The 57,671-nt window shown below is 39.7% G+C and carries 53 protein-coding genes and 2 pseudogenes (2 of these 55 running past the window's edge); 48 read left to right on the top strand and 7 right to left on the bottom strand.

Going from position 1 to position 57,671, the window contains the following annotated elements; all coding sequences use genetic code 11:
• From kdpA to N9I19_RS03935, 5 genes and pseudogenes are all read left to right on the top strand, one after another.
• Positions 1-934, top strand: the 3' portion of a protein-coding gene (kdpA, locus tag N9I19_RS03955) for a potassium-transporting ATPase subunit KdpA (RefSeq protein ID WP_317777034.1). The gene continues 740 nt to the left of window position 1, outside the view; 934 of the gene's 1,674 nt are visible here — the last part of the coding sequence; the start codon falls outside the window, past its left edge; the stop codon is at positions 932-934.
• Between the two features lie 21 nt (positions 935-955).
• Complete coding sequence (gene kdpB, locus N9I19_RS03950) at positions 956-2,995, top strand: potassium-transporting ATPase subunit KdpB (protein ID WP_317777033.1); 2,040 nt, start codon at positions 956-958, stop codon at positions 2,993-2,995.
• Between the two features lie 24 nt (positions 2,996-3,019).
• On the top strand, positions 3,020-3,577 hold the full coding sequence (gene kdpC / locus N9I19_RS03945) for a potassium-transporting ATPase subunit KdpC (protein WP_317777032.1): 558 nt from the start codon (positions 3,020-3,022) through the stop codon (positions 3,575-3,577).
• A 64-nt stretch (positions 3,578-3,641) separates the two neighbouring features.
• Positions 3,642-5,966 carry a histidine kinase gene (locus N9I19_RS03940; protein WP_317777031.1) on the top strand — a complete coding sequence of 775 codons (2,325 nt, stop codon included), beginning with the start codon at positions 3,642-3,644 and terminating at the stop codon, positions 5,964-5,966.
• A gap of 119 nt (positions 5,967-6,085) precedes the next feature.
• Positions 6,086-6,574 (top strand): annotated as a pseudogene (locus tag N9I19_RS03935) (recombinase family protein).
• 301 nt (positions 6,575-6,875) lie between these two features.
• Here N9I19_RS03935 and N9I19_RS03930 read toward each other — a convergent pair.
• Entirely contained in the window at positions 6,876-8,393 is a 1,518-nt protein-coding gene (locus N9I19_RS03930; protein ID WP_317777030.1) for an L-lactate permease, read from the bottom strand.
• A gap of 725 nt (positions 8,394-9,118) precedes the next feature.
• Here N9I19_RS03930 and N9I19_RS03925 point away from each other — a divergent pair.
• The 5 genes from N9I19_RS03925 (at position 9,119) to N9I19_RS03905 (ending at position 14,744) form a co-directional block, all read left to right on the top strand.
• Entirely contained in the window at positions 9,119-9,679 is a 561-nt protein-coding gene (locus N9I19_RS03925) for a helix-turn-helix domain-containing protein (protein WP_061463666.1), read from the top strand.
• A 464-nt stretch (positions 9,680-10,143) separates the two neighbouring features.
• Positions 10,144-12,351, top strand: a complete 2,208-nt coding sequence (locus N9I19_RS03920; protein ID WP_317777029.1) for a DNA topoisomerase III — start codon at positions 10,144-10,146, stop codon at positions 12,349-12,351.
• A 74-nt stretch (positions 12,352-12,425) separates the two neighbouring features.
• A complete protein-coding gene (mntR, locus tag N9I19_RS03915) occupies positions 12,426-12,854 on the top strand; it encodes a transcriptional regulator MntR (protein ID WP_061463662.1) in 429 nt (142 codons plus the stop codon).
• 499 nt (positions 12,855-13,353) lie between these two features.
• Positions 13,354-14,049 carry a class I SAM-dependent methyltransferase gene (locus tag N9I19_RS03910; RefSeq protein WP_317777028.1) on the top strand — a complete coding sequence of 232 codons (696 nt, stop codon included), beginning with the start codon at positions 13,354-13,356 and terminating at the stop codon, positions 14,047-14,049.
• Positions 14,049-14,744: an AIM24 family protein gene (locus N9I19_RS03905; RefSeq protein WP_061463658.1), complete on the top strand. Its 696-nt coding sequence runs from the start codon at positions 14,049-14,051 to the stop codon at positions 14,742-14,744. The genes N9I19_RS03910 and N9I19_RS03905 overlap by 1 nt, the downstream gene beginning before the upstream one ends.
• A 109-nt stretch (positions 14,745-14,853) precedes the next feature.
• On the opposite strand, the gene metA is transcribed toward N9I19_RS03905, so the two are convergent.
• Positions 14,854-15,762 (bottom strand): homoserine O-acetyltransferase MetA, encoded by a 909-nt coding sequence (metA, locus tag N9I19_RS03900; protein WP_317777027.1) that lies wholly within the window; start codon positions 15,760-15,762, stop codon positions 14,854-14,856.
• 169 nt (positions 15,763-15,931) lie between these two features.
• On the opposite strand from metA, the gene N9I19_RS03895 reads away from it, so the two are divergent.
• From N9I19_RS03895 to N9I19_RS03855, 9 genes are all read left to right on the top strand, one after another.
• On the top strand, positions 15,932-16,465 hold the full coding sequence (locus tag N9I19_RS03895; RefSeq protein WP_317777026.1) for a hypothetical protein: 534 nt from the start codon (positions 15,932-15,934) through the stop codon (positions 16,463-16,465).
• Between the two features lie 86 nt (positions 16,466-16,551).
• Entirely contained in the window at positions 16,552-17,028 is a 477-nt protein-coding gene (locus N9I19_RS03890) for a glutathione peroxidase (RefSeq protein ID WP_061463651.1), read from the top strand.
• Between the two features lie 143 nt (positions 17,029-17,171).
• The gene (locus N9I19_RS03885; RefSeq protein ID WP_317777025.1) at positions 17,172-18,017 is read left to right on the top strand and encodes a DegV family protein; all 846 of its coding nucleotides are present in this window, start codon (positions 17,172-17,174) and stop codon (positions 18,015-18,017) included.
• A gap of 53 nt (positions 18,018-18,070) precedes the next feature.
• Positions 18,071-18,715, top strand: a complete 645-nt coding sequence (locus N9I19_RS03880; protein WP_317777024.1) for an HD domain-containing protein — start codon at positions 18,071-18,073, stop codon at positions 18,713-18,715.
• A complete protein-coding gene (locus N9I19_RS03875) occupies positions 18,712-20,589 on the top strand; it encodes an ABC-F family ATP-binding cassette domain-containing protein (protein WP_317777023.1) in 1,878 nt (625 codons plus the stop codon). The genes N9I19_RS03880 and N9I19_RS03875 overlap by 4 nt, the downstream gene beginning before the upstream one ends.
• A gap of 130 nt (positions 20,590-20,719) precedes the next feature.
• Complete coding sequence (locus N9I19_RS03870) at positions 20,720-21,856, top strand: conserved virulence factor C family protein (RefSeq protein ID WP_284470425.1); 1,137 nt, start codon at positions 20,720-20,722, stop codon at positions 21,854-21,856.
• A 323-nt stretch (positions 21,857-22,179) separates the two neighbouring features.
• Positions 22,180-23,865: a dihydroxy-acid dehydratase gene (ilvD, locus tag N9I19_RS03865; protein WP_317777022.1), complete on the top strand. Its 1,686-nt coding sequence runs from the start codon at positions 22,180-22,182 to the stop codon at positions 23,863-23,865.
• Between the two features lie 204 nt (positions 23,866-24,069).
• A complete protein-coding gene (locus N9I19_RS03860; RefSeq protein WP_089363415.1) occupies positions 24,070-24,507 on the top strand; it encodes a BrxA/BrxB family bacilliredoxin in 438 nt (145 codons plus the stop codon).
• A gap of 67 nt (positions 24,508-24,574) precedes the next feature.
• Complete coding sequence (locus N9I19_RS03855; RefSeq protein WP_317777021.1) at positions 24,575-25,354, top strand: class I SAM-dependent methyltransferase; 780 nt, start codon at positions 24,575-24,577, stop codon at positions 25,352-25,354.
• Here the strand turns inward: N9I19_RS03855 and ggt are convergent, their stop codons facing one another.
• Positions 25,355-27,043 carry a gamma-glutamyltransferase gene (ggt, locus tag N9I19_RS03850; protein ID WP_289320200.1) on the bottom strand — a complete coding sequence of 563 codons (1,689 nt, stop codon included), beginning with the start codon at positions 27,041-27,043 and terminating at the stop codon, positions 25,355-25,357.
• 436 nt (positions 27,044-27,479) lie between these two features.
• Between ggt and N9I19_RS03845 the strand changes: the two genes are divergently transcribed.
• On the top strand, positions 27,480-28,097 hold the full coding sequence (locus N9I19_RS03845; protein ID WP_317777020.1) for a YpjP family protein: 618 nt from the start codon (positions 27,480-27,482) through the stop codon (positions 28,095-28,097).
• 197 nt (positions 28,098-28,294) lie between these two features.
• Positions 28,295-29,065: a TerC family protein gene (locus tag N9I19_RS03840; protein WP_317777019.1), complete on the top strand. Its 771-nt coding sequence runs from the start codon at positions 28,295-28,297 to the stop codon at positions 29,063-29,065.
• Between the two features lie 22 nt (positions 29,066-29,087).
• Here the strand turns inward: N9I19_RS03840 and N9I19_RS03835 are convergent, their stop codons facing one another.
• Positions 29,088-29,342 carry a hypothetical protein gene (locus N9I19_RS03835; protein ID WP_317777018.1) on the bottom strand — a complete coding sequence of 85 codons (255 nt, stop codon included), beginning with the start codon at positions 29,340-29,342 and terminating at the stop codon, positions 29,088-29,090.
• A gap of 222 nt (positions 29,343-29,564) precedes the next feature.
• Here N9I19_RS03835 and N9I19_RS03830 point away from each other — a divergent pair, with 222 nt between their 5' ends.
• The 11 genes from N9I19_RS03830 to N9I19_RS03780 all read left to right on the top strand — a co-directional run bounded on the left by N9I19_RS03830 (position 29,565) and on the right by N9I19_RS03780 (position 39,404).
• The gene (locus tag N9I19_RS03830) at positions 29,565-30,275 is read left to right on the top strand and encodes an anthrax toxin lethal factor-related metalloendopeptidase (RefSeq protein WP_286141010.1); all 711 of its coding nucleotides are present in this window, start codon (positions 29,565-29,567) and stop codon (positions 30,273-30,275) included.
• Between the two features lie 57 nt (positions 30,276-30,332).
• The gene (locus N9I19_RS03825) at positions 30,333-31,127 is read left to right on the top strand and encodes a thymidylate synthase (protein ID WP_061463631.1); all 795 of its coding nucleotides are present in this window, start codon (positions 30,333-30,335) and stop codon (positions 31,125-31,127) included.
• Entirely contained in the window at positions 31,124-31,609 is a 486-nt protein-coding gene (locus tag N9I19_RS03820; RefSeq protein ID WP_125163545.1) for a dihydrofolate reductase, read from the top strand. Before N9I19_RS03825 ends, N9I19_RS03820 begins: the two co-directional genes overlap by 4 nt.
• Before the next feature lie 149 nt (positions 31,610-31,758).
• Positions 31,759-33,027 carry a threonine ammonia-lyase IlvA gene (gene ilvA / locus N9I19_RS03815; RefSeq protein ID WP_125163544.1) on the top strand — a complete coding sequence of 423 codons (1,269 nt, stop codon included), beginning with the start codon at positions 31,759-31,761 and terminating at the stop codon, positions 33,025-33,027.
• A gap of 192 nt (positions 33,028-33,219) precedes the next feature.
• Positions 33,220-33,411 carry a twin-arginine translocase TatA/TatE family subunit gene (locus N9I19_RS03810; protein ID WP_061463624.1) on the top strand — a complete coding sequence of 64 codons (192 nt, stop codon included), beginning with the start codon at positions 33,220-33,222 and terminating at the stop codon, positions 33,409-33,411.
• 85 nt (positions 33,412-33,496) lie between these two features.
• Positions 33,497-34,249 (top strand): twin-arginine translocase subunit TatC, encoded by a 753-nt coding sequence (tatC, locus tag N9I19_RS03805; RefSeq protein WP_317777017.1) that lies wholly within the window; start codon positions 33,497-33,499, stop codon positions 34,247-34,249.
• Between the two features lie 1,333 nt (positions 34,250-35,582).
• Entirely contained in the window at positions 35,583-35,933 is a 351-nt protein-coding gene (locus N9I19_RS03800; RefSeq protein ID WP_317777016.1) for a DUF2535 family protein, read from the top strand.
• A 188-nt stretch (positions 35,934-36,121) separates the two neighbouring features.
• Complete coding sequence (locus tag N9I19_RS03795; RefSeq protein WP_317777015.1) at positions 36,122-36,964, top strand: DegV family protein; 843 nt, start codon at positions 36,122-36,124, stop codon at positions 36,962-36,964.
• 152 nt (positions 36,965-37,116) lie between these two features.
• Positions 37,117-37,707 carry an SCO family protein gene (locus N9I19_RS03790; RefSeq protein ID WP_317777014.1) on the top strand — a complete coding sequence of 197 codons (591 nt, stop codon included), beginning with the start codon at positions 37,117-37,119 and terminating at the stop codon, positions 37,705-37,707.
• Between the two features lie 273 nt (positions 37,708-37,980).
• The gene (locus N9I19_RS03785) at positions 37,981-38,823 is read left to right on the top strand and encodes an SGNH/GDSL hydrolase family protein (RefSeq protein WP_317777013.1); all 843 of its coding nucleotides are present in this window, start codon (positions 37,981-37,983) and stop codon (positions 38,821-38,823) included.
• On the top strand, positions 38,820-39,404 hold the full coding sequence (locus N9I19_RS03780) for a YpmS family protein (RefSeq protein WP_125163537.1): 585 nt from the start codon (positions 38,820-38,822) through the stop codon (positions 39,402-39,404). The genes N9I19_RS03785 and N9I19_RS03780 overlap by 4 nt, the downstream gene beginning before the upstream one ends.
• 54 nt (positions 39,405-39,458) lie before the next feature.
• Here N9I19_RS03780 and N9I19_RS03775 read toward each other — a convergent pair whose 3' ends face one another.
• Entirely contained in the window at positions 39,459-40,199 is a 741-nt protein-coding gene (locus N9I19_RS03775; RefSeq protein ID WP_317777012.1) for a DUF4397 domain-containing protein, read from the bottom strand.
• Positions 40,200-40,420: 221 nt separating this feature from the next.
• Between N9I19_RS03775 and msrA the strand changes: the two genes are divergently transcribed.
• Entirely contained in the window at positions 40,421-40,912 is a 492-nt protein-coding gene (msrA, locus tag N9I19_RS03770; protein ID WP_410860975.1) for a peptide-methionine (S)-S-oxide reductase MsrA, read from the top strand.
• Positions 40,902-41,330, top strand: coding sequence for a peptide-methionine (R)-S-oxide reductase MsrB (gene msrB, locus N9I19_RS03765; RefSeq protein ID WP_289320205.1), 429 nt, complete (start codon positions 40,902-40,904; stop codon positions 41,328-41,330). The genes msrA and msrB overlap by 11 nt, the downstream gene beginning before the upstream one ends.
• Positions 41,331-41,383: 53 nt before the next feature.
• Here msrB and N9I19_RS03760 read toward each other — a convergent pair whose 3' ends face one another.
• Positions 41,384-42,472 (bottom strand): SGNH/GDSL hydrolase family protein, encoded by a 1,089-nt coding sequence (locus N9I19_RS03760; RefSeq protein ID WP_317777011.1) that lies wholly within the window; start codon positions 42,470-42,472, stop codon positions 41,384-41,386.
• Positions 42,473-42,777: 305 nt separating this feature from the next.
• Here N9I19_RS03760 and N9I19_RS03755 point away from each other — a divergent pair, with 305 nt between their 5' ends.
• From N9I19_RS03755 to N9I19_RS03705, 11 genes are all read left to right on the top strand, one after another.
• Positions 42,778-42,930 (top strand): YjcZ family sporulation protein, encoded by a 153-nt coding sequence (locus tag N9I19_RS03755; protein WP_081108834.1) that lies wholly within the window; start codon positions 42,778-42,780, stop codon positions 42,928-42,930.
• A 355-nt stretch (positions 42,931-43,285) separates the two neighbouring features.
• Positions 43,286-44,260: a S66 family peptidase gene (locus N9I19_RS03750; RefSeq protein ID WP_317777010.1), complete on the top strand. Its 975-nt coding sequence runs from the start codon at positions 43,286-43,288 to the stop codon at positions 44,258-44,260.
• A gap of 220 nt (positions 44,261-44,480) precedes the next feature.
• Positions 44,481-44,810, top strand: a complete 330-nt coding sequence (locus N9I19_RS03745; protein WP_061463606.1) for a hypothetical protein — start codon at positions 44,481-44,483, stop codon at positions 44,808-44,810.
• A gap of 177 nt (positions 44,811-44,987) precedes the next feature.
• Positions 44,988-46,352, top strand: coding sequence for an aspartate aminotransferase family protein (locus tag N9I19_RS03740; RefSeq protein WP_317777009.1), 1,365 nt, complete (start codon positions 44,988-44,990; stop codon positions 46,350-46,352).
• Between the two features lie 23 nt (positions 46,353-46,375).
• On the top strand, positions 46,376-47,065 hold the full coding sequence (locus tag N9I19_RS03735; protein ID WP_061466113.1) for a CoA transferase subunit A: 690 nt from the start codon (positions 46,376-46,378) through the stop codon (positions 47,063-47,065).
• Complete coding sequence (locus N9I19_RS03730) at positions 47,032-47,697, top strand: 3-oxoacid CoA-transferase subunit B (protein WP_089364044.1); 666 nt, start codon at positions 47,032-47,034, stop codon at positions 47,695-47,697. Before N9I19_RS03735 ends, N9I19_RS03730 begins: the two co-directional genes overlap by 34 nt.
• Positions 47,698-47,706: 9 nt before the next feature.
• A complete protein-coding gene (locus N9I19_RS03725; RefSeq protein WP_061463603.1) occupies positions 47,707-48,978 on the top strand; it encodes a peptidase in 1,272 nt (423 codons plus the stop codon).
• 80 nt (positions 48,979-49,058) lie between these two features.
• Entirely contained in the window at positions 49,059-49,907 is an 849-nt protein-coding gene (ablB, locus tag N9I19_RS03720; protein ID WP_317777008.1) for a putative beta-lysine N-acetyltransferase, read from the top strand.
• An 82-nt stretch (positions 49,908-49,989) separates the two neighbouring features.
• Positions 49,990-51,375, top strand: a complete 1,386-nt coding sequence (locus tag N9I19_RS03715; protein WP_061463601.1) for a sigma-54 interaction domain-containing protein — start codon at positions 49,990-49,992, stop codon at positions 51,373-51,375.
• A gap of 120 nt (positions 51,376-51,495) precedes the next feature.
• The gene (gene kamA / locus N9I19_RS03710) at positions 51,496-52,899 is read left to right on the top strand and encodes a lysine 2,3-aminomutase (RefSeq protein WP_289337432.1); all 1,404 of its coding nucleotides are present in this window, start codon (positions 51,496-51,498) and stop codon (positions 52,897-52,899) included.
• A gap of 1 nt (position 52,900) precedes the next feature.
• A complete protein-coding gene (locus N9I19_RS03705; RefSeq protein WP_061463599.1) occupies positions 52,901-53,182 on the top strand; it encodes a YokU family protein in 282 nt (93 codons plus the stop codon).
• A gap of 245 nt (positions 53,183-53,427) precedes the next feature.
• Here N9I19_RS03705 and N9I19_RS25155 read toward each other — a convergent pair.
• Positions 53,428-54,395, bottom strand: a pseudogene (locus tag N9I19_RS25155) (amino acid permease); the annotation flags it as partial.
• 277 nt (positions 54,396-54,672) lie between these two features.
• Here N9I19_RS25155 and qoxA point away from each other — a divergent pair.
• The 3 genes in view from qoxA to qoxC are tightly spaced (at most 50 nt apart) and all read left to right on the top strand, a layout consistent with a single transcriptional unit that may run on beyond the window.
• Positions 54,673-55,614 (top strand): cytochrome aa3 quinol oxidase subunit II, encoded by a 942-nt coding sequence (gene qoxA / locus N9I19_RS03700; protein ID WP_284470446.1) that lies wholly within the window; start codon positions 54,673-54,675, stop codon positions 55,612-55,614.
• Between the two features lie 50 nt (positions 55,615-55,664).
• A complete protein-coding gene (qoxB, locus tag N9I19_RS03695; protein WP_317777007.1) occupies positions 55,665-57,620 on the top strand; it encodes a cytochrome aa3 quinol oxidase subunit I in 1,956 nt (651 codons plus the stop codon).
• A protein-coding gene (gene qoxC / locus N9I19_RS03690) for a cytochrome aa3 quinol oxidase subunit III (protein WP_061463593.1) crosses the window boundary here: on the top strand, positions 57,611-57,671 show its 5' end (the start). The gene runs 536 nt beyond the window's last position; the window shows 61 of its 597 coding nt (coding positions 1-61); the start codon lies at positions 57,611-57,613; its stop codon lies beyond the right edge, outside the window. Before qoxB ends, qoxC begins: the two co-directional genes overlap by 10 nt.

The raw sequence follows: 57,671 nt of genomic DNA, 5'->3' as shown, positions 1-57,671 counted from the left end.
TTTCACCAATATATTAGAGATTTTATCAATGTTTCTGATACCTGTTGCCCTTCCATTAACGTTTGGATATATGGCAAAAAACAAGAAACTAGGTTGGATTCTTTTTTCAGCAATGGGATTAATGTTCCTTGTGTTCTTAGGTGTTACTTATTTCAGCGAACAAAATGGAAATCCAGAATTGGAGACAATGGGGATTTCTCAAGAGAATGGAAGTATGGAAGGCAAGGAGGTGCGATTTGGAGTCGCACAGAGTGCCCTTTTTACAGCCGTTACGACAGCAGCTACAACAGGTACAGTCAATAATATGCATGATACTCTTACTCCACTTGGAGGATTAGTGCCATTGGCAGAGATGATGTTGAACTGTGTGTTTGGTGGTGATGGAGTAGGGACGGTCAATATCCTTATGTACGCAATAATGGCTGTATTCATTGCCGGGTTGATGGTTGGACGAACGCCGGAGTTTTTAGGTAAGAAAATTGAAGGCAGGGAAATGAAACTAATAGCCATTGCCATCCTTTTACATCCATTAATCATCTTAGTTCCGTCAGCCATTGCTTTAGCTACACAAATGGGCACATCGGCTATTTCTAATCCGGGTTTTCATGGGATTTCGCAGGTTGTTTATGAGTTTACCTCTTCAGCAGCTAATAATGGCTCCGGATTTGAAGGTTTAGGGGATAACACTCCATTTTGGAATATATCCACCGGCTTAGTCATGCTGTTTGGCCGTTACTTTTCTATGATTGCACTAATCGCTGTCGCAGGCTCTTTACTTACAAAGAAACGAGTTCCTGAGACGATTGGAACGTTTAAGACAGATAATAGCACTTTCCTGGTCATTCTCTTAGCAACGGTATTAGTTATTGGGGCTTTGACGTTCTTCCCAGTAATTGCACTCGGACCAGTAGCAGAATGGCTCACAATTAGATAATGAAGAAAAGGAGTATTCTCAATGAGTACAATGCGTAAAGGGACTCTCAATAAGGAAATTGTCGGGCAAGCCATAAAAGATGCCTTTAAAAAGTTAGATCCAAGAATAATGGCTCGAAATCCTGTCATGTTTGTTGTTGAAATAGGATTTGTTATCACTCTATTACTATCAATATTCCCAAACATTTTTGGAGGAACATCGGATAGAGGTTATAACATTGCCGTGAGCGTAATATTGCTGGTTACAATACTCTTTGCTAACTTTGCCGAAGCATTAGCAGAGGGGCGGGGTAAAGCGCAAGCCGAAAGCCTGAAAAAGACGAAACAGGATACCAAGGCAAAGTTATGGCAAAAAGATGGTTCTATAAAGATTGTGGATGCCACAGAACTCCGTAAAGGCGATATTGTCTTGGTGGAAACCAATGATTTAATCCCAACCGATGGTAATGTAATTGAAGGAGTAGCCGCAGTAGATGAGTCCGCAATTACAGGCGAATCAGCTCCTGTAATCAAAGAATCAGGTGGGGACTTCTGTTCTGTAACTGGAGGAACGAAAGTCATCAGTGACTTTATCAAAATTATCGTCACTTCAGACCCAGGTGAATCCTTCCTTGATCGAATGATTAACCTCGTAGAAGGAGCTAAAAGACAAAAAACACCTAACGAAATTGCACTGAGTACCCTGCTTATTAGTTTGACCCTTATCTTTTTGCTTGTTTGCACTACACTAGTACCAATTTCTTCTTATATTAAAGTCACATTACCCATCGCAACCTTAGTTGCATTACTGGTCTGTTTGATCCCAACAACCATTGGAGGCCTATTGTCTGCCATTGGGATTGCGGGTATGGATAGGGTTACTCAATTTAACGTCATTGCCATGTCGGGAAAAGCTGTTGAAGCAGCTGGTGACATTAATACCATAATCCTTGATAAAACAGGAACCATCACACATGGGAACCGCATGGCTTCAGCTTTTTTACCGGTTAAGGGTATAAGCCAAGCTGAGTTAAATAAAGTGGCCGTTCATTCATCATTACACGATGAAACGCCTGAAGGCCGATCTGTCATCGAACTTGCTAGAAAAGCGGGATTATCTGATAAAGAATTAGATAAAACCGGTACAGAAGGAATTGATTTCACGGCTGATACCCGGATGAGTGGGACAGACTTTTCTGATGGTAGAAAAGTCAGAAAAGGTTCTGCTGATTCAATAAGACAATATATACAGCAACAAGGTGGAAAAGTTCCTGGGGATTTAGATAGCATTACTAATGAAGTCGCAACTGCAGGTGGTACTCCACTTGTTGTTGCAGAAGGAAACCGTTTGCTGGGTGTCATTTACTTGAAGGATACAGTAAAACCAGGCATGAGGGAACGCTTTGATGAATTGCGGAAAATGGGGATTAGAACCGTTATGTGTACCGGTGATAACCCATTGACAGCTGCAACCATTGCTAAGGAAGCCGGAGTAGATGATTTTATTGCCGAAGCCAAGCCTGAAGATAAAATTTCCGTCATTAAACAGGAACAAGCACAAGGCAAACTTGTCGCCATGACGGGAGATGGAACGAATGATGCCCCTGCATTGGCCCAGGCCGATGTTGGATTGGCGATGAATACAGGAACCATCGCAGCGAAGGAAGCAGCAAACATGGTGGATTTGGATTCTGACCCTACAAAAATTATCGAGGTAGTGGCGATTGGGAAACAGTTACTGATGACAAGGGGAGCTTTAACAACCTTCAGTATTGCGAATGATGTGGCAAAATACTTCGCGATCATTCCGGCTATGTTTATGTTGGCCATTCCGCAGATGAAGTCTCTAAACATTATGAATCTCGATACACCACAAAGTGCTATTTTATCGGCCTTGATTTTTAACGCTATCATTATACCCCTTCTCATACCATTGGCAATGAAGGGTGTGAAATATGTTCCAATGAGCGCATCAAAATTATTAACCAAAAATTTGTTCATATACGGATTAGGTGGAGTGATAGTTCCTTTCATAGGAATCAAACTTATAGATGTAATCCTAGTCATGTTTCATCTAGCTTAAAATCAAAAGTAAGGGTGAGAATCCATGTTGAAAAATATACGCTTAGTTCTGGTACTACTTGTTATGTGTGGAATTGCCTATCCATTGCTAATGACAGGTGTTGCTCAAGTCATTATGCCTGCAAAAGCAGATGGCAGTTTAATAAAAAACGAATCAGGAAAAATCATAGGTTCTGAACTAATTGGTCAATCTTTTAAAGACCCGGGTTACTTCCATGGTCGAGTTTCTTCTATAGACTATGATGCGGCAGGCTCAGGTACACCCAATTATGCCCCATCCAATGAAGACATGATCAAGCGCACAAAAAAAGATTGGGCAACATTTTTAAAAGAGAACCCTACTGTCAAACAAGAGGAGATACCTGCTGATTTACTGACAAACTCCGGTTCGGGCCTTGATCCAAATATTTCACCCCAAGGGGCGAAAATTCAGGTATCACGCATTGCTAAAGAGCGAGGAGTATCTGAAAAAAGTATATATAATCTTGTTGATAAATATACGGAGAGGCGGTCACTGGGGATATTTGGAGAACCCCGAGTGAATGTATTAAAATTAAACATAGCATTAGACCAACTAAAATAACTTTTGAAAAGGAGAGTTTGTCACTCTCCTTTTAACCTTGAACTGGATTTAGGAGGTCAATATTATGTTAGAACATTTCCGAAGAAAAACCCCAGATGAGATATTACATTCCATATCAAAAATAAAAAAGGGTAGGCTGAAAATTATACTAGGCGCAGTCAGTGGTTCTGGCAAAACCTATCACATGCTTCTTGAAGGAAACGATTTGAAAAAGCGAGGTATTGATGTCGTTGTCGGTATTATTAGCGCATCTAATCGTCTGAAAACCTTGGAACAAGTGGGTGGTCTTGAAATCATTCCAGCTATCGAATGGGAAGTTAAAGGAGAGACTAAGCATGATTTAGACTTGGATGAAATATTCGCAAGAAACCCTGAAGTTGTGTTGATAGACCTGCTTGCTCATAAAAACAGACCTTCCGCCAAAAACGCTACAAGACTAGAAGATGTACAGGAGATAATTGACAATAAAATCAGTGTCATTACAACCATAAATATTTATGAACTTGCAGGTGTTAAAGAAGTAGCAGAACAACTCACGGGACTCCCAATTCATGTAAGTAATACTGTGCCAGAGGATACGCTTTCTCACGCTGAAGAAGTGAAATTATTGGACGTAACCCCCGAATCAATCCTAAAACGTCTACAAGAAGGAGAGTTAGATGAAAAATATGAGCAAGGAAAAGGACATGATCACCTTTTTAAAAGACATAACTTAGCTGTACTTAGGGAATTGTCCCTTCGCTTCCTGGCAGGGGAGGTAGAGGATGATTTATACGAATTCCGGGAGCGTAAAGGGTTATCTGGTCCCTCTGGTGCTTCAGAGCGAATTTTAGTTTGTGCTCAATATCATTGGAATGGTTCCATTTTAATCCGGAGAGGAAATCAAATTGCCAAGCGTTTAGGCAGTGATTTATTAGTTACTTGTTTTATCCCCAATCAAAAAAAACTTTCCAAAGTAGAAGCCACATTTAAACGATCAATGGTGAAATTAATTAAAAAATTAGATGGGGTGTTTGAAGAAATATCTATCAGTAAGGAAAACATTGCTGAAGAAATTGTGGCCTATGCTTTATTGCATAATGTCACTCGAATTATACTTGGTCAGTCTAAAAGAACTCGTTGGGAAGAGATTATTCATGGATCCATCGTAAATCGGATTTTACGTATAACAAAGAATATTGATGTATTTGTTGTTGCAGACCGAGCTGAAGTGGGAGGAGAACGGATACTACCTGCTATTCAAACAAAGAGGAAAAAAGAAAATCCCTATCGGAGGCTTTCTTCAACCGAAATAAAAGAGAAGATACAAAAAGTTAAAAGAGGTACCTTAAAAGTATATATTGGTGCTGCTCCTGGAGTAGGAAAAACATATACCATGTTAAGGGAAGCCAATCAATTAAAGAAAAATGGAATCGACGTAGTCATTGGCTTACTAGAAACACACGGGCGTAAGGATACGGGCGATCAGGTAGGGTGTTTAGACATGATCCCTAGAAAAAAAGTGCAATATAAAAATGTAACCTTGGAAGAAATGGACCTTGATACTATCATTCTGCGTAATCCAGAAGTAGTCCTGGTGGATGAGTTAGCTCATACGAACATTCCGGGTAGTAAAAATGCTAAACGGTATGAGGATGTAGAAGAGATACTAAGTGCAGGAGTTTCTGTTATTTCCACTATGAATATCCAACATTTAGAGAGTTTAAATGACAGTGTCGAACAAATTTCTGGAGTCCGGGTAAGGGAAACTGTACCGGACCGGATCCTTCATTTAGCAGATGAGCTGGAATTAATAGATATTTCGCCTAAGACTTTAAGACAACGTATGCGAGAAGGTAACATTTATAAAATGGATAAAGTAGAGCAGTCGTTAAGCAATTTTTTTAAAACTGGAAACCTAATTGCGCTAAGGGAACTTGCATTACGTGAGTTAGCAGATGATGTAGATGATCGGTTGGAATCATTTGAACGGAAAAATGGCGTAAGAGGACCTTGGCGAAAAGAGGAAGTCATTTTTGTTTGTGTAAATTTACGTCAAGATTCAGAACGTTTAATACGAAGGGGATTTCGAATAGCGTATCGTTTGAAGGCCCAATGGTTTGTTGTTTATGTAAAAGACCACCAAAACTTGTCTAATGAAGAGGAAGTTATATTGAAAAAAGTCATGGTTCTAACGGAACGATTAGGAGGGATATTTGAAATATACCATGCCACACATCGGCGTTTAGTAGTAAAAGAAATAACGGGACAATTAAAAAATAAAAAAGCAACACAAGTAATTATAGGTCATTCAGCTAGGTCGAGGTGGCAAGAAATAAAAGAAGGCTCCATTGTTGAACGTCTTCTTCGCGAGACGAGGTATTTAGATGTACTAGTGGTAGCTGATTGATTGTTCAAGAAAGCTATCAAAAACCCGTTCGTAAAAGTACACTTTTACGAATGGTTATTTTTTAAATAAAATCCTCTTATTTTAACGTTCGTTAAAATGAAGGATGGCAACGTCAAGCTATGTTGGAAAATGGTCTCAATGAACGGGTTATCTTTTTAGAAAAACAAAGTGGAAAAATTTCAATCGAGTTCAATATCAATTATTAAAACGATTGATTCGTAAAGGCGATGTCCTTTACATTCATTCACTGGTGGTAGAAATAAAGAAGAGATCCTCCAGGAATGGAATGACATCACAAAAAATATTCAAGCAGATATCGTGGTGATGGATATGCCTTTGTTGGACACTACTCAATTTAAGGATAGTTTAGGGACCTTCATCGCAGATCTTGTTTTACAAATCCTCTCCTGGATGGCAGAAGAGGAATGGGCCGAAAACGGCAGCGTGAAGGAATTGATGTGGCTTTGCAAAACGGTGTACCCTTCGGCCGACCGAAAGCCCAAGTAACGGAAGGGTTTAAAGAAGTGTATGATCGTTGGAAAGCAAGTGAGATTTCAGCAGTTAACGCCATGGCGGAATTAGGCATTAAAAAGACGACTATTTATTAGTTAGTTAAAGAATACGAAAGAGACTTTTAATGTAGTTCTATATGTATAGAAGAAACTCGTCAAAAAGAAGCCTTTGCTCAACTGGAGCACAGGCTACTTTAGGTAGATTCTCTCATTTCCTATTATTAAAATGGCTGAAAGAACCTTTCATCAACAATATCTTTTTTAAAGTTTTCAAATGATTATGCTTACTATGCGAGATTTTATCTATAAAGTCGACCAATATTTAGATGATAGTAACCTTTTTTTATCAATATAAACTTAAAGTTCCACTTATAGTATGTTTAATGGTCTCTTGTATTTAAAACCAAAAATCAAAAACCAAAAAGCCAACAGTCAAAATGATTATTAATAATATTGCTCCAAGAACTATTATGGACATCTTTTTTAATAAACGATTTTCTTCGGATTCAATTCGACATAATGATGCACCTAACATAATTCTAGAGGGGCTGGCCATAGTTGAATGAGAAGAGCTTGTATTTTGAATACTAGCAATTAAATTTAATGGCAATCCGGTTTTCTTAGCAGTTTCAACTTGTAGTTGAGTAAACATAGCATTTGATCCTGTATTACTTCCCGTAAGAAATCCTCCAATTCCTCCAATAAAAGGAGAGACAAATATAAACATACTTCCGAAAATTAAACCTGCAGCATTAGCAATCGCAAATGTCATATTTGCTGTAGTCATTAGTTGAGAAATTGCTACAAATGCTGTGGTGGAAATTACAAAGGGAACCCATTGTTTTATAGAAATTTTAAGCGAACTCCAAATAATGCTTTTAGAGATTTTGAAAATGAATATGGTATATAAACATGTAATAAAAAGCCAAAATCCTGGTGAGTAAAGTAATGCTAATGAAAATGAAAAGGAAGGTAATTCAATGACAAAATGTGATTCTAGAAATTTTTTTATTGACGGTATAAGTCTTGAAATGAAAATTAATATGGTAAGTATTAAATAAGGACTCATAACCTTGATGATATTCAAATTTGTACCGTTATTTTCAGATACAGAGGTTTCGATAACGGTTTCATTTATTAATGATGAAGAATTTTTTATCTTTATAACCAGTAACCCGATACTACTAGTAACCAATGAACTGAGTACCCCGGCTAGTTCAACACTAACAAAAGCATTAAATAGAAATATTGAAATAGAAAAGATAACTGAAAGTAAAAGGATTTCCTTCCATCTATATTTTATTGCGTCTTTACCCCCAGCTAAATAAACAGCAATTAATAAAAAATATATAAAAACAGGGATGCTTATAATTGCAGTTCCTGAACCAAGTTCCTGAAGGGGAATTCCCCCAATTTGTGCCCCGATTACTGTTCCCGTGGATAATGCTCCCCAGGGGACTGCAAGTAAACTAACAAGTCCAATAGATGCTGCTTTCATAGGACTAAACCCTAAAGCAATTAAAATGGGTGCTACAATCATAAATGCTATTCCAAAGCCACTCGTTGATTCTAAAAGTGGAGAAAGCCCTATAACTAATAGAATGACTTGCAAAATCTGATCAGTTGTTACTTCTGAAAGAAATGAAGCAATTGCCCGAATTCCGCCAGTATTATTAATTAGATGAAAAAAGAGTATACCAAAGAATAAAACATACGCTGCTACAAAGGAAATTAAAAATCCTTTAAAGGAGGCATGTAAAGTACTTTCTACTGTTATATGGTAACTAGGATATACCAAAATAATAAGCATTGTAACAATGTAAGATAAGAGTCCAGACCGGAGTGATGTTTGTTTAAAAACAAATAAAAGAACAAATATACATATAAAAGGCAATAAGGCTATTATTAGATTCATAATGATCATCCTTTCGAAATGGAAAAAATACGTCTACGCTATATATAGCGTAAACGTTTAAATTTATGAAATGTCACTATATAAAGCTTGCAATACTGATTGAGCGCTTGCAAATAGTTGAAAATAATATTCTATCTGGTGGAGTTGAAACATAATTCAATCCATGAGGAGCCGCATGTTTAGATAACCATTTTACTCTCTCCGCCTAAACCCATTAGATATTCTCTTTCATTCGATAGTTTTAAAAGTTTTGTCCTTCTTAGGCCTTGTACAATTGACTTTCCTACAATTTGTTCATTAATAATTTGAAATGGGCTACTAGGCATTATATTTAATTTAACGTACTCTGGAATGTGTATGATCATGTGGGATCTGGTACGAAGGTATTATTAAAGCAGCACAGATATTTTAGACGTTAAAGGAATAATGATTTTTGCATCATCTTTATTGTAGAAAGCACCATCAACAAATATTTTTGTAGTCATTTAAATAACCTTCTTTTCTTTTATTAAATTAATTAAAAATTTAAATCCCTGTTATTTACTTTGAATATTCAGACTTTATTAAGTGAAGACATTTAGACATAGTTGTGCAATTGTGCCCCTTCTTTTTCCTTCTCTTGATTTTATTACCAAATCCACTATAGTGAATTTGATTCCATAATAAATCCGTTATAAACTAAAGTCAAGAATTAAATTCACTATAGTAGAATGTAGGGGGTTTTTATGGAATTTTCAACTAATGTAAAAAATGTAAGGAAGTCAAAAGGCTACACACTAGAAGAACTAGCTAAAAAGTCGGGAGTTAGTAAGTCTATGTTATCTCAGATTGAAAGAGGTGATAAAAATCCAACAATTCATGTTGCTTCACAAATTGCGGAAGCACTGGATGTAACAATATCGTCTTTGTTGGGGGAGGATCAAAAAAGAAGTGTGTCTATTATTCGTTCGAGTAACAGATTAATATATAAGGACGAAAACACAAAGTTCGAAAGACATCTTTTATCACCGCCGGCTAATGATATTGAATTCATTTTAAATAAAATTCCTCCTTTAGAGGAAACCGGAATTTTTCCACCTCATAAAAAGGGTGTAGAGGAATACATCTATGTTTTAAAAGGAAAAATACAAGTTGAATTAGGTGAGGAACCTGAAATTTATACGTTAGAAGAAGGGGATTCAATATATTTTGAAGCAGATATAGACCATAGGTTTCTGAATTTATCAGAAGAAGAGTGTAATTACTTTTTAATAATTAATTCAACTAAAAAAAATATGTATAGATAACTTCGTTAATAAACAGTGGTGTACTTAAAAAACTATAAAAAGAATACATGCTTATAAGCTGAACTGCCCCGTAAATGTTAGTTTGGTGTCTAACATTTACGGGGCAGTTCACTTTTGACTTCAGTCTTTTTTGTTTTAAAATAATTTCTTCATCTTCATCTAAACAGTGAAAAGCTAGGAAGGGCACATTTAACATCGCACTTGTTTCTTTTGTATATACTCCGATTCCCCCCTAATCTATGCTGACCATCCATTAGTGAAGCTTTTTTTTTGCATATTAATCTGCCTATATTTGGACGGATTTTATCATAAGCCTGAAAATCCCATTCTTCTCCGGAGTTAAGCAATTATTTCAAGCTTTCTTAGATCAATTGAGTTAAACCGAAGTCATATCTAGCCGATTTTGATAATTAAGGTATAATAATAGGGTAAGATATTTTGTAACGGATTAGGTGAAGATGATCATGAAGCTAATCATTGCGGAGAAACCAGATCAAGGTTCAACGTTAGCAGCTCAATTTAAAACGAAGAAACAGCAAGGATATATAGAAATCATGCCGAATGAACTTTTTCCCGACGGAGCTTATGTAACTTGGGCCGTCGGGCATTTATGTCAACTCGTTTCGCCGGAAACCTATCATTCAAAATGGAAAAAATGGTCGATGGAAACGTTGCCGATGATTCCAGAGAAATTTCAATATGAAGTGACCCGACAAAAGGCAAAGCAATTCAATGTAGTGAAGACTTTGCTTAGGAAACCGGATGTCGATGAAATCATTCATGCAGGCGATGCTGGGCGTGAAGGAGAATTGATTGTACGTAATATCGTTAATCTATGTAATGTCAATAAACCGATGAAACGTTTATGGATTTCCTCTTTGACCCCAAAAGCGATTTATGAGGGATTCCAAAACCTGATGGGCGAGGAAAAAACCAGGCCACTCTATCATGAAGCGTACACGAGAGCTTGCGCAGACTGGGTTGTGGGAATGAATGCATCGAGAGCGTATAGTATTCTATTGAAACAAAGGGGTGTTTCGGATGTGTTTTCAGCTGGTAGGGTTCAGACACCGACTCTCGCTTTGATAGTGAAACGGGAAATGGAAATTGAACAATTCAAGTCTGAACCGTTCTGGGAAGTGTTCGCTGACTTCAAGATGGATGGTAAGGAGTATCAGGGAAAATGGCAGCAGAACAATGATCCGAGAATCAAGACAAAAGAACTTGCTGATAAAATTGCCGCCTTTTGCAAGGGTAAAGAAGCTGAAATTGCGGAAATGGCTACAGAAAGAAAAGAATTTCAGCCACCTTTGTTATTTAATCTATCGTCATTGCAGGCAACCGTAAACAAGATTTATAAATATTCACCGAAACAGACGCTTGATATTGTACAAAGTTTATATCAAAAAGGGATCGTTTCTTATCCACGTTCAGACTCCAATTATGTGACAGAGGGGGAAGCCGAAACATTTCCTGATATATTGCAAAAACTAAGTGGATTTTCAGAATATGAATCCCTGTTTCCTTTGCCACAACCGAGCATCATGAATAATAAACGGTTTGTAAATGAAAAAAAAGTGACTGATCACTATGCAATTATCCCGACGGAGCAAGTGACCGACCCAAAGAGGCTTTCCGCTGAAGAACGGAATATTTATGACTTGGTGGTCCGCCGGTTGATTGCGGCACATTATGAGAAAGCCATTTTCGATTACACCACCATTAAAACGCTTGTCGATAAGCGTGCCGAATTCATTTCTAAAGGCAAGCAGCAGATCCAAGAGGGATGGCGCAAAGTGATTTTCCAAAATGAGAAGGATGATGATGATATCCTTTTGCCGGCCGTTTCAAAAGGGGATTTTGGAAAGGTCGCCAAAATAAAGGTGAAAGAAGGAAGAACTCAGCCTCCAAAGCGTTATACAGAAGGTCAGTTGATCACTTTGATGAAAACGGCCGGAAAACACTTGGATAATGAAGAGTTAGAAAAGGTGCTGATGAAAACCGAAGGCCTCGGCACAGAAGCAACTCGAGCTGGTATCATTACCATGCTCAAAGACCGTAAATACATTGATGTCAAAAAAAATCAGGTGTTTGCGACGGATAAAGGGAAAGTGCTGATCACTGCAATTGGGGAGAAAATCCTGGCTTCACCTGAAATGACAGCCAAATGGGAACAGCGTTTAAGGGAAATTGGTGAAGGGAAGGCTTCAGCCGGCGTCTTTATGGAAGCTGTTAAAAAGATGTCAGCAAAAATTATCAGTGATGCCGTGGAATCATCTGAAAGCTGGGATTTTCAAGGGCTGGACACCGAGTCGATTCAACGGAGCGGCCCTAAAAAGAGAAGCTCGGCATCTGTGGGCAGCTGTAAGCTATGCGGTTCTAAGATTGTCGATAAAGGGGAATTCTATGGATGTGTAAATTATCAAAAAACCAAGTGTAACTTTACGATCTCCAAAAAAATCCTTAATAAGAAAATCAGTCAAGCAAATATAAAAAAATTATTGTCGAGCGGTGAAACGGATTTGATAAGTGGTTTTAAAAAAGGTGAAAAAACCTTTGATGCCATTTTATCTTGGTCCGATTCTGAAAAGAAGATCAGCTTTACATTCCAAACAGAACAGAACAGAACATCAAACAAACATGAGAAGAAACTTCATTTAAAAGCGCCCTGAGACCTTATCTTCTTGTTTCAGGGGCGTTTATATAGTAAAATTTTTAGATATGCGTTTGAATGGGAGGATTCCGAATGCCTACACCTAGCATGGAGGATTACATAGAACAAATTTATTTACTTATTGAAGAAAAAGGATATGCAAGAGTTTCGGATATTGCCGAAAACCTTTCCGTCCACCCATCTTCTGTTACAAAAATGGTTCAAAAACTGGACCATGAAAAATATTTGATATATGAAAAGTACCGGGGTCTCGTTTTAACTGCAAACGGGAAAAAGGTTGGTAAAAGGCTCGTATACCGCCATGAACTTTTAGAACAGATGCTTAGATTGCTTGGGGTCAAGGAAGAAAATATTTATCATGATGTTGAAGGGATTGAACATCACCTTAGTTGGAATGCCATCGATAGGATTGGCGATCTGGTTGAATTCTTTGAGGAGTCTCCCGATCGTGTCGAGGATTTACGAAAGATACAAAAAAGAAATGAAGAAAATTCAAAATAAGCTGCCTCAGGCAGCTTTCAGACTGTAGACAAACTCGATGAAAATCGAGTTTGTCTACAGTCTTTTTTGAGGGTTTTAAAAATTCGAACGTTGATTTCCACTTCAGGCACTCACTTTCCGCGGGCGGTCCGGGAGCCTCCTCGGCGCCTTTGCGCCTGTGGGGTCTCCCTTGGACACGCTTTTCCCGCAGGAGTCTCGCACCTTCCGTTCCAATCAACTCTGTTTTAACAATTAGATATAACCGCTTTTGCCTACAATCTTTTTTATTTTTATGTTAATTGAAATTTTTCAGATGACATCACCTGTTTTCTGGAACCGGGCATTCATCATTATAAAAGTATTTTAAAAAAGGATTTTTTAATTAAGAGCAGAATAGCTATAATGAAGCCCTGTATTTTGATTCGGGAAAACTTTGTGTTAGTTAACGAATGTGATTGTAATTTCCGTAATGCTTCAAGTACTAATATAATTTGAGATTAAATGGGAGGGGGATTGTTTAATGAATTTACATACTTGGCATAAAGAGTCGGAAAAGGAATGGGATGTCTTTGCACCTATGTGGGTGAAGAATTCGCAAGAAATGTGGGAATCGGGGAGCCGAAAAAACATTATTCCGTTCTTTTCTGAATATGTACCTTCGGGAGTGAAGGTAGCTGACATAGGCTGTGGAGATGGAGTTGGTTCTTTAAAATTGGCCGAAGCGGGATTTGAAGTAACTGGAGTCGATTTATCCAATGTCATGATTGAATTTGCAAAGGGGAAAACAGCTCTCCAACCTGAACTTTCTTTCATTCAAGGAGATTTTTATGATCTTCCATTCAAGGATGAGGAAATGGATGCGGCATTGGTCATTAATTCTTTGGAATATACAGGTGAACCATTAACGGTGATGAAGGAAATTCAACGGGTAATTAAGCCTGGCGGTTATGCCTGTTTTGGAATTCTTGGTCCGACGGCTGAACCACGAAAAAAATTCAGTTTTCAACGGCTATTAGGAGATAAAGTCATTATGAATACAATGCAGGCTTGGGAATTTGAAAAAATGGCAACAGAAACGGGATGGAAGGTGGTCGCTGACACCGGCGTTGCGAAGAGAGGGGTGGACTTTGCAAAACTGGGGCATTTTTCAAAGGAACTAAAACAAGCTGTATCGTTCATGTGGCTGTTCCTCCTTCAAAAAAAGGTGGATCAGTGATGGAGAAGTATCAAATCGATCAATTCGTTGAAAAGACGAAACAGCAGGATAAAGGGCAAGGCTTATTTGAACTTGAAACGGAACGAATTCTGGAAATTAATCTGGAACAGCAGATCTGGGCAAAAATGGGGACGATGATTTCTTATCGCGGACAAATTAAATTCGAGAGGGAAGGTATCTTGGAGCATGGTCTTGGTAAACTCTTCAAGAAAGCCTTGACTGGTGAGGGTGCATCCTTGATGAAAGCGACCGGCAGCGGCAAGCTATACGTCGCGGATCAAGGGAAGAAGATATCAATTTTACAGTTAAATGGTGAATCGATCTGTGTTAATGGTAATGATTTGCTTGCCTTTGAGCCGGGTATTCAATGGGATATAAAAATGATGCGGCGCATTGCAGGGTTATTGGCGGGTGGATTGTTCAATGTAAGACTCGAGGGAAGAGGGATGGTTGCATTCACTTCCCATTATGAGCCACTCACTTTAATGGTGGAAGCTGGGAATCCAGTCTATACGGACCCGAATGCCACAGTAGCTTGGTCAGGGGAGCTTCAGCCTGAATTCGTAACGGATGTTTCATTAAAGTCGTTTTTTGGAAGGGGAAGCGGCGAATCCGTTCAAATGAAATTCGAAGGGAAAGGGTTTGTAGTCGTCCAACCTTTTGAAGAGGTATATTTCGGTAATAAAGAATCATGAAAGAAACAACCTGAGTCAAAAACTCAGGTTGTTTCCCATGATAGCCGAAAGTTGCTGCCTACAAAAAAACTAGTCACTTAAAAGAGAAAGCTTCTTTTTCCTTACCCTTTCAATCCCACTCATATGGGGTTGATTGGTAAACATAATAGTTCAGCCAATTCGAGAACATCAGACTGCAATGGCTCTTCCAGCGGTGAAGGGGTACCTTGGTCGGATCGTTATCAGGAAAGTAATTTTCAGGGAGTTGCGTATTGATCCCACGCTCCCTATCACGCTTATATTCTTCACCGAGGGTATCGGCATCATACTCGAAATGGCCGGTCACCATGATTCTTTTTCCATCAACTGAAGCAGCTATCAATACCCCAGCTTGATCGGACTGTGCCAGAACCTTCAATTCTGGATGGTTAACTAATTTTTGATAGTCAATATCCGTATAGCGCGAATGAGGGGCCATAAAATAGTCATCGAATCCTCGGACTAAATTTTCAGTTGGTTCAAGTACCTCATGAGTGTATATACCGAAGCATTTCACTGGCAGTTCATGTTTCCCTATTCCATAATGATGGTATAGGGCTGCTTGAGCTCCCCAACAGATATGTAGGGTGGATGTGACATTTTCTGTTGACCAATTCATGATATCCTGCAGTTCTTCCCAATAATTAACGTCTGAAAATTCCAGCTTCTCGACTGGAGCGCCCGTAATGATCAAGCCGTCATATTTCTTCGTGCGAATATCATTAAATGATTTATAAAACTGATCTAAATGAAATTTACTAGTGTTTTTTGATTCATGTGTGCTCAAACGCAGGAATGATATGTTTACTTGAATGGGAGTATTGCCAAGAAAGCGCAGTAACTGGGCCTCTGTTTTTTCTTTCTCTGGCATAAGGTTTAAAATTAATATATTCAATGGACGGATTTCCTGATTGGTAGCTCTATCCTCATCCATAACGAAGATATTTTCCTGTTCTAAAATTTCTTTAGCTGGCAGTTGTTCCGGAATTCTGATTGGCATGATTAGCCTCCTTCTCCAAAAATCATAATATTTTAATTATATAGAAAATTACTGAATAGAAAAGCTATTTTAATAATTTCTTCTAAATCCTGAGGGAAATGGCTCGGGGATGGTAAAATGGTGAGATCATGATTACATAAACTTATGAAGTTGGAGAGGTGTATGGAGATTGTTCGATCCTACAGCATTTGAGAACATGAAAGTGGTATTGGAAGGTGCGGTCTATGATCGTGACTTCATTGGAGATATATTGGTCATAAACCGTGATGATATAGTGAATCTCGCAAACATGTCCAGAACATATAAGATTGAAATGGAATTGAAAGAATCGCTGGCGCCTATTTCGGTTATCGGAGTCATCGAGTTACACGCTTCACTCCAGAATCTAAGTTCGGAGTTACTTGATTCCACTATTAATGAAACGCATTCCGGTTGCACGGTTAATATTTTCATTTCTTTTCCTAAAAAGCTTGATGAAGTGAATGCTGAACAATTCTTGATCGATCTGGAAAAAATTTGGGGGGATCAGAGAATCATTACAGTGACGACCAGCGAAACGGTCAGTAAAAAATTGCAACCCATTCATTCTTCTTTATTTAAAGTTTCATTTGGAAGGCTTGTAAAAGAAGAGCAAATGGAGGATTTGGAAGATATGGTAGAATATTTGATACAATCCATTCAAGCGATGAAGATTCCGGGATAATTGGAAAAGGTAAGATTATAAAAGTTGGTAAACGTACCTTTAAATACTGTAAAATGACATCATCATACTAAAGGGAGAGATCATACATGTCCATTTACGAATTTGAAGTCAATAAAATCAATGGCGAAACCATCTCGCTTGAGGAATATAGAGGGAAAGTGATGATTATAGTGAATACCGCAAGCAAATGCGGTTTTTCGCCACAGTATGATGATTTGCAAAGCCTGTATGTACAATATAAAGAAGATGGGTTGGCGGTGCTTGGTTTTCCATGTAATCAGTTTTTGAATCAGGAGCCTGGAGATGATCTGGAAATCGATTCTTATTGTAAGTTGAATCATGGTGTAACATTCCCGATGTTTGCAAAAGTGAATGTCAATGGCAAGGAGGCCCATCCTTTATTCAGCTATCTGACTGAAAATGCTCCTGGAGTGATGGGGTCTAAATCGATAAAATGGAATTTTACAAAGTTCTTGATTGACCGTGATGGAAATATCGTAAGTCGGTATGCCCCTAAAACAAAACCACTGGAAATCGAAGAGGATTTAAAAAAATTATTATGAAGAATGATATCGAGTTCAACGGAAGAGGTACTTTCTGTTGGGCTCTTTTTGTAAGGCAAGATATTTATCCACAACGCTTTCTAAAAGGGACAAATGGGGGGAGAGTTGAATATAATAGGAGACACCAATTGAGGGGGGAAACCATGGAACGAATTGCATGGGTAACGGATAGCACGGGAACTTTAGATGAAGAATTATCATTGAATGAACATGTTTACGTCGTTCCGATGATCGTTATCATCGATGGGAAGGAATATGAAGATGGTATCGACCTATCACCTGGGGAATTATACCGAAGAATGAGTGAGGAAAAGAAAAACGCGACTACATCACAGCCCTCGGTCGGTACATTCCAAGAGTTATATAAGAAGCTTGAAAAACGTTATGATCGAATCATTGCGGTTCATCTTTCAAGTGAATTGAGCGGGACCGTTTCCGCGAGCAGGCAAGCTGCACAAATGGTTACGATCCCCGTTGACGTTTTTGATACTCTGCTTATTTCCTTTCCAATGCTTTTAATAATGAAACGGCTCATGCATTATATTGATAATGGCCATTCCGTCAATGAGGCCTTCGTTAAAACGAGAAAATATGCGGATAATCATGAAACCTATGTATTAATAGGTTCTTTGGATCAGCTGCATCGCAGCGGAAGGTTATCGAACGCACAGTATATTTTAGGAAGCCTATTGAGCTTTAAACCCATCATTTCAATCGAAAATGGCTTGCTTCATACTAAATCTAAACCCCGAAACCTTAAAAAAGCGGAAAAACAGATCTTCACTGATTTTCGCAGATCAGTCGAAGCAGGTAAAGTAAAAGAATGCACCATATTATATGGAGCTGTGTCGGAGCAGTCACAAAGATGGAAAAAGATGATTTCTGAAGAATTTCCTCATGTGTTGACACATGTATCCCCACTGGGCAGTGCAATCGGGGTGCATACCGGTGAACAGACGATTGGACTTAGTTGGTTCAATGAAGATTAAAGCACAACATTATTGAGAACCATGGTAAAATAGAAAGGACATGGAGTGGTGAAATGAATCAAATGATGATTGATTTAACGGAGAAGTATGTATATGACCAATTGAAATCTGATGCCAGCGGCCATGATTGGTTCCATATCGATCGGGTTCGTAAGCTGGCTTTACATATTGCAAAAGAAGAACGTAAAGGGAATGAGTTTATCATTGAATTGGCGGCACTGCTTCATGATATCCCCGATGATAAATTAAACCGGGATGCTGATGAGGGATCGAAAAAGCTGGATGAATGGTTTGATGAAATAAAATTGGAAATTGATAGCGTGAATGCCATTAAGCAGATCATCAACACAATTTCCTATAGTTCCGGGCAGTTGAAGCTTCCTTCCATCGAGGCTGAAATCGTTCAGGATGCGGACCGCTTGGATGCAATTGGCGCCATAGGGATAGCAAGGACATTTGCATTTGGAGGGAAAAAGGGACAACCCATGTTTGATCCTTCATTGTCAATAAGGGGAAATATGACAAAAGAGGAATACAGGACGGGGAAAAGCTCTTCCATTCATCACTTTTATGAAAAACTATTACGTTTGCAAGATATGCTCAATACTTGTACAGCCAAGAGGATTGCAAGTGAAAGGCATGAATATATGGTTAGATTTTTAGAGGAATTTAATAAGGAATGGGATGTACGATTATGAAAGTTTTTAGCATGGAACATGTAATGAAAACCCAAGGGGAAAAGCTTCTTTTTAAAGATGTATCTTTTTCCATTACCGAAGGGGAAAAAATCGGGATCGTTGGTATAAACGGCACCGGTAAATCGACATTATTGAATATCATTGCAGGATTGGAAGACAGTGATTTAGGAACGAAGGATCATCCGAATGATTACACGATTTCCTACCTATCCCAAGATCCGCAATTTGATGAGAAATTGACGATCATGGAATATATGTATGAAAGTTCAACGCCTGTATTTTCATTGATTAAGGAGTATGAAAAGACGCTCGTCCAACTCCAGGTAGATCCACAGAATAGTGCCATACAGGACCGTTTGTTAAAACAGCAACAGGATATGGACACGCTTGGCGCCTGGGATACAAGTGCCAATGCCAGAACGATACTGACCAAGCTGGGCCTTCCTGATCACTCAAGGAAATTGGGGGAACTGTCAGGCGGCCAAAAAAAGCGGGCGGCACTGGCAAAAACCTTGATTGAGACCCCGGATTTACTGATTTTGGATGAGCCTACGAACCATCTTGATTTTGAAAGCATTACCTGGCTTGAAGAATATTTGGGAAAATATCAAAAGTCCGTTTTATTTGTAACACATGATCGATATTTCTTAGATCGGGTTTCTAATAAGATTTGGGAAATTGCCCAAACGAAGCTCTTCGAATACAAAGGAAACTATGCAGACTATTTAGAATCAAAGGCCATTCGTGAAGAGAATGAATCGACGGAAAGAACGAAAAAAGAAAGTCTATTCAAAAAAGAACTGGCCTGGATCCGTAAAGGTGCCAAGGCCCGTACAACGAAACAAAAGGCCAGGATCCAACGCTTCGAAACATTGGAATCAGGTGTAAAGGATAAACAGAAAACCGAGAGCCTGGAAATGGAATTAAGCGGTGCCCGTTTAGGGAAAAAGGTACTGGAGATGCAGGATGTCTCTAAAACTTTCGGGGATCAGTCCATCATCAACCATTTTTCCTTCCTCTTCAAACCAGGTGATAGGATTGGAATTGTTGGTAATAATGGCAGTGGAAAGTCCACCTTGTTAAATATTTTGGCCGGACGGGAATCTATAGATGATGGAAATCTAGAAATAGGGCAAACCGTGAAAATAGGGTACTATACGCAAGAAAGCGTCGATATGGACGAGAATCTGCGCATGATAGAGTATATTCGGGAAACGGCGGATTCAATCGCCCTTAAAGATGGTAGCTACATATCAGCTGCTCAGATGCTTGAAAGGTTCTTGTTTCCAATGGGCTCGCATGGGACGCCGATTCGTAAGCTGTCCGGAGGGGAGAAAAGGCGTTTATATCTCCTTAACATATTAATGTCGGCACCTAATGTCCTGCTTTTGGATGAACCTACGAATGATTTGGACACGCAAACCTTGACCGTTCTTGAGGATTATTTAGAAACATTTTCAGGTGTAGTCATTACCGTATCACATGATAGGTATTTCCTGGATAAAACATGCCATCAGCTCCTTGTCTTCAAGAATAAAGGTGAAATTGATTTCTATTACGGTAATTACTCGGAGTTCTTGGAGGAAAAGACGGAAGAGGCCGTACCAGTGAAAACACCAGAACCTCCACTCAATCGCACAGAAAAGAAAAAGAAAAAACTAACATATGCGGAAAGTAAGGAATGGGAAGAGATAGAAGGGAACATGGAACGGGTCGAGCTGCGTCTGAAAGACATCACGTCTGAAATGTCAGCTGCGGGAAGCGATTTTGAACAAGTCCGCCTGTTACTTGAAGAAGAAAAGGGACTAACGGATAAATTAGAGCATTTGATGGAAAGATGGACGTATTTAGCGGAAAAATTGGAAGAGGAATGAGCGGGGTGACTGGTCCAGGGGAACGAACTTGGACCAGTCTTTTTTTAGCTAATCTCAATTGCATGAGAATCTTTTGCCGTTGTGATAATATCTAGTACATGGAAACGTCTTGTAAAAGGAGAGAAACGCATTGAAAATTAAATCAATAGAACCTACACCAAGTCCGAATACAATGAAAATCAATTTAACTGAAGAGTTATTAGCAGGTAAAAGTAATAACTATAAGAAGGACCAAGCTGAACAAGCACCGCAGCTGATTAAAGATTTATTTAAGATTGATGGGGTGAAAGGGGTATATCATGTTGCGGATTTCTTAGCGGTTGAGCGCAATGCGAAATATGATTGGAAAGATATCTTGGTCCAAATCCGTCAGGTGTTCGGGGAAAAAACCGAAGAACAAAGTCAACAAACGGTTTTAAATGAACATTACGGTGAAGTAGCGGTTGCCATTCAACAATTCAAAGGCATTCCGATGCAAATTAAAGCAAGTGATAGCCAACACGAAAAACGTTTTGCCTTACCGGAATATTTCATAAAGGGCATTGCCGCAGCCCAAAAAGAAGATGATAATGTAGTCATGCTTCGAAAATGGAAGGATTATGGCGTAAGATATGGTGATATGGAAGATATCGTGAAGGAAGTATCGGATGAGCTGATTGCAGCATATCCGGAAGAACGAATTAATCGGCTAGTAGCTGCTGCTAAAGAAATGGTGGATACAAAAGAAACATTCTTGAAACGGCCAAAAATTAAACTGACTGCAGAAATGCTGAATGACGAAAGTTGGGAAAAGCGATATCAGGCTTTAGAACAAATGGAAGATCCAACTGTGGGTGATATTCCAGTATTGGACATGGCACTTTCCGACAATAAAGTCTCCATTCGGAGGCTCGCGGTTGTATACTTGGGTATGATCGAAGATAGAAAAGTGCTTCCGAGTTTGTACAAAGCAATGAAAGATAAAAGTGCAGCAGTAAGACGAACGGCTGGTGACTGTTTATCCGATCTGGGCTTTGAAGAAGCGATGGGAGAAATGTCGCAAGCACTATCGGATAAGAATAAATTGGTTAGATGGAGGGCGGCGATGTTTTTATATGAAGCTGGAAATGAAACGACCCTTCCTCTTCTAAAGCAAGCGGAACAGGACCCTGAATTCGAAGTGGCCCTACAGGTCAAGATGGCCATTGATCGTATAGAAAATGGGGAAGAAGCAAAAGGTTCGGTTTGGAAGCAAATGACAGAATCAAGGCTAGCGAATGAAAAGTGAAATTTAATTGGAATAACTTAATGGGCTTCAAAAAAGGCATCCGGGTGATTAAATCCGCATGCCTTTTTTGAAGCTGGTCAATTCCAATTGCTTGACCCCGTGGTCCGGTGGAACTCCGAAACAGCAAAATGGCTAATTTTCGATGAGATACAGTATTTTAAAGTAAATAATCTGTTCTCTATTATTTTAGTAAAATGATATTTGTAGATATTTAACGTTGAAAGGTTGCATTTGTCTATAAATATGTTAGAATTTTTAGAGTATACTAAAAATTATATTATTCTGAATCATTAAACATTTAGCGGAAATTGGGGGTACAACAAATGTCTACATCAAATATGAGAAGTGACATGATTACAAAAGGGGTCGATCGAGCTCCACATAGAAGTCTGTTGCGGGCAGCAGGGGTTAAAGAAGAAGATTTCGGTAAACCGTTCATCGCGGTTTGTAACTCATACATCGATATCGTTCCGGGTCATGTCCATCTTCAGGAATTCGGAAAAATAGTGAAGGAAGCGATTCGCGAAGCAGGCGGTGTTCCTTTCGAATTTAATACGATCGGGGTAGACGATGGAATTGCAATGGGTCATATTGGTATGCGCTATTCATTACCAAGCCGTGAAATCATCGCGGACTCCGTGGAAACTGTTGTATCTGCACATTGGTTTGACGGTATGGTTTGCATTCCAAACTGTGACAAGATAACGCCGGGAATGATGATGGCAGCTCTTCGTGTCAATATTCCTACAATATTCGTAAGTGGCGGACCGATGAAGGCAGGCAAAGACAAAAACGGTAAATCTCTTTCATTAACATCCGTTTTTGAAGGGGTGGGCGCCTATCAAGCTGGTAATATCAATGAAGAAGAACTGCAGGAAATCGAGCAAGTTGCATGCCCTACTTGCGGTTCTTGTTCAGGAATGTTCACTGCAAATTCCATGAACTGTCTGGCAGAAGGTTTAGGACTTGCGCTTCCGGGAAATGGTACGATTTTGGCGGTAGCTGAAGAACGCAAAGAATTCGTTAAGAAATCCGCTAAACAATTGATGGAGATAATCAAACAGGATATCAAGCCTCGTGATATCGTGACGATTGATGCAATTGATAACGCATTTGCATTGGATATGGCGATGGGCGGTTCGACCAACACCGTGCTTCATACGCTTGCATTGGCACATGAAGCAGGTTTTGAATATCCAATGGAGCGCATAAATGAAATAGCTAACCGTGTACCGCACCTAGCGAAAATTGCTCCGGCATCCGATTATCATATTGAAGATGTACATAATGCCGGAGGTGTAAGTGCCGTCATTAATGAGTTACTCAAAAAACCAGGCGCCTTTAACGGTGACTGCCTTTCCGTTTCAGGTAAAACGCTCCGCGAAAATGTTGCCGGTTGTGAAATTTTGGACAAGGATGTTATCCATCCGTTAGATAATCCGCATTCCGAGCGTGGAGGGCTTGCGGTATTGTTTGGCAACCTTGCACCTCAAGGTTCCATCATAAAAGTGGGAGCAGTTGACGAATCAGTTGGTGGCTACCATAGGGGTCCTGCCATTTGTTTCGATTCCCAGGAAGATGCACTTTCCGGAATCATTACTGGAAAAGTAAAAGAAGGGAATGTAGTGGTCATTCGTTACGAAGGACCTAAAGGGGGGCCGGGTATGCCGGAAATGTTGGCACCAACTTCCCAAATTGTCGGGAGGGGACTTGGAGCCAAAGTCGGTTTGATCACTGATGGCCGCTTTTCAGGCGCATCTCGGGGCATCAGCATTGGTCATATATCCCCCGAAGCAGCTGAGGGAGGCCCAATCGCTTTCGTGGAAGATGGAGATATCATCGAGTTGGATTTGAACAATCGTAAAATCGAATTGGAAATTTCCGATGAAGAATTCGAAAAACGTAAAGCAAATTGGAAAGGCTTCGAGTCAAAAGTTAGAACAGGCTATTTAGCACGTTATTCCAAACTTGTGACGAATGCCAGCTCCGGCGGAGTGATGAAAGTTTAATTCAAGGAAGATACTAAAACATGGTGGCAGAATGAAATGGATTCTGTTACCATGTTTCTTTTTGCGGCGTAAATGAATCTTTGATTATTGATACATAAACTTGAACCCCGAATTTGCAAAGCTCTAAGCGTCATTTTTGCATATGCACATAAGAATATAGTATGATTAATCTAATTGAAGAATTGTAATCAAGGGGGTTTTTTTATGTCGATGGCATATGATGAATATATGAAACAAATGGTGAAGCCAATGCGTGCGGAACTGGTGCAAGCAGGTTTTGAGGAGTTGGAATCCGCTGAAGCGGTTGAAAACTTTATGGATTCAGTAGAAGGTACGACACTTGTCGTCGTAAATTCTGTTTGTGGCTGTGCTGCCGGGTTAGCCCGTCCAGCTGCTACCCAAGCAGTACTCCAAGCAGACAATAAGCCTGATCATCTCGTAACAGTATTTGCCGGACAAGATAAGGAAGCTACAGCTAAAATGCGGGAATACTTCAATGGAATTGAACCTTCTTCACCATCCATGGCTCTCTTAAAGGGCAAAGAGGTTTTACATTTCATTCCTCGCCATGATATAGAGGGACAGCCAATGGAAGCTATTATGGAAAATTTATTGGCAGCATTCAGTCAAGTAAATAAGTGATGAAGCGGAATGTCCTGGAAACAGGGCATTCTTTTCAAATTTATAAGAGTATGAAGGGGTAGGATTCATGTTTGTCACTACAGTAGGAAGAGCCGATAAAGAAACGATTATATTAGCCGAAAAGTTAGCTGAAGAATTACAGATCCCCTTTATAGCGCGAAGAAAACGATCGGTGAGAGCTATCCAATCGGAACATGATGAGGAGGATTGCCTCGTTTTTGGTAAAAAGTGGATGGAGTTATATCGGTACCAAGAAAAAGAACCATTCTTTTTTCACCCTAACCTTGCAATGATCCGTTTAAAAAGAATAATTCGGGGCGAAGGTGATCCATTTCTCATTGCCGGAGATATAAATGAAGGGAATTCTGTGCTTGATTGTACATTGGGCTTGGGCTCTGATGCGATTGTCGCAAGTTTTGCAGTGGGTGAAAATGGACAGGTTGTTGCATTGGAAGGAAATCAATATTTGGCCTTGCTCGTGGACCATGGAATGAAGACATGGGAGAATGCAGAAGAAAAGATGATTTCTGCGATGAGAAGAATAGAGGTCATTCAAGCGGATCATTACGAAATATTGAAGTCAATGCCGGATAATCATTTTGATGTCGTATATTTCGATCCCATGTTTGAGGAAACGATTCAGGAATCAAATGGAATCAAAGGATTGACTCATTTTGCGGAAGGTAAGGATTTATCAATGGAAATAATGAAAGAAGCCAAGCGGGTTGCGCGAAAGCGAGTCGTGTTGAAAGACCATTTCCGCAGCTCCCGCTTCGAGGAATTTGGGTTTGAGGTAGTAAAGAGAAAAACATCCAAATTTCATTTTGGCTTCATTTCCATTCTGTGATCAGGATTTATAATCTGTCTCGTCCAGACCCATGGCACAGCCTTCCCGGCTTGAATCTGCAGCACCATAATTCGAGCCATCAGGGTTGATTTGAATGGCTTGGACATTCCCTATAGAGTGGGGAACTTCATTAAAGGCAAATCCCATTGCTTCCAAGTGACCTTTGCTGGTCATATCCATTCCTGCTTCCCATTCAATATGAGGGCCCATTGGAGTGAAAATTCTAGGTTCTTCAATGGCTGCTTTCAAGTCCATTTTTAAATCGAGTACATTGATGATTGTTTGAACGACAGAACTGATGATGGTTGGTCCTCCTGGGGATCCCAGCGTCAAGATCGGCTCGCCGTCTTTAAAGATGATGGTCGGGCTTTTACAACTGACAGGGCGTTTATTGGGCTGTACTTCATTCATGCCCCCTGGAATGGAATCGAAATCAGTCAGTTCGTTATTCAGCATGAAACCATAGTCGGAAACCATTATGCCCGAACCGAATGGATGCTCCACTGTAGAAGTGCATGCTGCGATATTCCCCCATCTGTCACGGACAGTGAAATGTGTCGTTTCACTGATATCTTCGTCATTTGGTTGTGGAATGACTTCCCTTTCTTTCACGGAATCATATATCCAAGGGTTTCCGAAGTCAATGGCATTATTCCTTGCTTTGAAATTAATGAACGAGCGGCGTTTAGCTATATATTCATCATGCATTAGACCCGCCAATGGCAATTCGGCAAATTCGGGATCAGCAAGAAATGCCTTTTTGTCTGTAAATGACAGGCGCATCGCTTCTGCAATTAAGTAATATTTTTCCCAAGAACGGACGTCATATTGTTCGATCTGGAAGCTCTCCAATATTTTTAGGATTTGGATGACCGTGAATCCGCCCGCACTAGGGGCCATGGATGATGCAATTCGATAATCCTTATAAGTCCCATACATTGGTTCATCAATGGTTGCTTCATAGTCCTTTAAATCAGAAAGTTCCATGAACCCTCCAAGTTCCTGGATACAGGAAATGATGCCCTCTCCGATTTCACCTTCATAAAAAGCGGAAATCCCTTCTCGTTGTAATATCCGATAGGTATTCGCCAATTTTTCTTTTATCAGTAAATCGCCATCCTGATATGGTTTTCCGTTTGGCATGAAGAACTTACGGGCTTCCTCGCCCAATCGGTATTCAAAGTTTTTAAGGGCATCGCAAAGAACCCAATTGACGGGAACCCCCTTTTCTGCGAATTCAATGGAGGGCTCGATGAGGTCAGCTAATGGCTTACTTCCATATTCGTTGAGTGCTTTATCCATAGCTTTCAGTATTCCAGGAACGCCAACTGCTGTAGCCTTGATCGAACGTTCTTTAAATGGGATGACTTCCCCTTTTTCATTTAGAAACATGTCTGGATGCGCGGCTTTAGGTGCCCTTACATGGCCATCGAATATTTTTGTATCCTTATCTTTAGCGTTATATACCATAAGGAAACCACTGCCGCCGATACCAGTCATCATGGGTTCTACAATATTTAGGGCAAATTGGATGGCGACCGCCGCATCGACTGCATTTCCACCTTCACGTAATATTTTTTCCCCGATGGAAGTGGCTACGGGATGAGCGGTAACGACCATTCCGGCCTTCCCTGTGGCGGTTTCCCTCTTGTAATCCTTATCTTTAGTGTTTTCATTGTTGTTTTCCAAAATGATTCCTCCAGTATTCAGTCCTTTTATCTGCCAAAATGTAAGCTTTATGTGAAAGAAAAACCTTGCCATTGGAGATAAATGACAAGGGATTTTTCGTAGGTATTTATTTATTCTTAATCAGTAAATGTTAAATATACGAAAAATGCTAATGTTACAAGACATAAAGCCACCATGGCAGTCGTAGTTAAAGCCATATAAGACCCCTCCTTAAAAAGACTTGAATCTAATTAAGTTCTCCAAATATCGTCAAAATCCTTCATCAAAATGTAGAATTGTTGATATTTAGTAAAAAGTTAGGGTTAATAAAGTTTATATAGGTATATATCCTTTTTTTTGATTTTTAAAACATGGGTACCTATATATTAGTAATTACTAAAAAATAAAAGTATACTAAATATAAAGATAATACAAAAAAAAGGAGGGGGAGTGTGAGTTGAAAGCAGCGATTTGGATCAGGAAAAGTCTCGTCATTTTATTATCCGTTTTGACGTTTGGTCTTGTCACGCCTTCAGAGCTGGCGTGGCTTGCTGAAGCCAATTCGTTAAAGGATACTAAAAAAGGGTTAGTGGATGAAGAAGGGTTAGCCTACCTTTCTTCACAGCAACCGATTGAACTTGAAGAGGAATTCAACCGGGAAGAATTTTTATCGGGCATACTGAATAAAGCAGAGGTAAACGCATTTATGAAGTTTGGCGATAAGATCAATCCTAAAATTGGCGATGAGTTCAAAATGACCATCTTACCAAAAATGGAAGAAGCCATTACGGAAATGGCTGCCCAATTTCCAGATGAAAAATTACAGCAATTAACGATCACTGAGCAGCCGAGTGCGGGCAGGGCCGAGAAAATTTTTCATATTTATGATTCAAACAGCGGCAAGGATATTATCAGATTCCATGTCAGGCAGGAAAATCCACCAATGGAAGGGTATTGGTTCGATTTTCACTATCATACCCATCATGATTCATTTGCCACCCATTATGATATAGGGAAAATATATTGGGACAAAAATACGCCCCCAGAGTGGACGAGTAAACAAAGGCTCTCATAATGGATCGATTCTTTGATTTTATATATGTGTAAGAGTATGATGAGAATGAAATTTCTAATAGGCATTAAATGATACGTTGTCATGCAACGTATTTATTTTGTGTTTAAAATAAAGTAGAGTTTTTAACATTACTGGGAACAATGTTATTTTATACGGTTTTCTAATTATGCAGGTATAGTAGCAGAGGAGTCTTTATCATGTCAGAGTTGTTAAATAATATCATTCAAACATATGCTCAATTTTTTGACTGGCATATGTGGGTGGAGGTTTTATCCGACCCAGTAAGCTGGGGATTGATCGGAACGCTCGTTTTAATGGAAGGATTACTATCGGCGGATAACGCTTTGGTATTAGCTGTAATGGTCAGGCACCTTCCGGAAAAACGACGGAAAAAAGCACTTTTTTATGGTTTATTAGGCGCATACGCTTTTAGATTTATAGCGATTGGAATCGGTGTTTTCCTCATTAAGCTTTGGTGGGTGAAGGTGATTGGAGCAGCCTACCTTGGTTGGCTCTCATTTAAATACTTTCGGGATAAAAGAAAAAAACAAGCTGGCATTGATGAAGATATCCAGGGAATGAGTAACAACAGCTTGTTGATCCGAATCTTTGGTACATTTTGGGGGACGGTTGCGGCAGTGGAATTGATGGATATAGCATTTTCCGTCGATAGTGTCTTGGCCGCTTTCGGGGTGAGTGAAAAAGTCTGGGTCCTTTTGGCCGGTGGGATGATTGGTGTCTTGATGATGCGGGGAGTGGCGGGGTTATTTTTAAAATTGATAGATAAGGTTCCTGAATTGGAAACTGCCGCTTACGTTCTTATCGGATTCATTGCTATAAAAATGCTAATTGCCGTTGCAGGGATCGAAATCCCGCCTGCGATATTTTTTACCCTTATTTTAATGATTTTCGGCACCACGATTGTATTTCATTTGAAGAAAGGGAAAAAGCGTAAAGAACATGGTTGATCACCATTTAAAAAAGCAGACATCATAAATGATGTCTGCTTTTTTTTTGGAGAATATCAAGTAATTGAAGAAGGGCGGTAAATGTAGTGAAGAAAAGCAAAGGCAATAAGAAGGTAAGCCAAAGAGAAGGGAGTAGTGGATGCAGTAGTAGGCCAAAGAAAATGGAGAACAGAAAAAGGTCGAGAATGATGAACACTTTCAAACTGTAGATATCAAGGACTTCATCAGCAAGTTCCCGGTTCTCATTCAAGCTGGCTTTTTTATTATTGGTTTCCATGCAATCACCCTAAACCTTATACAATTATATACTATTGATATATGAAAAGACTGGAAAAATGGTTCTTCTCAAGGAAGAGCTGCGACAAAATTACCATAAAAACATAGAGTTTTTACACTAAGTTAATATGTTATACTAATATAATAGTGTGGAAGGTTCAGAGACTTTAAAATACATATACACTCTTAACGATTATAAGAAATGAAGAAAGGGGAGAAGATTGTGAAAAGTAAAAAATGGTTAACTTTACTTGCATTATTTGCCTTTCTCCTCTCAATGCTCTCCTATTCCCTAGCGAAGGATGAAGGAGTAAAATGGCGGAATTTGCCCAAAGATAACCTTTTAAGACAAGCTGAATTTTTTAAGGATAATAAAGAATTACAAAGAATATTTTTATTTCCAGAAGGGGAATACGATGAAAAGGAAGCACTGAAAATTGTAGGAACCATTGATAAATTGCCTCATTCCCTTTTAGTGAAAACTGCTGACAGCGGTGTAAGGATCAAACTCTTTAATGGTTCTTTAACTGAAAATCGATCTGCGGCTAAATTAAAGGGGAAAACGCCGCGTGGTTATTTGAATAAAAAAACAACTTGGGATGATGTGCCTGGGATGGGGGGATCTCATACTGTATTGGTTAAAATCGGAGCGAGCGATAAAGGTAAAGGGCATGGCTCCGTAAATCTGGAACTGCATGAGTTAGGGCATTCCATTGATAATATAGTTTATGGTGGGATTCGTGAAGACATGGATTACTTGAAAATTTGGGGTAAGGAAGTGAATGGACTGTTCCCTGGACAGTCGTATTTTTCCAATTACCCTGAGGAATACTTTGCAGAAACGTTTGCCATGTTTTATGTGAATTTCGAACAAAATCAATTACTTAAACAAAAAGCACCCGAGACTTATAATTTTATTAAACAATTAGATTAACCATTGGACTATAATACGTTAAAATAAGGAGAATGAAAGAAGAAAAGGTGGTTTATCATGAAGCAATATTTAGATTTATGTAAGCATGTGCTCGAGAATGGCACTCAAAAAGGAGATCGTACGGGAACAGGAACGATCAGTACCTTTGGATATCAAATGAGATTCAATTTAAAAGATGGATTCCCTGTACTTACAACGAAAAAGGTTAGTTTAAAAGCGATTATCCATGAACTATTATGGTTTTTGAAGGGTGATACAAATGTTGGCTACCTTCAGGAAAATAACGTGCGCATTTGGAATGAATGGGCTGATGAAAAGGGAGAATTAGGTCCGATTTATGGCCATCAATGGCGTTCTTGGGGAACGGCTGATGGAAGGCAAATCGACCAAATCAGTGAATTGATTGAACAAATCAAAACGAATCCAAATTCAAGAAGGCTGATAGTGAGTGCTTGGAATGTTGGGGAACTGGACGAAATGGCCTTGCCACCTTGTCATGCATTCTTTCAATTCTATGTGGCTGATGGCAAGCTTTCGTGCCAGCTATATCAACGTTCAGCAGACGTCTTTTTAGGTGTTCCTTTTAATATAGCTTCGTATGCGCTATTAACAATGATGATCGCCCAGGTGTGTGATTTGGAAGTTGGCGAATTTGTACATACTTTTGGGGATGTCCACATCTATTCTAACCACCTTGAACAAGTTGAACTGCAGTTGACACGTGATCCCAAACCATTGCCAATCATGAAAATAAATCCGGAAGTGAAAAATATCTTTGATTTTAGCTTCGAGGACTTCGTTCTGGAAAATTACGAAGCTCATCCCCATATAAAAGGTGAGGTTAGCATATGATATCGTTGATAGTCGCTATGGATCAAAATCGTGTAATCGGGAAGAATAATCAACTGCCATGGCATTTACCGGCAGATTTGCAGTATTTTAAAAAAGTGACGATGGGCCATCCAATCATCATGGGCCGAAAAACATTTGAATCAATCGGAAGGGTACTGCCTGGCCGTGAAAATGTCATCGTTACCCGTAATCCGGAGTATAAAGCGGAAGGCTGTTTAGTTTTACATGATACTTTAGAGATCAAAACGTTTGCAGACAACAGTAGGGATGAAGTATTCGTTATTGGCGGAGCCGAAATCTTCAAGGAAATCCTTCCTTATACCGATCGCCTGTATATAACGGAAATTCATGAAACCTTTGAAGGTGATACTTTCTTTCCCGTGATTGATGAAAATGAATGGGATAAAATCTCCTCAAACCCAGGAAGCATCGATGAAAAAAATCGATATGCACATGATTTTATTATTCTACAAAAAAAATAAACGATAAATCCGATTATGGAAAAATGACCATAATCGGATTTTTTTGTATGGAACGAACAAAAGAAAGAATTTTTAGAAAAATCAATTACATTTATGTCAGTAAAGTGCTATAATGATTGAATTGATTAGGAAGGAAATGAGGTATTGTTATGAATCAGACTGCATCCATGAATAGGGGGATTCAATTGGAAGATATTCTAATTGCCTATAGAGAACTAAAAGAGATCGTTTTACACACTCCTTTACAAAAAAATCAGAGGCTCTCTGAAAAATATGAATGTAATGTATATTTAAAACGCGAGGATCTTCAACACGTACGTTCCTTTAAATTAAGAGGGGCTTACTATAAAATGAAAAGCTTGACCGAGGAAGAGACGAAGAATGGAGTCGTTTGTGCCAGTGCAGGAAACCATGCACAGGGAGTTGCGTTTTCCTGCAGTCAATTAGGTATCCACGGGAAGATTTATATGCCTGCTACGACACCAAGGCAAAAAGTCGATCAAGTTCAGCTATTCGGTAGGGATAATGTGGAAATCATCCTGATTGGAGATACATTCGATGATGCATTTGCCAAGGCGATGGAATGCTGTGAAAAAGAAGAACGTTCCTTTATCCATCCATTTGACGATGAAAAGGTAATCGCAGGGCAGGGTACAACGGCCGTAGAAATCCTGAATGATTGTGAAGATGGAATCGACTATGTATTTGCAGCTATCGGCGGTGGCGGTTTAATGGCCGGATTATCAAGTTATTTCAAATCGGTTTCACCAAAAACGAAATGCATTGGAGTGGAGCCGCTTGGTGCTGCTTCGATGAAATACTCCTTTGATGAAGGAAAAGTTTCTGAACTTGAAAGCATAGATACATTTGTTGACGGAGCAGCTGTCAAGTGTGTGGGACAGATGACATATCAGCTCTGTAAGGAAAACCTGGAAGATATCGTTGTCGTTCCTTCAGGGCAAATCTGCACGACGATTCTCGATTTATATAATCAGCATGCGATTGTCGCTGAGCCGGCAGGGGCTATATCTGTAGCCGCTTTGGATTTGTACAAAGAACAAATCAAAGGCAAAACGGTTGTTTGCATGGTCAGCGGAGGGAATAACGACATTGGGCGCATGCAGGAAATTAAGGAAAAATCCTTATTATATGAAGGACTGCTTTATTATTTTATCGTGAATTTCCCACAACGCGCTGGAGCTTTAAGGGAATTCCTTGATGAGGTGTTAGGACCGAATGACGATATTAGCCGTTTTGAATATACGAAGAAAAACAATAAAGAAAGCGGGCCGGCCCTTGTTGGTGTTGAGCTGAAAGATAAGAATGATTATGAAGGTCTCATTCTAAGAATGAACAAAAAAGGATTCTCTTTCGTTGAAGTCAATAAGGACAGTAATTTATTTCATTTATTGATTTAATCATGGACAAAGTGTTAAATTAGGATAGAATATTACTTATGTTTTTACATTTTATTCTACCTCCCAGTCGATCCGGGCTTACTGTCGATAATTGTTACCATTCTATGACGAATTGCCAGTGCTCTTTCAATTGGTTGGAAGTGGTATTATAATCGGGGTAGGGATAATTACAACACCAAAGGGGATGTATCCATGTCGAACATTGGAGTACCTGGTCTAATTCTCATCTTAATATTGGCATTAATTATTTTTGGACCGAAGAAACTTCCAGAGATAGGCCGTGCTTTTGGACAGACACTTCGTGAATTTAAAAAATCCACGAGTGACTTAACAAAAGATGATTATGAAGAAGATAAAAAAATACAACAAAAAAATCATGAATGATTGAATGCTGGGCGTAAGATGGAATCGTCTTGCGCCTTTTTGCTGGAACAAAGATACGGATTTTCAGATGAAGGCGTGATCAACTTTGGAAGATAAAGAATTAAATATTATCGATCATCTCGATGAATTGAGAAAACGGCTCATCATTACAGCTGTTGCTTTTGTCATCTTTTTTATTGCCAGTTTTATTTATGTAGAAGAGATTTATAAATGGTTCGTGAAGGATCTAGATTTTGACCTGATGGTATTGGGACCAAGTGATATTATCTGGATTTACTTTATGCTCTCAGGCGTCGTAGCCATTGCGGCAACGATACCGGTAATTGCTCTGCAAATCTGGTTATTCGTTAAACCCGCTTTGATGCCAAATGAAGTAAGGGCGACCCTTGCCTATATTCCAGCGCTTTTCTTGCTTTTTATCGGAGGGCTTGCTTTTGGTTATTTTGTCATCTTCCCGACCATTCTTCAATTTTTGATTGAATTGGGCGATGGGATGTTCATAACCAGTTTTACAGCGGATAAGTACTTTTCATTCGTATTTAATATGACGATACCTTTTGCTATTTTATTTGAGCTTCCTGTCGTTACCATGTTTTTGACCTCCATTGGAATAATTAATCCTTATGTGCTTCAAAAGCTAAGGAAGTATGCTTACTTTGTACTGGTTGTCATTGCGATATCGATAACGCCGCCTGACTTTATGTCAGACTTTATGGTAATGGTTCCACTGCTGTTATTATACGAAATCAGTATTTCATTATCTAAAGTTGTCTATAAACGCAGGGTGAAGCGTGAAAGTTTGCGGGAAGAAGCATTAAACAACGAGGAAGGTTTATAAAAAAAGACCCTTGAATGCATTTGGCCTGCAGTATCCCGAATAATGGACACTTAAAAAAGATCCCTTATTGGACTTACCCCCTTCAAGTAGACAGTTTAAAAAAGACTAGGTAACCATCGAGATTCGATATTCAATCGGAGCTCGATGGTTCATTCGTTTTTGGAACCGTTTGCGTTATGGAAAGATGTAAATTTTAATTGCTAGAATCTGTTCTTCTTCTATTTGAAAATGATTGAGATAAAACATTTCAGATATAAAATGAGAGCAGAATGATTCGACACAGGCGTTGTCATGGCAGTTTCCTTTGCGAGAGTGGCTGCCGATGGGCACCTGCCTGTTGAAGCCTAGGATGATAAACATGAGATGTGTATTGGAATCCTTAATCTGTTCCGTATACATCTCTTTTTTTGTGGTTCACAAAAAAGCATTCTCTCGTAAGGGTAATTGTCATGCGAGGGTAACCTTATTCCTTGTGCTATATGTTAATCTGTTGTATCCGTTCACGAATTTATCGTCCTTTGAAAGACGGAATTGTCTTTGAGTATTTGTTGAAAGCCAACTATAGTAGCTAGAGCGATTTAACTGAGCAATGACAATAAGCCAGATTACTTTGAATGGAGAATGTAGTCCTTCAATAATCTCGTACTTATTCGTCTGAAAAAGGAGACCTCCTGATAGATTTGGATACTGCTTTTTTAAGTAAGGCACCTGGGCCTTAGTATTCCAATACTTCTTCCACGCTATCGAATTTTTTTTACGAGATACCGACCCCTGCAAGGTTTTTTTTAGCCCTTGTTACCGCTGCTTTTTCCCGTTGAGTCTTAAAAAAACCGTCAGTATCTTGATATTTTCGCACCCAATCCATTAACTGCGTTTTACTTTTAGGCTCTTTTCGTAAAGAGTGTTGTTTTTAAAACGAAACTATATAAGGTTGATTGGAGCGGAAGTGCGAGACTCCTGCGGGAGCAGCGGGACAGGTGAGACCCCACAGGCGTTTACGCCGAGGAGGCTCACCGCCCGCCCCGCGGAAAGCGAGCATCTGGAGGGGAAATCAACCACAACTCACTACCTGGTAAATAGCAACAAAGTATGTGAAAACAGCCTACTTTTAAGATCATATTTCCTTCAATAGCAGATTGGCTGCCCCAATTATTTATATAACTTTGGACAACCTGGATCTTGAATTCCTTGGAATAAGTTAAAATTCATCCCCCTTTTTTAGCCATAATAAAGTCCCCTCCAAGTAATAGTGTAACATCCATGTTTTTTCATGGACTTTTTACACTTTCTACTTTAAGGGGATAATATCACTTATGGGTCTTTTTTTTAATCGATGTCAAGCTTGATTTGTCTGTTTTTTACACATTTGAATATTTATAATTTTGGATTTATTGTGTATAATGTAAGCAATCGGTTAAAAATGAGGATTGATATATTGATGTTCAAATGCTTGGAATTCAAAGATTGTTTTGGACATAAGGTTACAATTTCAGAAATACCTGTCTTACTGCCTAGTGATCCGAATTTTTTTATGTTGACCGTGCGTTTGGAAGTATTTGTAAAGAAAGTTTTTGCTAATAAAGATCATAAAGAAAATTACTCATTTAAGCATTACCTAGCATCCGTACTCAAATGGCCCGTATATAACAAGATTTTCTTTGGGGGCTTACTCAATAATGCGTGATGCGGACTGACCCATAGCTAACTTCTCCGATAAAAGAGATGCCACGAATGCCATGTTAATCGGCATGCGTTCGGGTTAGCTCATGGGTCGGTTTTTTTTTGTGATCATTTCAATAGATGAGTATTTGGTTTGAATGCGTACCTTTAATAGGTATAATACAATAGAATGTTAATTAGGGATGTGTAATCATGAATAAAGTAAAAATAGTAACAGACTCAACAGTTGATATGACACCGGAAGAACTAGAATATTATGATATAACAATGGTTCCTTTATCGATCTATATAGATGGGGAAACTTTTTTGGATAAGGTTGAAATAGAACAAGAAGAATTCCTGAAAAGGATGAACCAATCAAAAGAACTTCCAAAAAGCTCACAACCAGCCGCAGGTACCTTTGTGGAGGTATATAATGAACTTGGAAAAGACGGCAGTGAGATTATTTCCATTCATATGACAGGTGGCATGAGCGGCACTGTACGCTCAGCGGAAAGTGCAGCAAGCATGTCTGAATCGAAGGTTACCGTTTTTGACTCGAAATTCATTTCAAAAGCAATGTCATTCCAGGTGATCGAGGCAGCGAAGATGGCGAAGGAAGGGAAATCCGTAGCAGAGATAATCGATCGCTTGAAACACATTAAAAAGCAGTCAAGTTTAATCATTGTCATAGAAACACTTGATAACCTCGTTAAAGGCGGAAGGATTGGAAAAGTTTCTGCATTTATCGGCTCACTGCTGCACATAAAGCCGATTGCACTTCTGGACGATGGTGTCCTGAATCCTGTATCCAAAGCCAGGAGCCAGTCACAGGTAGTGAAGTTCATCATTAAGAAATTCAAAGAAGATACACAAGGCAAAAAAATTAGCGGCATTGGTTTTGTACATGCAAATGGTTTTGAAATCGCAGATAAAGTCCGCCAGGCCATTGCAGATTTAACAGGGTATCAAGACATAAAGATAGAAGCAACCACTGCCGTTGTCAGTACCCATACAGGTGAAGGCGCCATGGCAATCATGTATTATTGGGACTGATAAGGATAAAGCTGCATGAAATTGCGTATGGGAGATGTCTTTCATTTGTAAAATTGTCTTAAATTCGTAAAAGTGTTGCTGTCCTCATTCCTATTGGTCTGTTAGAATAAATAAAGTAACAGAATATTTTATACATAAAGGACGGGGTAGGGATGAGAAAGCTGCGTTTGCGTATGGCAGCTATGGGGGCATCAATTTTATTGCTGTTGACAGCATGCGGTTCCAATGGCGTACCTGATGCCAAAAATTGGGATCTTGAGGATTTTAGTTACATTGATCAGGAAGGTAAAGCTTTTTCAAAAAGTGATCTAAAAGGTAAGGTTTGGGTTGCGGATTTTATATTCACCAGCTGCAAGACGGTCTGTCTGCCCATGACTTCCAATATGACGAAACTGCAGCAGCAATTGAAGGATGAGGGTATATCTGATGTTGAGTTCGTTTCATTTTCTGTCGACCCGGAGATTGACAAGCCTGATGTTTTAAAAAAGTATGGTGACCAATTTAATGTGGATTACAGCAACTGGCATTTTCTAACCGGTTATGGTCAGGAAGAAATTGAGCGGTTTGCACGGGATAACTTTAAACTAATCGTCAAAAAACCAGAGACGGGAGATCAGGTGATTCATGGGACCAGCTTTTTTCTAATTGATCAAAAAGGAAAGATCATGAAGGATTATACAGGTCTGCAGGATATTCCCTTTGATGAAATTATTAAGCATATTAAAATTTTACAGAATTATTGAACAGGTTAAATGACCTGTTCTTTCTGTTTTCATCTATTCATACGGATTTCTGGTAGGGCCCATTAACGCTGGTGAAAATGAGGTAAGTGGTTTTGAAGAATCAGGAGAAGTGAAGAATGATTTTACATGCTCAGTACATGCTAAATTTTATAGGACTAGCTTTTATTCCTTGCCTTTTTCATATTGTATAGTAAGGAATGCTCAAGTAAGGTATATTGTTTGCAATTATTCGTTTTCTTCATGATATAATACATGGGTAGGAAGGTGAGGGTCATGAGGTACAGAATCACCTGTCTTTTCATATGCCTAGTTTGGATTTCAGGCTGCGGTCAAAGTGAAACGGCCTCAAATCAGCCAACTATTCAGCAGAAAAGCAGAGTTGAGCTGAGTAAAAAGGAAACAATTCCTGCCAGCTTTTTTCCGGACCCTGTGAAAATCGTATCGATAGGCGATTCCTTGACTCAAGGTGTCGGTGATAGTAAAGATAATGGCGGGTATCTGCCTTATTTACAAAATAAGCTGGTAAAAGAGCCATCGATTACTTCCGTTGAGATGATTAATCATGGCATACGTGGAAATAGGACCGACCAACTATTGAAAAGACTGGATAAAGCTAGGATTAAAGAAGACATAAAACAAGCTGACTCGATTGTTGTTACGATCGGTGGAAATGATATCTTGAAGGTCTTTAAACAGAATTTCTCCAACTTGGAACTGAATCAGTTTGATTCGGCTAAATTAGGGTATGAAAAAAGATTGAGGCAAATACTCGATAAGGTCCGTTCCGAAAATGATCATGCCCAAATTTACCTGGTGGGCGTATATAATCCATTTTCCAAATGGTTCGCAGATTTTTATGAACTTGATATGATCATGAATGATTGGAATGAAAGCGGGAAAGAGATTATTGAAGAATATGATTCAGCCTATTTTATTGAAATAGCAGATATTTTCAAGGATTCCAAAGAGGATTTGCTTTATGATGAGGATTATTTTCATCCAAATGACCGCGGATATGAATTAATCGCGACAAGAATCTACAATGATATGGATATTACCACTATCGGAAAGGACACATTGGAAGCGAGTGCCAAAGGAGATGATGACCAAGAATGACAAATATCAAATGGAAGACTATGTTTATTTCCCTATTAGCCCTAAACATCCTGGTCATCGTGTTTGTTTTGATTTTAGTTAATTTGCCGACTAAAGATAAAGAACTGATACCAAAAGTAAGCCACGAAGAAGATATCCAATTTCAAATTCACACGAATCGGGAAGATCTGACAAGATTAATTAACCAGTATCTTGATAAAGAAGGCCTGACGGGATCCATTCATTACGAAGTATATTTAACGGATGAAGTCGAGTTATACGGTACAATGCCATTTTTCAATCGTGAAGTGGAAATGAAATTGACTTTTGAACCAATCGCCCAAAAGAATGGGGATTTGATCTTAAAGCAAAAATCAATTGCCATCGGACAAATGAACTTACCTGTTTCATATGTAATGAATATAATAAATGAGCGTTATAACATGCCGGATTGGGTAAGCATCAACCCAAATGACGAAAGTATTTATGTCTCATTACAGGATATGGAATTGAAAAGCGACATTAGGGTCAAGGCGAAAAAATTCGATCTTAAAAATGACGACATTTCATTTTTATTGACCATCCCATCATCATTACAGTGATAGGGAGTAGATGAATAAAAAACCAGGATCAATTCATCCTGGTTTTTTATTCATTTATGGAGAGAGTGTTACGGTTTCCAGCGTGGATGGTTCCCGATTCAATCCGATTAAATAAATGGTTGAGGGAGTATTTTTGCAGAAACTATTATTTGGCAAATGAAGCGCAATCTCTTTTGTCCCAGCTTTCCTCACTTCAAAGTCGACTATCATGGGATGTAAATTAAGATAATCGCTTGCTTTCCTGAAATGGAGATTTTCAAAAACGACATCACCATCTTTGACGGCAATATCTACCGACGGTAAATCATCTGAAAGATGGATGAATCGAACCTTGGCTTCATTTTGAGGAACAAACGGATTATCTTCGAAAGTTAACATATTCAACGACCCGTTAGCCAAGGTAGCGGCTATGGTATAGGACCTCCCGCTTTCGAGCGTCACTTTACGGCTCAAAAGTGAGGTGCCTTGCCCGCTGCGGTATATATCCAATTGGTAATTGCCAGGGGGGAATGTCGAATAATCATTGTTCTCTTTAAATGAGAAATTTTTAAGAATACGCATTTCATTTAAATAAACATCAAACGATGGAGCTGTTGGGGCAGCATGAATAATGCGAACTTGTGCAGGCAGTATGACATTCATTTGTTCAAATCTCAATTGTTGTGTTTCTTTTTCGAGACTTTTCAAATGCTTATGGTAATAATAATCATGCAAATGCGGATTGCTGTATTTATAATAAGACGATAGTAAATCATAAGTTATCGCTTTTTGTAAATATGATTGTTTATCGCTCATTTCTTACACCTCTCATTTTTCCATAATGATCTCATCATATGGTGATATGCTTGGACGTGTGTCTGGACCATTTTCGTTAATAGGGACTTATCGGCATATTATTTTACAGGGCAAAATAAAAGCGTTAAAATGCATTCAATGGTTTGTTTGTAAAAAAGGGGGATTTTCATTTGACAAAGCAATTAGGGAAAGCAACATTCGCAGGTGGATGTTTTTGGTGCATGGTGAAACCGTTCGATGAGCAGCCTGGCATCGAATCCGTTATCTCGGGTTATACGGGCGGGACTACGGAAAATCCTACTTACAAAGAAGTTTGTTCTGAAACCACGGGACATTATGAGGCTGTTCAGATCACCTTTGATCCAAGCGTATATCCATATGAAAAAATAATCGAGATGTTTTGGCAGCAAATTGACCCGACAGATGCTGGAGGGCAGTTTCATGACCGGGGAAGTTCTTATCAAACGGCCATTTTTTATCATGACGAAAACCAACGTAAAATTGCGGAAGGATCCAAAGCTAAGCTGCAGGCGAGCGGGAAATTTTCCAAACCGATTGTAACGCCGATTATACCAGCTCAAGCGTTTTATCCAGCTGAGACATATCACCAGCATTATTATAAAAAGCAACCTGAGCATTATGAAAGATATTCGATTGGCTCAGGCCGAAAAGCATTTATAAAACATCACTGGGGGGAAAAAAATGAAAAGTAAAGAAGAATTAAAACAGAAACTTTCGGCGATTCAATTTGAGGTAACGCAAAATAATGGTACGGAACCAGCATTTAACAATGAATATTGGAACTTGAAGGAGGAAGGGTTATATGTGGACATCGTTTCAGGTAAACCTCTTTTCACTTCAAAGGAAAAGTTTGATTCAGGCTGCGGTTGGCCAAGCTTTACTAAACCGCTAAAGGAAGAGGAAGTGGTGGAAAACCTCGATACGAGTTACGGTATGAGAAGAATCGAGGTTCGCTCAAAAACTGCCGATTCTCATCTTGGTCATGTTTTCAATGATGGACCGGGACCATCGGGACTACGCTATTGCATCAATTCTGCCTCATTGAAGTTCATCCCGCTCCAAGAGCTGGAAAAAGAAGGATTCGGAGAATACAAAAAGCTTTTTGATTGAATGGAACCCCTCTACCTGATAATGATAGGGGGGTCTTTAGTATTGGATAGGATTCAATCGGTGATGATCGATGCGATCCGGACATATGGAATGATGGTAAGATCCATTGCTTTAGTTCTGCCAGTCACCTCAAAACGGACCTTATGTGAACCGGGAGGAAGCCCATTTGTGACAAATAAATATCTTTCACGGGCAAACGGCCACCACGTATTCAAAGTCGTGGTTTCATTTCCATCGATCCATACTTTAACTTCCCCGCCATCGGGACTCCTGAGCAGCTTCACTCCAAGCATACTTCCATTGAAGTTATATTCAATCACACTGCCCTTTTCACTACTAGTAAAATAGCCGCCCCTTGGACGGAAACCGTTCATTTTTTCATAGTGGTCAATCTCCGATAATTTAATATCAGAATGGGCATGAAGCTTAGATGGAAGGGCTGCAACAGTCTTCCCACGTTTTATATTATCCAGGAAGCGTTCATAAATTGCATTAGCATAAAATTGATAACCCAGCCCATTTGGATGAATCAGATCTCTGGTCAATTGCTTTTCCGTATATCCTGAATCTTTGAATATTGGACGCATATCCACATTAGTTGCACCATAATGTTTGGATAAAAGTCCGATGGCTGATGCAAATTCCTCATATTTCAAGGAACTCTCTGTTATTGTGAACAATTCAGCATTAGGGTTGAGACGTTTTGCCTTTCTTATTAAAGCTTCATATGTCATGGTAAAATCATCGACATTCATATATTTGCGGTCATTTTCACCGAAAATGAAGAATATCAAATCTTTATGATCATGCTGCCTTCTTTGGGAAAGCTTAAATAGACCTTCAAAAGCAGTGGATCCGCTTTGGACAACGTACTCTCCGTGTAAAGGAATATCATTGGTTTTGATCATCATATTTTCTAACTGTTTGAACCATGTTAGATTAGGATTTTCAGCTCCTGACCCTCTTCCGATACTGTCACCAATAACGAGATACTGAATGGGCTGGCCTGATTGGAATTTTTGATAAACATTTACTGAATCATCTGATCCATATGTTTTAGGAGCTTTTTGAAGGACATAGCAGATGAGAAGGATCGTGGCGATTGCAGCGAAAGGGATGAAGGATTTTGCGTTCTTTTTCAAAATTATGTTCCCCCGTATTAACCTTTTATGTATCTATATAGGAATGAGATAGCTTAAAGAGGCTAAGAAATGTTTTTTCCTTATTATATCCCAATTTTAACACAATAAATATAAAACGTTTTTTTGACATTTTTCATGTTGCTCTTGGTGGTTCGCCTATTGTATGTATAACGGTTCTGAAGGTGTTGATTCGAGAAGTTTTTTCTTAAATTCAAAAAAATAGGCAAATGCACAGACCGAGGCGGGCGTAATGACATATGGTAAGGTGTAAAGAGAAATCAGAATTCTAAAAGGAGTGGAACTTAATGTACGGATATGGTGGATATGGTGGAGGATTTGGTTATGGTGGTGGATTCGGTGGCGGCTGCGGTGGCGGTTGCGGATTTGGATCAGGCTTCGCATTAATCGTTGTCTTGTTCATTCTGTTGATTATCATCGGTGCTTCATTCTGTTGCTAATTGAATAACTAAAAGACCAGTTGATAAAGCTGGTCTTTTCTTTATGCAGGGAATTTGGTGGTTTGACTGGGAATCTTTACAGAATCCATAATTGTTTACTGATAGGATAAGGATATATACAGTACAGGCAATACATAACCATTCCTTTTTCCAATACGGTACAACGGGAATGACGAGAGGATGCCAATGATGAGGAAAACGGCGCCAAAAGGATTCGAAAGGAAATTATGACTCCCAGTTTTTTTGCAGGGAAGATTGGAAAAGGGAATTTCAGTACTTAAGAGTCTTGGTTGTTCTTTATTCACCATTTCTGCTAAAATAACGACAGATGTAATTAATTTAGGGGGATAAAGATATGAAACCTTCCCATTTACAAGCAGGGGATGAAATTCGCGTTATTGCTCCCTCAAGAAGTTTGGCGATTGTCAAAGGGGAACAGCGCAGATTGGCAGAAGAAAGATTGACTGAGCTTGGTTTTAAAGTGACATATGGTAAAACGGCTTTGTTCCATGATGACTTTTTCTCGAATTCGATTGAAGACCGGGTCGAGGATTTGCATGAGGCCTTCAGGGATCCGAATGTTAAGGGAATCTTTACAGCCATCGGGGGGTATAACGCTAACCAATTGTTACGATATATCGATTACGAGTTGATAAAGGAAAATCCAAAAGTGTTGATGGGGTATAGTGATATAACCGCGATTTTACTGGCCATTCATAAAAAAACAGGCTTAACTACATACTCAGGTCCTCATTTCTCGACGTTCGGGATGAAGGCTGGTCTGGAATATACGATGGAATATTTTAAAAAGGCTGTTATTGAAAGTGAAGGCTTTTATCTTGAACCAAGTGAAACGTGGAGTGATGACTCTTGGCATTTAGAACAGGATGACCGAACTTTCCACCCAAATGCTGGATATATGGTCATTCAGGAAGGCGAAGCGGCTGGGACGATCATTGGGGGAAACCTTTGTACACTCAATCTATTGCAAGGTACAGAGTTTATGCCTTCTTTAAAGGACAGTATCCTTTTCATAGAAGATGACGAAGAAAGCCATCCATTCAGCTTTGACCGGGATTTACAATCCTTGCTGCATCAGCCAGATGCAAGTGGGATTAAAGGAATCGTCATAGGCCGTTTCCAAAAGGATTCGGGAATGACTGAATATGCTTTGCAGGAAATCATTGCTTCCAAAAAGGAGATAAATGGGATACCCGTGATTGCTAATGCCAATTTTGGTCATGTACATCCATTTGTGACGGTGCCGGTTGGTGCAAATGCAGTAATGAAGGTGGAGAACGGAAAAGCAACGATCCAGATCCATTCATGATACAATTTGATGACGCCGTTCAAAAAGTGGACGGTGTTTTATCTGTTCAGGTATGTATAAATGTATTTTTCATTTTGGAGTATTTTAGGAGTCTTTCCGCTTACCAACACTGGAAATAGTCCTATTTTACAAGCATTATTAGGGAATATGAGTCTAATTGTTCAAATTCTATATTTTTCTGATATAATACTAAGAGATTTAAAATAGAAAAGGTGATTATGTGTTATTAACAATTCCCGCATCCATTCGTTTAGAAGGGGCTTTGGCCGAGTATAATAAAAAAGGCCGTGTGAGCCATACATGTTTCGTCTGTAACGAAGACACTTCTAATGGGGATGCAAGTAACTTGAACTACTATAAGTTAGGAACCAAAAAAGTTTGTCATTCCTGCATGAAAAATGTTTTGCGTCATCCGTCTTTAAAAGAGTATGAATATGTACATACTTCAGTTATCGATAAAACTGCTTTTTATAAAAATGTGCTGGCTGTTTTAAAGGATGAAAGTTTTTTGGAGTCAATTCGTGAAGATAAACTAAATAGCGTATTGTAAGAAAAAAGTGTATCTCTTGTGGATACACTTTTTTTGTTCCTATTTTTTCCCTGAACATGAAACCAAGAATTTATCCGTTTACATGCATAGGTCAATTTCCTTAGCAAGATTGCCTTCATCTGGACATACACTTTACAATAATGCATTTGTTTATAAAGAGAAGGAGTGTGTGGGTTTATGGAGCAGTCTTCATTGATCAAGCCGGTCCTGGGAGGAACCTACCCGACTATCAGTCATGGTCAGGGAGTGTTTTTATACGACAAAGAAGGAAAGGATTACCTTGATGCTTCTTCCGGTGCTGTTACTGCCAATATTGGCCATGGCGTCCAGGAAATCATGGAGGCGATGGTAAAACAGGCTCAACAGGTTTCATTTGTATATCGTTCCCAATTTACCAGTGAAGCTGCAGAGAATCTTGCCGGAAAAATTGCTGAATTGACTAAAGGGGATCTGACATATAGTTTTTTTGTAAACAGCGGCTCCGAAGCGACTGAAACTGCATTGAAAATTGCCATCCAGCATTGGCAGGAAAAAGGGAAGCCCAAGAAACAGAGAGTCATATCGAGGTGGATGAGCTACCATGGTATCACGATGGGGGCTCTTTCAATGTCTGGCCATCCGATTCGCCGGGAACGATTTACTCCTTTACTTGAATCATATCCTTCTGTATCTCCTCCATATTGTTACCGGTGTCCACTCCAACTTGATCCCCATACGTGTGGTATGGCCTGTGCCTCTGAATTGGAAGCGTCAATCCGGCGTATTGGCAGTGAAAATATAGCGGCTTTCATCGCAGAACCTGTTATTGGAGCAGCCGGAGGTGCCATTATCCCTCCTGATGGTTATTTTCAAAAACTCAAGAAAATCTGCGAAGAGAATGATATTTTATTCATTGCCGATGAAGTCATGACTGGATTTGGACGTACCGGTAGGATGCTTGCTTCCGAATATTGGGATGTGGAACCTGATATCGTAACATTTGGTAAAGGTATGAGTGGCGGGTATACCCCGATAGCGGCCGCAGTAATGACCAAAAACGTGATGGAGCCAATAATCAAAGGCTCGAAGTCAATTATCGGAGGCCATACGCTTAGTGCAAATCCATTATCGTGTGCGGTTTCTTTGGCCGTTTTAGAATATGTCGAGAGGAATGAACTTGTCGAAAAATCAGCCGATAGGGGAAAGGACCTAATTAGGGGCCTGAAGAAGTTAGCTGGGAAGTATTCCTATATCGGTGATATACGTGGCAGGGGTTTATTGATTGGCATCGAATTTGTTCAGGATAAAGCCACGAAGTCCCCATTTCCGAAGGAGGCCGATGTGACCAATGAAATCATTGAATTGGGAATGAGGAATGGAATACTGCTGTATCCCGCGGCGGCAGGCCTTGACGGTGTGACCGGGGCAGCCATCATCATCTCCCCCCCGTTAACGATATCGGAAGAGGAGTGTGCAGAATTGTTAATGAGGATCGATATAACTTTTCAGCAATTCAATGAATCCAAAGGAAAACGGCCAGCACAACAAGGAAGTGAGTCATAGTGCCGGAAAATACATTCCAGAAGATTTGTCGTTTGGAGGATGTCCGCCATCTCTTTAAAGATAATCAGTCCATCCTGTATGGGGGGTTCGGTGGCATAGGGACACCTCCAGGATTGATCAATTTGATTTTGGAGTCAGGTATAAAGGGTTTAACCTTGATTGGGAACGATACAGGTTTCCCTGATATAGGAATTGGAAAACTTGTCACCCAACGCCGTGCGAAAAAAATCATCGTTTCCCATATCGGTTCCAATCCAAATGCAGGACTATTGATGAACAATGGAGAGCTCGAAGTGGAGTTCTCTCCGCAAGGGACGCTTGTCGAACGCATCAGGGCCGGGGGGATGGGGCTAGGTGGGGTATTGACTGATATTGGAATTGAGGCTGATTTCGTCCGGGACGGCAAGCAAACCGTAAAGCTAGGTGAGAAAAATTATCTGGTGGAATCTGCATTAACTGCCGATATTGCCATTGTTTATGCAGAAATGGCAGATCCTTATGGAAATCTCATCTTTGATAAAAGCGCCAGGAATACGAATCCACTTGTAGCTACGGCCGGACAAATCACTATAGTCGAAGCCATGCAAATCGTTCCGCTTGGCTCTTTGGATCCAGAGGACATCATTGTACCGGGTGCCTTTGTGGATTATATCATTCCATCAAAAGGAGTCGATTGGAAATGGGTTTGGGAACCGAAGATAGAAATCGAATAGCGAAACGGGCAGCATCAGAAATAAGCGATGGGATGCTGGTCAATTTGGGAATTGGCATTCCATCCCTTGTACCGAATCATCTTTTGAATGACCATAAGGTTATGTTTCATGCTGAAAATGGCCTTGTAGGTATTGGCAGTTCTCCTGAAAAGGGTAAAGAAGATGCCCATCTTTGCAATGCTGGGGGGCTGCCGATCACCATTAGAGCGGGGGCTTCCTACTGCGACAGTACGGTTGCATTTGGGATGATACGGCGCGGCAGGGTGGATATCACGATTCTTGGAGCCCTTCAAGTAAGTGAAGTGGGGGATCTCGCTAATTGGATTGTCCCGGGAAAGCGGGTGCCAGGCATGGGCGGTGCCATGGAATTGGCTGCAAAGGCAAAAAAGGTCATCGTCTTAATGGAACATACCGATAAAGCGGGCATGTCTAAATTAGTCAAAAAATGTACGTTGCCGTTAACCGCCAAGAAATGCGTACATATGATCATCACTGAGCTAGGAGTGTTTTCTGTAAATTCGGAAGGCCTTTTATTAACTGATGTATTTGAACCGTTCAGTATTCAGGAAATCAGGAATCGGACCGAAGCCTTGTTTACCGTCTCAGAAAACATCCATATTTTAAAAGAATGAGAGAGGAGAATGGATATGTATGAGGAAAAAATAAGAAAATGGTTGAATGATTCAAGGACGAATGGGATTCAGCTTTTGCAAAAACTGGTTCAGGAACCGAGTAAAAGGGGGCAAGAAGGAAGTGCACAAGCCATAGTGGTCGAGAAGTGCAGACAACTGGGTCTTGAAATAGATCTATGGGAAATCGGGGATGAACAATTAAGGAAACATCCCCATTTTTATTGTGACCGCAGGGATTTTAAAGGGAATCCGAACCTTGTGGCTATTAAAAGAGGAACCGGCAAGGGGAAATCCCTCATTTTAAACGGCCATATTGATGTAGTTCCTGAAGGAGATCATGCAGCATGGCATGATGATCCGTATAGCGGCAAGTTAATGGACGGAAAAGTGTTCGGGCGGGGAACGACAGATATGAAAGGCGGCAATGTTTCTTTATTGCTAGCCATTGAAGCGATTGTCGAATCTGGAATCCAATTAAAGGGGGATTTGATTTTTCAGAGTGTGATTGAGGAGGAAAGCGGTGGTGCCGGTACACTTGCGGCAGTCATCCGAGGGTACGAAGCTGATGGGGCAATCATTCCGGAGCCTACCAATATGAAACTATTTCCTTTACAGCAAGGTTCGATGTGGTTTCGACTGAAAATAAAGGGCAAGTCTGCACATGGAGGCACGAGGTATGAAGGAGTCAGTGCAATTGATAAATCGGTTAGTGTAATGAAAGAAATCAAGAGGCTTGAACAAGAACGGAATGAGTCACTCCGTCATTCACTCTATAAAAATGTACCCATCCCCATTCCGATCAACATAGGTAGCATTCAAAGTGGGAATTGGCCTTCTTCCGTGCCGGATATAGCCGTACTTGAAGGAAGATTCGGTGTCGCACCTAAAGAGACCATGGAAGAGGCACAGAAATCACTAATACAGCGAATAGATGCTTTAAACCAGGGTGATGAATGGTTCAAAGAAAAACCTATTGAATTAGAATGGTTTGGGGCCAGATGGCTCCCTGGCAATCTCGAAATGGATCATCCGCTTATGAAAACCATTGGCACATACTATGAAAAAGTGGTGGGGGAAGCCCCGCTTGTCGAAGCGTCCCCTTGGGCGACGGATGGAGGGTATCTTTCAGGGGTTGGTTCGACTCCCGTAGTTGTATTTGGACCAGGGGAAACGAAAATGGCCCATGATTCCAACGAATATATAGAAGTGGATAAAATGATGGAGGTTGCAGAAATCATCGCATTGACCATAATTGAATGGTGTGGCGTGGAACCGCAATAATTATTTTCCCCGGGGTCTGATTCTAGAAGGGGTCAGGCCTTCTTTTACAATGATCGATTGATGTTAAAGGAGCGAGACAAATGGAGACGGGAATGATTGAAAAAAGAATTCAAAAGCAAAGGTGCACAATACATATCACGATCGACCAATTTAATAAGCGGGTCAGGGTTGATGATTATCTAGGTCATTTTCAAGAATGCGTAGAGGAGTCTCTGAAGGTGGCTAAAGGTATGTCAGCGGAGAAAATCATCTTCAAGTCACGCAAGGAAAACGTTCTGGAATTACTTGCCCAGGGCTTTTTATATGAAGGAAGCATTGATAAATTCTTTTTGGGAAGCGATTGTTTCTTCCTTGTTAAATATAAGAGGAATGAAAGGCGAAACAGTGAAGAATGGGAAAAGGAAGATCAAATCCTCTCGGATATTCAGAGTCTGCCGATAAAAACCGGACTAGATGATCCACCTTCAGCTTATCAAGGCCGTATGGCGGAAGTTACCGATGCACCTCAGCTGGCACAATTGTATGGGAAAGTCTTCGAAGTGTATCCCACTCCGATGAATGATCCGTCATATGTGAAAAAGTGCATGGAAAAGGGAACGGTTTTTTATGTTTTTGTTCATGAAGGGAGGATCGTCAGTGCTGCTTCCGCAGAAATTGATTCTTTTTATCATAATGCGGAAATCACTGATTGTGCAACATTGCCGGAACATCGGCAGTATGGTTTGATGAAACACTTGATTTCCGCACTAGAAGACTATCTTATTTCGCATGGGATTTTTTGTATCTATTCAATTGCCCGGTCGCTCTCATTCGGTATGAATGCTGCATTACATCAGCATGGATACTCGTACCGCGGACGTTTGGCCAATAATTGTTATATCTTCGATAAACTGGAAGACATGAACCTTTGGGTGAAAAATTTTACTTGAATGCTGATTTTTAGGCGGTTCATGACAAGTTTTTGGCATTTCCTCATATACATCTAGGAATAAGGTCTAGAGGAGGGATATCTTGCCAAGTGAATTTTTTAATACAAGTGAAGTGTTGGAAGCGATATTAGAAACCATTGATGAAGGCATTCATGTGATAGATCCAAAAGGACAGACCATCTTTTATAACGGAGTGGCGGCCAATCATGATGGGATGAAAAGAAGTGAGGTGCTTGGAAAACCGTTGCTTGAAGCCTTTCCTTCTTTGAATCACAAATCATCGACATTACTCCGGGTCATTAAATCTGAAAAACCAATCTATAACCATAGTCAATCGTATGTAAATGCACATGGGCGAATCATTGAGACGCTAAATACGACGCTCCCCATATATGTGGATGGGTTTATGATAGGTGCAATAGAAATTGCCAAGGATTATTCAAGCTTGAAGCAATTATCTGAAAGATTAGCTGACCTGGAAAGCTCGCTCAAAACAATCAAAAGTCCTGAAAAAAAAACGCCTGGGAACGGCCGATTGTATTCTTTTACTGAAATCCTGACAAATGATACGGGGTTTAAAGGTTTGATATCACAAGGGAAAAAGGCTGCCCGCTCCTCTTCATCGGTATTGGTTTATGGGGAAAGTGGTGTAGGAAAAGAGCTTTTTGTTCAAAGCATCCACCAGGATTCGAGCCGCAGTAAAGAACCATTCATTGCGCAAAATTGTGCTGCCTTGCCAGAACATTTATTGGAATCTCTCCTATTCGGTACCGCTAAAGGAAGTTACACTGGTGCCATGGAACGCCAGGGATTGTTTGAATTAGCCAACGGCGGGACCTTGTTTTTGGATGAATTGCAATCGATGCCGATTGACTTGCAAGCAAAGCTTCTGCGTGTGCTTGAAGATGGATTCATAAGGAGGATAGGCGGTACAAAGAGTGTTCAGGTGGATGTCAGGATCATGGCAGCGATGAATATAAATCCTATAAAGGCGGTATCGGAAAACAGGCTGAGGCCAGATTTATTTTACAGATTAAACGTATTGAGCTACGAGCTGCCTCCGCTAAAGGAACGGACTGATGACATACCCCTTCTTACAGAACATTTCATTTCCATTTTTAACAGTAAATTAGGACTGTCCATAAAGGGCATCGATGAGAAGGCAAAGGTTTTTTTTCAGGAATATCATTGGCCTGGAAACGTAAGGGAGCTAAAACATACGATAGAATTCATGATGAACCATACCGAGAAAGATGTTTTGAACATGGAAGATCTGCCCCAGTTTTTAAAAAAGCGTTCCCCTTCCTCATCAGAAAAAATAATTCCCCTTCGTGAGGCCATGATTGAAATGGAAACAAAATTGATTACCGAGGCCCTTCTTCAAACGAACGGAAATGTTTTTCAGGCATCGAGGCTATTGCAGATTCCAAGGCAGACCTTACAATATAAAATAAAAAAACATATTTGAATCTGAAACAACCGGATGCAGCCAGCTGTCCGGTTTTTTTTTAGGTGCCTTCGAATTTTGGGGTCATTTTGGCACACTTCTTGCATTTAATACTACTATCATAACTCAGGAGGTATAACCATGTTATTTGACCTATATAAGCCAGATCGCAATTGGAAAGATATAGAGCTCTGGAAAGATGTAACCGATGAACAATGGAACAACTGGCTGTGGCAGCTTACGAATACGATCCGAACTGTTGATGATTTGAAAAAAGTGATAAACTTGACTCCGGATGAAGAGGAAGGTGTGAGGATTTCCATAAAAACCATCCCATTGAATATCACCCCATATTATGCTTCGTTAATGAATAAAGATGACCCAAGGTGTCCAATCAGAATGCAATCGGTTCCCATCTCGGAAGAAATGCATAAAACCAAATATGACATGGAAGACCCCCTTCATGAGGATGAGGACTCCCCTGTTCCGGGACTGACCCATAGATATCCGGATCGCGTCCTTTTTTTGGTGACGAATCAGTGCTCCATGTACTGCCGTTATTGTACGAGAAGACGCTTTTCAGGCCAAATTGGAATGGGCGTGCCCAAAAAACAACTGGACGCTGCAATCGGTTATATACGTGACACACCGGCAGTTCGGGATGTCCTTATTTCCGGCGGTGACGGATTATTGATCAATGATACGATCCTTGAATATATCCTCAAAAATTTAAGGGAAATTCCTCATGTTGAAATAATCAGGATAGGTACACGGGCACCGGTTGTTTTTCCTCAAAGAATCACTGAAAATTTATGTACCATTTTAAAAAAGTATCATCCGGTTTGGCTGAATACTCATTTCAATACCTCGATAGAAATTACCGAAGAGTCAAAGAAAGCATGTGAGATGCTTGCCGATGCAGGGGTACCTGTGGGTAATCAGGCCGTTATTTTAGCGGGGATAAATGACAGTGTCGCTATCATGAAAAAGCTGATGCATGACCTTGTCAAGATTCGGGTTCGACCTTACTATATTTATCAGTGCGATCTGTCGGAAGGCATCGGTCATTTCAGGGCTCCCATATCAAAAGGGATTGAAATCATCGAGGGGCTACGTGGCCATACATCCGGGTATGCCGTTCCAACCTTTGTTGTCGATGCACCAGGGGGTGGCGGGAAAATCACATTACAACCGAATTATATCCTTTCACAATCACCGACAAAAACAGTGCTTCGTAATTTTGAAGGAGTGATTACAACATATCCGGAACCTGAGCATTACACACCAGGGCTTGCAGATGATTATTTCAAAGGGATATATCCTGAAATGGAAGAAAAACGGTCAGATATTGGAATTGCTGGTTTGATGAACGACAAGCAATTTAATTTGGTCCCTGAAGGACTGAAGCGAATGAATCGACGGGAAAATTATGGGACCAACCCAGAGCATGCATCATTGAAAAACCAGCGCGAAAAGAGAGATCTGTTAAAAGAAAAGAAATTCCAGGCACAGCAAAAAAAGAGCACTCCAAAGGGAGATGAATAGCATGGAGACGTGTCCATGGTGTGAGAAAGGGAAGCTTGCATCGGTAAAGGGGACGGTGTATTGGGAACTGCCGGATGGTTCGAGGGCTGTTGAAATTGATGAAACGCCATCGTTCCATTGTGATAATTGCCATGCGCTATTTCAGAGTGATGAAACGACTAAAGAGATTGAAGACCAGCTGTTTTTAATTGATACGAAACAGTTAGGGAAACAGACGACGTATGACGGGTTATTGAAGATGAAGCGGGTGTTAAAGCGGAATTATTTTGATTTTGGGAAATAACAAAATAATTAGAAGTTGCCTCATCTACTTTTTTTGGTGAGGTTTTTCTGTGCGCCCGGCGGTGCGGTCTATAGGGTGCACATCCCGAACGGTGAAGGCATTAGTAGCGGTGGCTTTCCGTGGTGACGCGGAATTCTGAAGTGAATTGAGATGGATTATTTAGAAGCCTCTTTTGGAGAGGTCTTTTGAAATTTCTTCAATAAAACAACTAATTTTTATTTTCAAAATACGAATGAAAGGCTAATTAATAAAATTAAGATCCCTGCGGCTGTCGTAAAGTTCTCGTAAATCTTACCAGGTAACAGCAACGCAGTGATAATAGATGCAATTAATCCGATTATTGCTATACATAATGAAGGAAGAGGGAGTTCCTTAAACTTTTTTAGCTTTTTAAAGAACAAAGCTGGAGCATCACCGCCATCTGCGAGGGTCACAAGGAGTGTTGTTACCCTAAATAAATGAAACGGTCATCGTTGAAAAACCAGCTAAGATAATAGTTGCGTTATTTATCTAGTGCCGTTACAAAGGGACTTTCCTTTTATTAAACGCCCCATGTGCAGCCATATAAACTGCAAGTCGGAGTGAAATGATATAAATCACCACTAGTACTATTAACATAATGATAACCGCTTTGGGAGCATCTTCCTTCCTTTTAAGTCTCATGGCCATAAGTCCAATTACTTCTATTCCTCCATAATCGTAAAAGTCATAGATTAAGAATGACCAAAAACCTTTCCAACCTTTCGGGAAATAGTTCATTGACTAAAATTAGGCAACCCAGCATGTTTTACATCCCCGTGAATCCATCCGACACGGCAGCCGCTGCAAGAATAATAAAAATAACAATAGCCGCCGTTTTGATAACGGTCAGTAAATAAAACCCTCATTGCCGATTAAAACGACAATAATCGTGAGAATGGCGTATCCAGCTGCAAAGAGCCAAAGAGGAACATTTGGAAGCCAAAATCTTGATAAGGTCGAAAGAGCCGTTAATTGGCCACCCATAATGAGGATGTTTGAACTCCAATAGTTCCAGCCGCGCTAAATTTGACCCAACGCCCATAAGCTTTGTTTGCATAGTAGCAGAAAGATCCAACTTGAGGATCTTCAGCCGTCATTTTAGCTAATAAGCTGTATACAAAATAGGTTCCAATAGCTGCGAAAAAAATCCAGTACAAATAGTGCAGCCAACCCCTATTAAGGACAATTGCACCTTTTTAAATTTTCTTCTTCACTACCCTTATTATGACCACTAGGAAAAAAAATCCATGCAGTAACTCCTCACATATTCAAATTCCTTTTCGAAGCAAGTAGGTATTTAGATTACCTGTTTCTCTGAACATTCTCTAATTGAATTCATACATATTCATCCCGCCTAAAAATGTAATTGTGAGAAATTACCATTCTTAATACACATTTTTTGGGATAACTTCATTTTTTGTGGATAACTTAAAAATGAAATCTTAAATCTTAAATGAAAGGATACATATATGAAAACAAAATGGGTTTTATTTGCTATTCTTTCTTCCATAGTCAATCTGCTTTCTGGCTGTGAATCATTAGCGGTCTTAGATCCTAAAGGACCTCAAGCCCAAACGCAAGCCAATGTGATTTGGCTATCAATTGCGATCATGACGGTTATTGTTATTGTTGTTTGTGCTATTTTAGTCTTTGTGTTAGCGAAATACCGTGACTCTAAACTACCTAAAGATTATGAACCACCCTACATTGAAGGGAATCATGTTGTTGAATCGATTATTGTGGGGGTGCCAATTTTAATCGTCATTTTCTTCTCCGTTGTTTCTGTAATTTCCAACAATAAAGTGGAAGCCACTCCGGAAGGGTACAAAGGTCAAGATCCATTAGTTATTTACGCTTCGTCATCTGACTGGAAGTGGCATTTTAGTTATCCAGAAAACGATATCGAGACAATAAACTACTTGTATATTCCAACAAATCGACCACTTGAATTTAAACTTTATTCATTCGGGCCTATCACGAGTTTCTGGATTCCACAACTTGGCGGTCAAAAATATGCCATGTCTAACATGGTGACCACATTACACTTAGCAGCGGACGAATCAGGGGAAATGATGGGACGAAATGCAAACTTTAGTGGGAAAGGATTCGCAGAAAATACGTTCCACGTCGAAGCGATATCTCAAGATAAGTTTGATGAATGGGTAAAGGAAGTTAAAGAAACTGCGAATCCTATTACTGAAGTAAGATTCAATGAATTATTAAAACCGGGTCATGAGGGACAGTTAACGTTTACTGGAACACATTTAGGCTTCTCACCAGCTCCAGAAGGTGAAAATGCTGGACATCATCATGGTTCAAGTGACTCTAACTCGAATTCAAAAGGTGAACATATGGAGCATGATCATAAGTCAAGTAATAGTAAAGAAAAATCAGCACACAATCATGAATAATTTCTTAGTCCATCTCAAGAAAAATCGTTTCAGAAAGGAAACACAAAAGTATGGGTTTTTACTCTAGATTTCTTATACCAAATCCTAGTCCCGTCATTTACTCATCAATGGTGGCCATTGGTGTTACTGTTCTCTTGATCATTGTTGGTTTAACCCACTTTAAAAAATGGTTTCATTTATGGAGTGGCTGGCTTACAACGGTCGATCATAAAAGAATAGGTATTATGTATCTTATATCTGCTTTGTTGATGCTATTTCGTGGTGGAGTAGATGCTGTGATGATGCGTGCGCAACTTGCCGTACCGGATAACAAATTATTAGATTCACAGCACTATAATGAAATTTTTTCAACACACGGGGTTGTGATGATTCTCTTTATGGCGATGCCGTACATTATGGCCTTAATGAATTTCGTAGTGCCATTACAAATTGGAGCCCGAGATGTAGCATTCCCACGTCTAAATGCCATAAGTTTCTGGTTATTTTTTATGGGTGCGATGCTATTCAACATCTCTTTTGTAATTGGTGGTTCTCCTGATGCAGGGTGGTCATCTTATTTCCCGCTTGCAGGTAATGAATTTAGCCCGCATGTTGGAACGAATTATTATATGATTGGTATTCAGATAGCCGGAATAGGGACATTAATGACGGGGATAAACTTTTTGACGACCATTCTTAAAATGAGAGCACCCGGTATGACATTAATGAAAATGCCAATGTTTACATGGTCTTCTTTAGTCACAAGCATTATTATCATTTTCGCATTCCCTGTATTAACAGTGGCGCTGATCATGGGAACAATGGATCGACTATTCGCAACCAAGTTTTTCACAATGACTGATGGCGGTATGGATATGCTTTGGGCTAACCTGTTCTGGGTTTGGGGACATCCTGAAGTATATATCTTAATCTTGCCTGCATTTGGTCTTTTTAGTGAGATTATCCCAACCTTTTCACGACGTAACCTATATGGCTATCGATCAATGGTTGCTTCAATGGTATTTATCTCTATATATTCATTCTTCGTTTGGACGCACCATTTCTTTACAATGGGACAAGCAGCATATGTTAATAGTATTTTCTCGATTACAACGATGGTAATTGCTATTCCGACTGGAATCAAGATCTTTAACTGGTTGTTCACGATGTGGAAAGGTAGAATCAGATTTACTGTACCTATGCTTTATTCAATAGGTTTCATACCTCTTTTCACAATAGGTGGAGTTACCGGGGTTATGCTTGCGATGTCAGCGGCGGATTATCAATACCATAATACAATGTTTTTAGTAGCTCACTTCCACAATGTCATTATTCCGGGTGTAGTATTTGCTGTGCTTGGTGCCGGTACTTACTACTGGCCGAAAATGTTTGGTTTCATGTTAAATGAAAGAATTGGGAAATGGGCGTTCTGGTTTCTAACCATTGGTTTTTGCTTAGCATTCTTCCCTATGTATATCACTGGTTTAGATGGTCAAGCACGTCGTATGTACACATTTTCTGAATCGACTGGATTTGGACCATTGAATATGATTTCGTTTATCGGGACAGCATTAATGGCAATCAGTTTTGTATTAATCGTATATACGATTTATTATAGCATTCGCCATGCTCCAAGAGATGTAAGTGATGATCCGTGGGATGCACGTTCCCTTGAATGGGCTACTCATAACCCCGTTCCAGAATATAACTTTGCTATTATTCCACAAGTGAACTCAAGGGAAACGTTTTGGGATGCTAAATATAAAGGTCATGAATTATTCAAGGGTGACTATGAAAAAATTCATATGCCCAATAACACCGGCGGACCGTTTATCATGTCCTGCATCTTCTTTGTCTTTGGATTTGCGTTAGTATTCAGCATATGGTTTCTTGCGATTATTGGGTTAATCGGTATCTTTGTTTGCATGGCTTATCGTTCATTCGAAATAGATCATGGGCATTACATTTCTGTAGAAGAAATTAAAGAGACAGAAGCAAAATTTGGGGGTGTTAGTAAATGGAAATAGATCACTCGCAACCTCTTGAATATAGTACGGAACAAAATCGTCTAAATATTT

The organism is Peribacillus sp. CSMR9 (assembly GCF_033141925.1).
GTDB lineage: Bacteria > Bacillota > Bacilli > Bacillales > DSM-1321 > Peribacillus > Peribacillus simplex_A.
This window is presented reverse-complemented; position numbering and strand designations above follow the sequence as displayed.

Bases quoted from the DNA above. Each gene is read 5' to 3' on its own strand.
- N9I19_RS03725 (WP_061463603.1), top strand. From the start codon at position 47,707: ATGGATATGTATGAGGAAAAAATAAGAAAATGGTTGAATGATTCAAGG.
- metA (WP_317777027.1), bottom strand. From the start codon at position 15,762: ATGCCAATCAGAATTCCGGAACAACTGCCAGCTAAAGAAATTTTAGAA.
- N9I19_RS03835 (WP_317777018.1), bottom strand. From the start codon at position 29,342: ATGGAAACCAATAATAAAAAAGCCAGCTTGAATGAGAACCGGGAACTT.
- N9I19_RS03800 (WP_317777016.1), top strand. From the start codon at position 35,583: ATGTCAAGCTTGATTTGTCTGTTTTTTACACATTTGAATATTTATAAT.
- msrB (WP_289320205.1), top strand. From the start codon at position 40,902: ATGAAAAGTAAAGAAGAATTAAAACAGAAACTTTCGGCGATTCAATTT.
- msrA (WP_410860975.1), top strand. From the start codon at position 40,421: ATGGTGAAACCGTTCGATGAGCAGCCTGGCATCGAATCCGTTATCTCG.
- mntR (WP_061463662.1), top strand. From the start codon at position 12,426: ATGCCTACACCTAGCATGGAGGATTACATAGAACAAATTTATTTACTT.
- N9I19_RS03940 (WP_317777031.1), top strand. From the start codon at position 3,642: ATGTTAGAACATTTCCGAAGAAAAACCCCAGATGAGATATTACATTCC.
- N9I19_RS03860 (WP_089363415.1), top strand. From the start codon at position 24,070: ATGTCGATGGCATATGATGAATATATGAAACAAATGGTGAAGCCAATG.
- N9I19_RS03905 (WP_061463658.1), top strand. From the start codon at position 14,049: ATGGAGAAGTATCAAATCGATCAATTCGTTGAAAAGACGAAACAGCAG.
- N9I19_RS03885 (WP_317777025.1), top strand. From the start codon at position 17,172: ATGGAACGAATTGCATGGGTAACGGATAGCACGGGAACTTTAGATGAA.
- kamA (WP_289337432.1), top strand. From the start codon at position 51,496: ATGTTATTTGACCTATATAAGCCAGATCGCAATTGGAAAGATATAGAG.
- N9I19_RS03820 (WP_125163545.1), top strand. From the start codon at position 31,124: ATGATATCGTTGATAGTCGCTATGGATCAAAATCGTGTAATCGGGAAG.
- N9I19_RS03875 (WP_317777023.1), top strand. From the start codon at position 18,712: ATGAAAGTTTTTAGCATGGAACATGTAATGAAAACCCAAGGGGAAAAG.
- N9I19_RS03880 (WP_317777024.1), top strand. From the start codon at position 18,071: ATGAATCAAATGATGATTGATTTAACGGAGAAGTATGTATATGACCAA.
- N9I19_RS03910 (WP_317777028.1), top strand. From the start codon at position 13,354: ATGAATTTACATACTTGGCATAAAGAGTCGGAAAAGGAATGGGATGTC.
- N9I19_RS03780 (WP_125163537.1), top strand. From the start codon at position 38,820: ATGACAAATATCAAATGGAAGACTATGTTTATTTCCCTATTAGCCCTA.
- N9I19_RS03790 (WP_317777014.1), top strand. From the start codon at position 37,117: ATGAGAAAGCTGCGTTTGCGTATGGCAGCTATGGGGGCATCAATTTTA.
- qoxB (WP_317777007.1), top strand. From the start codon at position 55,665: ATGGGTTTTTACTCTAGATTTCTTATACCAAATCCTAGTCCCGTCATT.
- kdpB (WP_317777033.1), top strand. From the start codon at position 956: ATGAGTACAATGCGTAAAGGGACTCTCAATAAGGAAATTGTCGGGCAA.
- N9I19_RS03920 (WP_317777029.1), top strand. From the start codon at position 10,144: ATGAAGCTAATCATTGCGGAGAAACCAGATCAAGGTTCAACGTTAGCA.
- N9I19_RS03705 (WP_061463599.1), top strand. From the start codon at position 52,901: ATGGAGACGTGTCCATGGTGTGAGAAAGGGAAGCTTGCATCGGTAAAG.
- N9I19_RS03740 (WP_317777009.1), top strand. From the start codon at position 44,988: ATGGAGCAGTCTTCATTGATCAAGCCGGTCCTGGGAGGAACCTACCCG.
- N9I19_RS03750 (WP_317777010.1), top strand. From the start codon at position 43,286: ATGAAACCTTCCCATTTACAAGCAGGGGATGAAATTCGCGTTATTGCT.
- N9I19_RS03795 (WP_317777015.1), top strand. From the start codon at position 36,122: ATGAATAAAGTAAAAATAGTAACAGACTCAACAGTTGATATGACACCG.
- N9I19_RS03925 (WP_061463666.1), top strand. From the start codon at position 9,119: ATGGAATTTTCAACTAATGTAAAAAATGTAAGGAAGTCAAAAGGCTAC.
- N9I19_RS03840 (WP_317777019.1), top strand. From the start codon at position 28,295: ATGTCAGAGTTGTTAAATAATATCATTCAAACATATGCTCAATTTTTT.
- N9I19_RS03930 (WP_317777030.1), bottom strand. From the start codon at position 8,393: ATGAATCTAATAATAGCCTTATTGCCTTTTATATGTATATTTGTTCTT.
- ilvD (WP_317777022.1), top strand. From the start codon at position 22,180: ATGTCTACATCAAATATGAGAAGTGACATGATTACAAAAGGGGTCGAT.
- ilvA (WP_125163544.1), top strand. From the start codon at position 31,759: ATGAATCAGACTGCATCCATGAATAGGGGGATTCAATTGGAAGATATT.
- N9I19_RS03855 (WP_317777021.1), top strand. From the start codon at position 24,575: ATGTTTGTCACTACAGTAGGAAGAGCCGATAAAGAAACGATTATATTA.
- N9I19_RS03890 (WP_061463651.1), top strand. From the start codon at position 16,552: ATGTCCATTTACGAATTTGAAGTCAATAAAATCAATGGCGAAACCATC.
- ablB (WP_317777008.1), top strand. From the start codon at position 49,059: ATGGAGACGGGAATGATTGAAAAAAGAATTCAAAAGCAAAGGTGCACA.
- N9I19_RS03775 (WP_317777012.1), bottom strand. From the start codon at position 40,199: ATGAGCGATAAACAATCATATTTACAAAAAGCGATAACTTATGATTTA.
- kdpC (WP_317777032.1), top strand. From the start codon at position 3,020: ATGTTGAAAAATATACGCTTAGTTCTGGTACTACTTGTTATGTGTGGA.
- N9I19_RS03785 (WP_317777013.1), top strand. From the start codon at position 37,981: ATGAGGTACAGAATCACCTGTCTTTTCATATGCCTAGTTTGGATTTCA.
- N9I19_RS03755 (WP_081108834.1), top strand. From the start codon at position 42,778: ATGTACGGATATGGTGGATATGGTGGAGGATTTGGTTATGGTGGTGGA.
- qoxA (WP_284470446.1), top strand. From the start codon at position 54,673: ATGAAAACAAAATGGGTTTTATTTGCTATTCTTTCTTCCATAGTCAAT.
- N9I19_RS03730 (WP_089364044.1), top strand. From the start codon at position 47,032: ATGGGTTTGGGAACCGAAGATAGAAATCGAATAGCGAAACGGGCAGCA.
- N9I19_RS03825 (WP_061463631.1), top strand. From the start codon at position 30,333: ATGAAGCAATATTTAGATTTATGTAAGCATGTGCTCGAGAATGGCACT.
- N9I19_RS03810 (WP_061463624.1), top strand. From the start codon at position 33,220: ATGTCGAACATTGGAGTACCTGGTCTAATTCTCATCTTAATATTGGCA.